50 protein-coding genes (2 of these 50 cut by a window edge) are annotated in these 57671 nt (G+C 54.9%); 11 read left to right on the top strand and 39 right to left on the bottom strand.

Going from position 1 to position 57671, the window contains the following annotated elements; genetic code table 11:
- The 5 genes in view from FHS18_RS22290 to isdC are tightly spaced (at most 46 nt apart) and all read right to left on the bottom strand, a layout consistent with a single transcriptional unit that may run on beyond the window.
- Positions 1–188, bottom strand: the 5' portion of a protein-coding gene (locus tag FHS18_RS22290; protein WP_183602579.1) for an ABC transporter ATP-binding protein. 589 nt of this gene lie to the left of the window's left edge; 188 of the gene's 777 nt are visible here — the first part of the coding sequence; its start codon is at positions 186–188; its stop codon lies off the left edge, out of view.
- A complete protein-coding gene (locus FHS18_RS22285; protein ID WP_183602578.1) occupies positions 178–1164 on the bottom strand; it encodes a FecCD family ABC transporter permease in 987 nt (328 codons plus the stop codon). Before FHS18_RS22285 ends, FHS18_RS22290 begins: the two co-directional genes overlap by 11 nt.
- A 46-nt stretch (positions 1165–1210) precedes the next feature.
- A complete protein-coding gene (gene isdE / locus FHS18_RS22280) occupies positions 1211–2167 on the bottom strand; it encodes a heme ABC transporter substrate-binding protein IsdE (protein ID WP_246427830.1) in 957 nt (318 codons plus the stop codon).
- Between the two features lie 19 nt (positions 2168–2186).
- Positions 2187–3305, bottom strand: coding sequence for an S-layer homology domain-containing protein (locus tag FHS18_RS22275; protein WP_183602577.1), 1119 nt, complete (start codon positions 3303–3305; stop codon positions 2187–2189).
- A 36-nt stretch (positions 3306–3341) separates the two neighbouring features.
- The gene (gene isdC / locus FHS18_RS22270; RefSeq protein ID WP_183602576.1) at positions 3342–4136 is read right to left on the bottom strand and encodes a heme uptake protein IsdC; all 795 of its coding nucleotides are present in this window, start codon (positions 4134–4136) and stop codon (positions 3342–3344) included.
- A 483-nt stretch (positions 4137–4619) separates the two neighbouring features.
- On the opposite strand from isdC, the gene FHS18_RS22265 reads away from it, so the two are divergent.
- Genes FHS18_RS22265 through isdG form a run of 3 tightly spaced genes read left to right on the top strand, consistent with a single transcriptional unit; the run spans position 4620 to position 7701 of the window.
- Positions 4620–5570 carry an ABC transporter substrate-binding protein gene (locus FHS18_RS22265; protein WP_183602575.1) on the top strand — a complete coding sequence of 317 codons (951 nt, stop codon included), beginning with the start codon at positions 4620–4622 and terminating at the stop codon, positions 5568–5570.
- Positions 5570–6571, top strand: coding sequence for a FecCD family ABC transporter permease (locus FHS18_RS22260; protein WP_183602643.1), 1002 nt, complete (start codon positions 5570–5572; stop codon positions 6569–6571). The genes FHS18_RS22265 and FHS18_RS22260 overlap by 1 nt, the downstream gene beginning before the upstream one ends.
- The gene (isdG, locus tag FHS18_RS35005) at positions 6568–7701 is read left to right on the top strand and encodes a heme oxygenase (protein ID WP_183602574.1); all 1134 of its coding nucleotides are present in this window, start codon (positions 6568–6570) and stop codon (positions 7699–7701) included. Before FHS18_RS22260 ends, isdG begins: the two co-directional genes overlap by 4 nt.
- A 90-nt stretch (positions 7702–7791) precedes the next feature.
- On the opposite strand, the gene FHS18_RS22250 is transcribed toward isdG, so the two are convergent.
- Entirely contained in the window at positions 7792–8124 is a 333-nt protein-coding gene (locus tag FHS18_RS22250; protein ID WP_183602573.1) for a branched-chain amino acid transporter permease, read from the bottom strand.
- Positions 8121–8834, bottom strand: a complete 714-nt coding sequence (locus FHS18_RS22245; protein WP_221401421.1) for an AzlC family ABC transporter permease — start codon at positions 8832–8834, stop codon at positions 8121–8123. Before FHS18_RS22245 ends, FHS18_RS22250 begins: the two co-directional genes overlap by 4 nt.
- 106 nt (positions 8835–8940) lie before the next feature.
- Between FHS18_RS22245 and FHS18_RS22240 the strand changes: the two genes are divergently transcribed.
- Complete coding sequence (locus FHS18_RS22240) at positions 8941–10350, top strand: aminotransferase-like domain-containing protein (protein ID WP_183602571.1); 1410 nt, start codon at positions 8941–8943, stop codon at positions 10348–10350.
- Positions 10351–10432: 82 nt separating this feature from the next.
- Here the strand turns inward: FHS18_RS22240 and FHS18_RS22235 are convergent, their stop codons facing one another.
- From FHS18_RS22235 to FHS18_RS22185, 11 genes are all read right to left on the bottom strand, one after another.
- Complete coding sequence (locus FHS18_RS22235; protein ID WP_183602570.1) at positions 10433–11731, bottom strand: ABC transporter substrate-binding protein; 1299 nt, start codon at positions 11729–11731, stop codon at positions 10433–10435.
- Positions 11728–13476: a histidine kinase gene (locus tag FHS18_RS22230; protein ID WP_183602569.1), complete on the bottom strand. Its 1749-nt coding sequence runs from the start codon at positions 13474–13476 to the stop codon at positions 11728–11730. The genes FHS18_RS22235 and FHS18_RS22230 overlap by 4 nt, the downstream gene beginning before the upstream one ends.
- A 115-nt stretch (positions 13477–13591) precedes the next feature.
- Positions 13592–15268, bottom strand: a complete 1677-nt coding sequence (locus FHS18_RS22225) for a type 2 periplasmic-binding domain-containing protein (protein WP_183602568.1) — start codon at positions 15266–15268, stop codon at positions 13592–13594.
- A 29-nt stretch (positions 15269–15297) separates the two neighbouring features.
- A complete protein-coding gene (locus FHS18_RS22220; RefSeq protein WP_183602567.1) occupies positions 15298–16167 on the bottom strand; it encodes a carbohydrate ABC transporter permease in 870 nt (289 codons plus the stop codon).
- Between the two features lie 12 nt (positions 16168–16179).
- On the bottom strand, positions 16180–17142 hold the full coding sequence (locus tag FHS18_RS22215; protein WP_183602566.1) for an ABC transporter permease: 963 nt from the start codon (positions 17140–17142) through the stop codon (positions 16180–16182).
- A 632-nt stretch (positions 17143–17774) separates the two neighbouring features.
- On the bottom strand, positions 17775–19319 hold the full coding sequence (locus FHS18_RS22210; RefSeq protein ID WP_343060631.1) for a response regulator: 1545 nt from the start codon (positions 19317–19319) through the stop codon (positions 17775–17777).
- A gap of 238 nt (positions 19320–19557) precedes the next feature.
- On the bottom strand, positions 19558–20529 hold the full coding sequence (locus FHS18_RS22205) for an aldo/keto reductase (protein WP_183602564.1): 972 nt from the start codon (positions 20527–20529) through the stop codon (positions 19558–19560).
- A 14-nt stretch (positions 20530–20543) separates the two neighbouring features.
- Complete coding sequence (locus FHS18_RS22200) at positions 20544–20969, bottom strand: MerR family transcriptional regulator (protein WP_183602563.1); 426 nt, start codon at positions 20967–20969, stop codon at positions 20544–20546.
- Between the two features lie 173 nt (positions 20970–21142).
- Entirely contained in the window at positions 21143–21937 is a 795-nt protein-coding gene (locus tag FHS18_RS22195) for an SDR family NAD(P)-dependent oxidoreductase (protein ID WP_183602562.1), read from the bottom strand.
- Between the two features lie 118 nt (positions 21938–22055).
- Positions 22056–23075: a helix-turn-helix transcriptional regulator gene (locus FHS18_RS22190; RefSeq protein WP_183602561.1), complete on the bottom strand. Its 1020-nt coding sequence runs from the start codon at positions 23073–23075 to the stop codon at positions 22056–22058.
- Positions 23076–23152: 77 nt separating this feature from the next.
- On the bottom strand, positions 23153–23314 hold the full coding sequence (locus FHS18_RS22185; protein WP_183602560.1) for a hypothetical protein: 162 nt from the start codon (positions 23312–23314) through the stop codon (positions 23153–23155).
- A 257-nt stretch (positions 23315–23571) separates the two neighbouring features.
- Here FHS18_RS22185 and FHS18_RS22180 point away from each other — a divergent pair, with 257 nt between their 5' ends.
- Positions 23572–24006 carry a GNAT family N-acetyltransferase gene (locus tag FHS18_RS22180; RefSeq protein WP_183602559.1) on the top strand — a complete coding sequence of 145 codons (435 nt, stop codon included), beginning with the start codon at positions 23572–23574 and terminating at the stop codon, positions 24004–24006.
- Positions 24007–24008: 2 nt separating this feature from the next.
- Positions 24009–24632 (top strand): YczE/YyaS/YitT family protein, encoded by a 624-nt coding sequence (locus tag FHS18_RS22175; protein ID WP_246427829.1) that lies wholly within the window; start codon positions 24009–24011, stop codon positions 24630–24632.
- A gap of 82 nt (positions 24633–24714) precedes the next feature.
- Here the strand turns inward: FHS18_RS22175 and FHS18_RS22170 are convergent, their stop codons facing one another.
- The gene (locus tag FHS18_RS22170) at positions 24715–26232 is read right to left on the bottom strand and encodes a sensor domain-containing diguanylate cyclase (RefSeq protein WP_183602558.1); all 1518 of its coding nucleotides are present in this window, start codon (positions 26230–26232) and stop codon (positions 24715–24717) included.
- A 312-nt stretch (positions 26233–26544) separates the two neighbouring features.
- Between FHS18_RS22170 and FHS18_RS22165 the strand changes: the two genes are divergently transcribed.
- The 4 genes from FHS18_RS22165 to FHS18_RS22150 all read left to right on the top strand — a co-directional run bounded on the left by FHS18_RS22165 (position 26545) and on the right by FHS18_RS22150 (position 32917).
- Entirely contained in the window at positions 26545–28320 is a 1776-nt protein-coding gene (locus FHS18_RS22165; RefSeq protein ID WP_183602557.1) for an ABC transporter ATP-binding protein, read from the top strand.
- Positions 28307–30085 (top strand): ABC transporter ATP-binding protein, encoded by a 1779-nt coding sequence (locus tag FHS18_RS22160; protein WP_183602556.1) that lies wholly within the window; start codon positions 28307–28309, stop codon positions 30083–30085. The genes FHS18_RS22165 and FHS18_RS22160 overlap by 14 nt, the downstream gene beginning before the upstream one ends.
- A 141-nt stretch (positions 30086–30226) precedes the next feature.
- A complete protein-coding gene (locus tag FHS18_RS22155; RefSeq protein WP_183602555.1) occupies positions 30227–30568 on the top strand; it encodes an ArsR/SmtB family transcription factor in 342 nt (113 codons plus the stop codon).
- Positions 30569–30583: 15 nt separating this feature from the next.
- Positions 30584–32917, top strand: coding sequence for a heavy metal translocating P-type ATPase (locus FHS18_RS22150; protein WP_183602554.1), 2334 nt, complete (start codon positions 30584–30586; stop codon positions 32915–32917).
- Positions 32918–33077: 160 nt separating this feature from the next.
- Here the strand turns inward: FHS18_RS22150 and helD are convergent, their stop codons facing one another.
- The 12 genes from helD to FHS18_RS22090 form a co-directional block, all read right to left on the bottom strand.
- Positions 33078–35489 (bottom strand): RNA polymerase recycling motor HelD, encoded by a 2412-nt coding sequence (helD, locus tag FHS18_RS22145; RefSeq protein ID WP_183602553.1) that lies wholly within the window; start codon positions 35487–35489, stop codon positions 33078–33080.
- Positions 35490–35894: 405 nt separating this feature from the next.
- Positions 35895–38168 carry a beta-glucosidase family protein gene (locus tag FHS18_RS22140; protein WP_183602552.1) on the bottom strand — a complete coding sequence of 758 codons (2274 nt, stop codon included), beginning with the start codon at positions 38166–38168 and terminating at the stop codon, positions 35895–35897.
- Between the two features lie 43 nt (positions 38169–38211).
- Positions 38212–39453: a PTS sugar transporter subunit IIC gene (locus FHS18_RS22135; RefSeq protein WP_183602551.1), complete on the bottom strand. Its 1242-nt coding sequence runs from the start codon at positions 39451–39453 to the stop codon at positions 38212–38214.
- 223 nt (positions 39454–39676) lie between these two features.
- On the bottom strand, positions 39677–42181 hold the full coding sequence (locus tag FHS18_RS22130; RefSeq protein ID WP_183602550.1) for a GH39 family glycosyl hydrolase: 2505 nt from the start codon (positions 42179–42181) through the stop codon (positions 39677–39679).
- 173 nt (positions 42182–42354) lie between these two features.
- On the bottom strand, positions 42355–43935 hold the full coding sequence (locus FHS18_RS22125) for an S-layer homology domain-containing protein (protein WP_183602549.1): 1581 nt from the start codon (positions 43933–43935) through the stop codon (positions 42355–42357).
- Between the two features lie 20 nt (positions 43936–43955).
- The gene (locus tag FHS18_RS22120) at positions 43956–45905 is read right to left on the bottom strand and encodes an alkaline phosphatase (protein WP_183602548.1); all 1950 of its coding nucleotides are present in this window, start codon (positions 45903–45905) and stop codon (positions 43956–43958) included.
- Between the two features lie 53 nt (positions 45906–45958).
- Entirely contained in the window at positions 45959–47590 is a 1632-nt protein-coding gene (locus FHS18_RS22115; protein WP_183602547.1) for an alkaline phosphatase, read from the bottom strand.
- 211 nt (positions 47591–47801) lie between these two features.
- Entirely contained in the window at positions 47802–48116 is a 315-nt protein-coding gene (locus FHS18_RS22110; RefSeq protein WP_183602546.1) for a DMT family transporter, read from the bottom strand.
- Complete coding sequence (locus FHS18_RS22105) at positions 48116–48457, bottom strand: DMT family transporter (RefSeq protein ID WP_183602545.1); 342 nt, start codon at positions 48455–48457, stop codon at positions 48116–48118. Before FHS18_RS22105 ends, FHS18_RS22110 begins: the two co-directional genes overlap by 1 nt.
- Before the next feature lie 15 nt (positions 48458–48472).
- Positions 48473–49057, bottom strand: coding sequence for a TetR/AcrR family transcriptional regulator (locus FHS18_RS22100; protein WP_183602544.1), 585 nt, complete (start codon positions 49055–49057; stop codon positions 48473–48475).
- Positions 49058–49358: 301 nt separating this feature from the next.
- Positions 49359–50408: a hypothetical protein gene (locus FHS18_RS22095; RefSeq protein ID WP_183602543.1), complete on the bottom strand. Its 1050-nt coding sequence runs from the start codon at positions 50406–50408 to the stop codon at positions 49359–49361.
- 85 nt (positions 50409–50493) lie between these two features.
- Entirely contained in the window at positions 50494–51078 is a 585-nt protein-coding gene (locus FHS18_RS22090) for an NAD(P)H-dependent oxidoreductase (RefSeq protein WP_183602542.1), read from the bottom strand.
- Positions 51079–51340: 262 nt separating this feature from the next.
- Between FHS18_RS22090 and FHS18_RS22085 the strand changes: the two genes are divergently transcribed.
- Positions 51341–51784, top strand: coding sequence for an Rrf2 family transcriptional regulator (locus FHS18_RS22085; RefSeq protein ID WP_183602541.1), 444 nt, complete (start codon positions 51341–51343; stop codon positions 51782–51784).
- Between the two features lie 108 nt (positions 51785–51892).
- On the opposite strand, the gene FHS18_RS22080 is transcribed toward FHS18_RS22085, so the two are convergent.
- The 8 genes from FHS18_RS22080 to FHS18_RS22045 all read right to left on the bottom strand — a co-directional run.
- Positions 51893–53323 (bottom strand): MFS transporter, encoded by a 1431-nt coding sequence (locus FHS18_RS22080; RefSeq protein WP_183602540.1) that lies wholly within the window; start codon positions 53321–53323, stop codon positions 51893–51895.
- Between the two features lie 104 nt (positions 53324–53427).
- Positions 53428–54015 (bottom strand): TetR/AcrR family transcriptional regulator, encoded by a 588-nt coding sequence (locus FHS18_RS22075; protein ID WP_183602539.1) that lies wholly within the window; start codon positions 54013–54015, stop codon positions 53428–53430.
- Positions 54016–54111: 96 nt separating this feature from the next.
- On the bottom strand, positions 54112–54582 hold the full coding sequence (locus FHS18_RS22070; RefSeq protein ID WP_183602538.1) for a nuclear transport factor 2 family protein: 471 nt from the start codon (positions 54580–54582) through the stop codon (positions 54112–54114).
- 217 nt (positions 54583–54799) lie between these two features.
- Positions 54800–54949, bottom strand: coding sequence for a hypothetical protein (locus FHS18_RS22065; RefSeq protein WP_183602537.1), 150 nt, complete (start codon positions 54947–54949; stop codon positions 54800–54802).
- A 39-nt stretch (positions 54950–54988) separates the two neighbouring features.
- Entirely contained in the window at positions 54989–55858 is an 870-nt protein-coding gene (locus FHS18_RS22060; RefSeq protein WP_183602536.1) for a metallophosphoesterase family protein, read from the bottom strand.
- Positions 55859–55882: 24 nt separating this feature from the next.
- Entirely contained in the window at positions 55883–56218 is a 336-nt protein-coding gene (locus tag FHS18_RS22055; RefSeq protein WP_183602535.1) for a DMT family transporter, read from the bottom strand.
- Positions 56208–57017, bottom strand: coding sequence for an HAD family hydrolase (locus FHS18_RS22050; protein ID WP_183602534.1), 810 nt, complete (start codon positions 57015–57017; stop codon positions 56208–56210). Before FHS18_RS22050 ends, FHS18_RS22055 begins: the two co-directional genes overlap by 11 nt.
- A gap of 20 nt (positions 57018–57037) precedes the next feature.
- Positions 57038–57671: the end of an ABC transporter substrate-binding protein gene (locus FHS18_RS22045; protein WP_183602533.1), read on the bottom strand. Its footprint extends 731 nt past the window's final position; only the last 634 of its 1365 coding nucleotides appear in the window; its start codon lies beyond the right edge, outside the window; its stop codon occupies positions 57038–57040.

Here is a 57671-nt window from a genome sequence, read left to right as displayed (position 1 = left end):
TCGAGAATAACTTCCCCGCCTGTCGGCTTGTAATTCTGGGACATCACGCCGAGCAGCGTCGACTTGCCGCAGCCGTTCGGTCCGATAATGGTCGTGATCTTCCCTTCCGGAATCCGGCAGTCGATCTCATGCAGCTGCAGTTGTCCGCTCTTCGGGACATACGCGAAGTTCAGCTGTCTAATGTCCATGAATCCGATCACTCCTACGCAGCATGAATATTAAGAACGGACCGCCAATAACCGCCATGATAATAGAAGCCGGAATCTCGGCAGGCGCAAGCACCGTTCGTCCGATCGTATCCGCCGTCAAGATCAGCAAGGCTCCGCCAAGCGCCGAGAACGGAATTAGGATCCGGTGATCGGAGCCGACGAGCAGCCTCGCAATATGCGGAACGAGCAAACCGACGAACACGATCAGTCCGCCAACCGCGGTCGCGACGGCCGCAAGCAGGACGGCGATTCCCGAAATGATAAAGCGCGCGCGGTGAACATGGAGCCCTGCATTCTTGGCCGATTTGTCCTGCAGCGCAAGCAGATTGCACCATGGACTGACGAGCAAGGCGAGTAAGAGCCCAATGCTGCCGTAGATGAGCATAATGCGCACGTCGCCCCAATTCTTCATCGTGAAGATCGAAGTGACGGCCTGGTTAATACTCGTGACCGCATAACTGCCCCGGTAATTGAACGATTGACCTAGCCCGCTGAACGTCGCATTGACCGCGATGCCTACGAGCAGAATCCGAATCGGGTGCAGACCGGACTTCCATGCGAACGAGAAGACGAGCAGACAAGCAAGTCCCCCGCCAATGCAGGAAATTAACGGCATCCAGAAAAACCAGTTCGGGAAGAGCGAAACGATTAGGATCGATACGAACCCGGCCCCCGACGATATACCGATTACCCCCGCGTCCGCAAGCGAGCTTCGCATGACGGCCTGCAGCAGTACGCCGGAGACTGCCAGCGCGGCTCCTACCAACATGGAGACGATAATACGCGGGAACCTCAGATCGCGAATGACCTCGACCTGTTTGTTCTCTCCATCAATGAGCCCCTTCAAGAGCTCAAGCCCACTCACTTTGATGCTGCCCGTGCAAGCCGAGTAGATCGCGACGCCCGCCAACAGCGCGAGAACGCCCCATAAACTCCAACCTTTTTTATTCTTCATGATTGTGTTCCTTCATTATATGGTAGCTTCGCATCTTCCTGTCCGCTTAATCCGCATACAGCATGTCGACCATAGCATCGAGCGCCTCGGCGACGGCCATATTCGCCGTTGTCGGGAAGAGCTCTTCCGGCAGGTCATAGACGCGTCCTTGTTGAACGGCGTTGAAATGCTTCCAGATGTCGTTCTCCTGGAACTCCTGATCGAACATCTTGACGACTTCCTCCGGCATCCCGTGTGCCGCACGCAGAATAACGTCAGGATTGGATTGCTGCAGGTACTCGGTATTGGATGCCAAATATTCGACATCTTCGCCTTGCACGATATTTTTGCCGCCGACCAGTCTCACGAGATCTCCAATATAGGAGTTCTCGGTCGCAACCAGGTAACTGCCCGGTACGCCGAGCAAGATCAGTACCGTCGGCTGCGGCTTGCCGGCAACCTTCTGCTTAATCTCTTCGACCTTCGCATTGTAGCCGTCCACGATCGTTTGCGCCTTCTCTTCCCGGTTATACCGCTTGCCGATATCGAGAATCGCCGCATTCATCTTGGCCAGACTCGTGAAGTCGAGGAAGGTGGATTTGATAGCGGCGTTCTTGAATACGGGGGCCAAATCATACTCGAGCGTCGTGACCGAGAACACCTCGGTCGGATCGAGCGATTTGACGACCTCCATATTCGGCGTCATCGGATTGCCGATCTTGGTGATGCCATCGTACCGCTTCGGCAGTTCCTTCACGCTTGTCGGAATCCCGACGAGGTCCAGATCCAACAGGTCAAAAAATTGCGTCGTCGCCACGGTCGTCGAGACGATGCGATAGTCTTCCTTAACCTCGTCTTTCACCTCATCGGCGGCCTGCGTGACGGACACCTCGGTCGTCTTGCTTGTATTCGCGCCTGAATTCTCGGCAGACGAATTCTCCGTAGACGTATTGCTGGAACAGCCGGCCACGAGAAGCGTGATCGCAAGGACCGCCGTACTTCTCCACAGCTTAAAACTCATCATAGGTCAGTTGCCCCTCCCCTTACGACTGCGCTTCGGCGAGCGCAAGAATCGCACTGACCGCTTCAGCCCTCGTCGCATTCACAAGCGGAGCGAACTTATTGCCTGCATGCACATTCATAATGCCGGCGGAGGCAGCTGCCGCCACTTCGGCTTGCGCCCATTTCGGAATCGTATCCGTGTCGGCATAAGCAGGCTTGGCTGCCGAATCGACTTCCAGCTTAAGCGCGCGTACGACCATAACCGCCAGCTCCGTGCGATTGATCGTGCTGTCCGCACGGAAGGAACCGTCAGCGAAACCATTAATGACGCCGGCTTCCACCACAGGTCCGAGATACGGCTTCACCCACGCCGGAATGCGCGCATTGTCGCTGAAGCTCGTCTCTTTGGCGCTCGATGTCCCGAGTTTCATTGCCCGGCTAAGGAGCACGGCGAATTCCGCGCGCGTAATCGAGCTCTCCGGCCGGAATGTACCGTCGACATACCCGCTGACCAGACCAAGCGAGACTGCTCGCGCTATCGCCGATTGAGCCCAGTGCTGCTCGATATCCTTGAACGAACCGGCATCCGTACTCTCCGTATCCGTTTCCGCATTCGCCTCTGTAGAAGAGAGCAATTTTAGCGATGAAGAATCGAAGGTCAGATGTATATCGTACTCGTGATCGTACAAGAACGTCGGGCTCACTTGCCAATAGATCTTCACCCAGCCCTTCACCTTGGCGGACAAATCGTCCACCGCGAATTGAATAGTACGGGTATTGGCCTTTTCATCCGTTGCGACAACTTCCGGCGATACGAGCTGACCGCCTTGTTCGAGTTTGAACTGGGTAATTTCTTTGCTTTGTTTCAGCGTAATCTGAACCAATTTTTGTCCATTCTGGACGATTAACCGTCCGGTAGGGATCACATAATCCTGCATGACAGATACCTGAGCGGTATTATACTTCAGGAAGGTGTATCCCAAGCTGTATGTCCCATCAGCCAATTCTTGAGCGTTAGCGGTTGGTACAGCAGCATTATTCGCCAGCTTAGCCGAGTTCGCAGCAGGCTCGGCAGCTGCAGCCACCGACTGAAGCGGCGAAGCGAGCAAGCTGACCATCAAGGATGCAGCTGCGATGGCCTTCCAATTAGCGCGATTCAACACCTTTTCCCCCTCTTGGTTATCATTGCCTTGCTATTAAACGTGTTCGTTCTTCTGACGACCCGAACGCTTGGCAATCGTAAAGCCTACAAAACATCCAGCGGATACCAGGAGTACGGTCACAAGTTGCCCGATCGGCGCTTCATCGCCCGTCTTCGGGTTAGGCTCAGCAGTTGCTGCCTCTCCGCCCTCGCTTGCTTGAGCAGCCGGTTTGGCTTCCGCTGTAGACTGTTGCTGCGTTGTGCCTGTTGTTTGTTTTGTGCCTGTTGCTTTTGTTTCCGTTGCTTTGGCGCCTGCCCCGGATGAGGAGGAACCGCTTGCCGCATTATCCTTCGTCGTTGCAGCCGGTTTGGACGAAGCTGCGGCGCCGGTCGACTTCGCGGTTGACTGATCGAAGACGAAGCGGATTGTGTAATCATGGTCATAATCGATATCCGGTACCGTGACATGAATTTTGGACAAAAGCGGTTTGCTTAGATCTTCGATCGTGAATTGCGCAATGCGCGTATCTTTCGCTTCATCGTTCTTAACGATCTTCGCAGCTGGGTAACTTCCACCAAGCGCGGTCGTGAATTCCGTAATCCATTTGCTATGGTTCAGCTGGATCTGCGCGGTAACGACGCCGCCTTTCACCGTTAGCTTCGCCGGTTTTTCAAAATAATCGTTGGCCATCGACACGTTATCGTTCTCAGCTTGTCTAATGACATAGTCGATCGTATAGGTACCATCCGCCAATTTTTCGGCGGCGCTAGCAGCCGATACCCCCACCATTTGTACAATCCATAGCAAAGCAATTGCGAGCGCCACTGTTCTAATTTTGTACCTTTTCATGTTACCTGCATGCCTCCATTCTCATTTGCTTTAAGATAATGATAATCATTATCAATTAAATTATGTACAAAAATAGCTGCGGAAAGCGTATCTCAATGTCCTATCAATGGACATTTATGTGCCGCCACACTTTTTACTAACCTTTTCACTCCCCCTGATTCTCTCATTTTCTGGATAACACTTCCTGCCTGCGTTGATGATAAGCCACACCTTCGCAATGTGTCAACCCCTTTAAATTCGCGGGTTTTATGAAATCTGTTAGCAAATCGTTGCGTAACAACGCTGGGCAGCCCTCTTGTAGAGCCTCATTTTCACCAGCCATTACCCTCTTCCTGACGACGCGCAGAAAAACTGGATACAGATCCCAAAAATTATGTTGACACTGATATTCATTCTCATTTAGAATGCAATAAAGGTTAGTCGCTTTACTAATTTCTAACCGTTACTATGCTACATGTTAATCATACGTCAGGAGGAACACTCATGAAGAAAGCGGCAATAATGGTTTCCGTTATCGCCATGCTGACTGCCGGCTGCGGTCAGCCTGCTGCGGCGCCTGATACCACGGCTGCTGGGACCTCTCCCCAAGCCGTAACGGTAACGGATTTTGCCGGAAGAACGATAGCCTTCGATCACGTGCCACAGTCGATCGCCGCGCTAAGCAACGGCGAGGTCGATATTGTATATGCGCTCGGCGGAGAAGTCGTCGGCCGGCCGGCCTCCAGCTCCCCCGTGCCGGTGAAGGAAGCCGAGGAAGCGTTCGAGATCGGCTCCACCCACGGCATCGATCTGGAGAAGCTTGCACTGATTGCTCCCGATGTCGTACTCGGCAACAATCCGATGAATGCGAAGGATATCCCTTCCGTCGAATCGCTCGGGTCCAAGATGGTCCTCTCATCGGCCAATTCCATAGCGGATATTAAGAAGCAAATCACGCTTTTCGGTCAGCTGCTGCAGCGGGAAGACAAAGCTGCTGAGCTCAATACCGCAATAGATGATAAGCTCGCCGCCTTACAGACGCAGACGGGGGGCGAGAAAACTCGCGTGCTGCTCGTCTACGGCGCGCCCGGCACTTATATGGCCGCGCTGAATAACTCGCTGGGCGGCGATATCTTGACGCTGGCCGGAGGCGAGAATATTGCAGCGGATTATCCAAGTCTGGAGAGCTATCCGCAATATGCGCAGCTGAATACGGAGAAGATCGTAGAATCTAATCCGCAGCTGGTGCTGCTGATGAGCCATACCGATCCTGACAATGTGAAGGAAGGATTCCTGAAGGAGATGGCGCAGAATGCGGCTTGGAGCAGTCTCGATGCCGTGAAGAATAACCGCGTCGAGGTGCTTCCCGCCGATCTGTTCGGCTCGAACCCCGGCACGCGCGTAACCGAAGCGCTGGATCGGATGAGCGAGCTGTTGGCATCGGTGAAGCCATGATGGATCTGGCCAAGCGCACTTCCCGCCGGAGATGGAGCATCGTAATCTCGCCTATCCTGCTGATTGCCGTTACATGCTATGGGTTGTCTTACGGGTCCGTCTCCGTCTCGCTCCGCGAGATCTGGGAGGTGTTCACCTCGTCCGGAGAGCCGCTCGCACAGAAGATCGTCATGAATTTGCGGTTTCCCCGCGTGCTGATCGGCCTGCTCGTCGGAGCATGTCTGGCCGCCTCCGGCGCGCTGCTCCAGGGCGTCATGAAGAATCCGCTGGCCGACCCGGGCGTCATCGGAGTATCGGCAGGCGGCGGATTGGCCGCGATCATGTGCATGATCGTCTTCCCGAACTTAAGCTATTTGCTGCCGATTCTGGCTTTTGCCGGGGCATTCTTGACATCGATTATCATCTATCTGCTCTCATGGAGCAGCGGATCTTCGCCGCTTCGGATCGTACTCGCCGGCGTCGCCATCAATGCGCTCATCGGCGCGATAACCAACGGATTTATGGTGATCTACAGCGATCGTGTTCAAGCCGTTCTCCCTTGGCTATCCGGCGGTCTTAGCGGCAGAAGCTGGTATCATCTGTCCTTCATGGCTCCATATGCCATTACGGGACTTATTCTCTCCCTATTCGCCATCAAGACGGCGAATCTGATGCTGCTCGGCGACGATTCCGCCAAGCTGCTCGGGCAGAAGGTCGAACTCCAGCGGCTTAGCCTTATCCTGCTGTCCTCCTTGCTCGCCGGAGCGGCGGTCAGCGTCGCCGGTCTCGTCGGCTTCGTCGGGTTGGTCGTCCCTCATGCCGTCCGGCTGCTTTTGGGAGACGATTATCGTTTCTTGCTGCCTTTGTCCATTGTCGGAGGCGCATCCTTGGTCGTATTCGCCGATACGATCGCCCGCTCCGCGATCGATCCGATCGAGCTGCCCGTCGGCATTTTGCTCGCGGTCATCGGCGCACCGTTCTTTTTATATTTATTGAAGAAACGAGGTGTCGCGAACGCATGACGGCTATTGAAGCGAATGGGCTTACGCTGGAACTTGGCCCATTCGGGCTGAAGGATCTATCGATTGCGATTCCCGAGGGCGAGATGACCGCCATCGTCGGTCCTAACGGGTCGGGCAAATCTACGCTGCTGCGGATGATCAGCAGGCTTCAGAAACCGGACAGCGGCGAAGTCATCATCCAAGGCCGTGACGCCGGAGCCTACAGTACGGCACAATTCGCGCAAACCCTAACGATGCTCACGCAATCCAAGGGCCAGATGCCGGATCTCACCGTCAGGGAGTTCGTCGCTTACGGACGCTCGCCCTATAAGCGGCTGTTCGACCGGATGAGCGAAGAGGATCACGGCATCGTGAACTGGGCGCTGACGTTAACCGGCACGATCCGGCACGAGAATCGGATGTTCCATACTTTATCTGGAGGTGAGCAGCAAAAAGTCCGTATTGCGATGGCACTCGCGCAGAAAACAAACATATTGCTGCTGGATGAACCGACCACTTACCTGGATCTGGCCCATCAGCTTGACCTTATGGAGATGCTGCAGGCAATCAACCGCGATTACAAGCTTACGGTCGTCATGGTGCTTCATGATTTGCAGCAAGCCGCAGCCTATTGCGATTACATGATCGCGATGCAGCGGGGCCGCGTCGTACATACCGGCAAACCCCGGGAGCTGTTAACCCCTCGTTTTTTACAGGAAGTATATCGGATAGACGCCAAGGTCGCGTTCGAAGACGATTACCCTGTCATTATACCTATTCGATCCGGCGCAAAGCCCAAGGAGGAACCACCCATGATTATTGTTACGAACACATCCCAGATTACGAAAGGCGAAGCGCACAAGCTGATCGAGCGCTTCGACCGAGTCGGCAAAGTCGAGTATATGGAAGGATTTCTCGGTCTTGAAGTTCATCTGACCGAGAACACGAAGGAGTACGATGAGGTGAGCGTTGTTACGAAGTGGCGCTCCAAGGAAGACTTCCAAGCGTGGACGCGCAGCGACGCATTCAAGGAATCCCATGCTCATCGCAAGACGCCGGAATTCATCATCTCGAACAAAATCTCGTTCTATGAGGTTAAAATCGTTCGCGAGCCTGCTGCCGTAACGGGCGAATCTTCGAACGCCAGCTAGCCGCCGACACGTTTGCGTCATACCCAAACATAATGAAAATCAGCCTAAGTCCCCGTCAGCAGGCGGAAGATCTAAGGCTGGTTTTTTCATTCAGAACACCAGCTGAACCAGCAGCATATAAGCAATCGTGCCGGCAGCGATCGAGAGCAGCATGTTGCGGCGCCAGATGTGAAGCCCTGCGACGAGCGTAACCGAGATCAGCTCCGGCATTCCGTGGCTGTCGGATAGCAGATCAACATCCTTCAAGCTGTAGATGACCAGAAGGCCAAGCGCGGCAGCCGGCAGCACTTTCCCGAGATACTGGACATAGGGCGGAACCGGACGTCCCGACGGGAAGAGCAGGAACGGGATAAACCGGGTCATCATCGTGCCGAGCACGACCATGGCGATCGTGATGCACCGTTCGAGAAGCGTCATCGTCATGCCGGTTCACCTGCTTTTTGCCGCCCATTCCGCATGAACGTCAGGAGGGCGAGTATGCCGATCATCGCGGGGAGGATAAAGTTGCTGCTTCCGAACACGATCACGCAGACGAGCGATACCACTAGTCCCAAGAGGGAACTGCGATGGTTCGTCTCCTTCATCCATTGCTCGATGAAGATAACGACGAAGAGCGCCGTCATCACGAACTCCAGCCCCTCCATATTGAGCTTGATCAGCGCACCGAACAGTCCCCCGATCGTCGCTCCCAATACCCAATACACATGATTGAGCAGCGTAACGAACAGCATATACCAGCCTTTGTCCACGCCTTCCGGAATACGGGCCGTGTTGTTGATGGCGAAGGATTCGTCGCACATGCCGAAGATGAGATAATACTTCTTTCTGCCCGCCTTGTTATACTTCCCCAGCATGGAGAGACCATAGAATAGATGGCGTGCGTTGACCATTAGCGCGAGGAACAAGGCGCCCAGCGGGTTGAACGCGCCGAGCAGCAGGCTGACGGTGACGAATTCCATCGAGCCGGCGAAGATGAGAAGACTCATGAGGAACGTATACCCCACATGGAAGCCCGATACGTTCATGTAAATGCCGTAGGCGATACCTAAGAACAAGAAGCCTGCCAAGATGGGGATGGTAGCGGGAAAAGCGGCACGAAAGGCGGCCGAATAAACATCCTTGTTGCTCTTCATGTTGCGTTCGTTCTCCTTGATTGGATATTTGTTTGTTATCATAACCGCGTAAATCCATACAATCAATGATATAATTGTATGGATTACAATTTTGGCGAGGTAGCTTATGCCCATCAATTCATTCGTTGACTACCCCATGTCGTGGAGACCGGACAAATCCACCTTGACTCGCCCGCTCTATCTGTCGCTGGCCAAGTTGTTGGAGCAAGATATTGCAAGCGGAGCCTTAGCCCCAGGTGCCAAGCTGCCCCCTCAGCGGGAACTGGCGGATTTTCTCGACGTTAATTTCACGACGATTACGCGCGCGTACAAAATTTGCGAGAACAAAGGACTCCTCTACGCCGTGACCGGCAGCGGCACGTTCGTTTCCCAGAATGCGGCCCGTTCGATCACCATCTCCAAGGACAGCGAAAGCCAGGATTGCATCGATCTTGCCTTCGTCGCCTCCTTCGAGCAGACCAACCCGATCGTGGCTTCGGCGGCAAAAAAAGTAATGGGAAAAAGCTATCTGGAAAGCTTATTGAACTACAATAACCCGACAGGTCTGCCTCACCACAAAACAGCCGGGCTGCGTTGGATGGAGGCATTCGGCATTGTTGCCAAGACGGACCAGGTCGCGATCGTGTCGGGAGGCCAGAACGCGCTGGCCATCACCGTGCTCGCGCTATTCGAACCCGGCAATCGCATCGCGGTCGATATGTTCACCTTTTCCAATTTCATCGAGATTGCCAAAATGTATCGGATTCAGCTCGTTCCGATCGCCGGCGATCGAGACGGCATGCTGCCGGATGAGCTTGACCAACAGTGCCGGCTGCTCGACATTCACGGCGTATTCCTAATGCCCTCTTGTTCGAATCCGACGTCGGTTGTGATGACGGCCGAGCGGAAACAACGGCTCGCAGCGATCATACGCGAGCATGAATTGATCGTCATTGAAGACGATATCCATGCATTCCTACCCAGTGACGGCGCTGACGCGCACATGAATCAACCGTTCTTCAGCCTTCTTCCCGATCAGACGGTCTATATCTGCAGCACCTCCAAGTCCATCTGCTCCGGGCTTAGAGTGGCCTATATCGTGTTCGGCATCATGTTCAAAGAGAGGATCGAGAAGGCCATCTTCAACATCAACGTGAAGACTTCATCCCTGGATACGGAAATTGTGACGGAGCTTATTCTATCGGGCAAAGCAAGCGAGATTGCGGCGCACAAAATAGAGCTATCCCAGGCTTCGAATGACGTGTTCGCCCGCTACTTCCCTCAAATCGCGGGACAAGGCCATCCCTTGAGCTTCTACCGCTGGCTGCCGATCGCAAGCAAGCAATCCGGCATGCACATCGAGCAAGCGCTGATCGAACAAGGGATCCTCGTCTACCATTCCGACCGCTTCCTTAGCGGAGCCGGAAAAGCGGGGAACTTCTTGCGCGTGTCTCTCGCCTCGGCCCGCTCCCTGGACGAATTGGACAAGGGGCTGGCGATTCTGCAGCAAACGTATATGGATCGCTTGAATGCGTAAAATTCAAAAAAAGCCGCCATATTGGCGGCTAATCACTCGGGCTGTTGCACTGAACCAGCAGCAATCGCTTGCCGTGCGCAGGTCAACGGGGGTCGATATTCCTTGCGAGAATCTCGCTCGCCTTCCTTCTGAATTCCACGGCCGCGAATTCCGGGGTGATCGTATCGAAGAGCAGCTGATCATACAGCTTGCGGAGCACATCGGTCACCTCTGCGGAACCTGGCGGATCGAGCGGGTCCATCGGACTGCTGTGCTGCTCGACCCAGCGGATATAGTCGAAGATCTGCTCGAGCTCGGGTTCGATGTACGGCGTCAGCTCGTCCTGCACCTTCTTCGATACGGGGACGCCCCGCTCTCCTTTCAGAATTTTGTTCGCTTCCACATCGTTGACGAAGAAGCTGATGAATTTCGCCGCTTCCTCCTTCACCTTGGAGTTCTGCGCGATCGAGAACATCATTCCGGGCTTGAGGAACATGCCCTTGTCCAAGTTCGGTCCTGGCGGAGGAGCGATGGATAGCGGCTTGCCGTATTTCCGGGTCGCGCCGATGAACTGGTTCGAATATCCCCAGCCGAGCAGCGCCTTCCCTTGATAGAAGGGGTCCTCCTCTCCCTCCCGCAGATCCGTATTCCAGATATCCGGTGTGAAGATAAGCCGATCTCTCGCCAGGCGCTGCATCCGGCCGAAGTAATCGACGAACAGCGAATCGTCGTCATAACCGAGCTTCGTCCCATCTGCCGCATACAAGTTCTTCCCATGCTGCCTTAGATAGTAAGCGAAAAATTGTTCCGGGGTCAGGTCGGTTCCTACATAAGTGCCCGTTCCCTTCACGACGCTCCCCATCGCCTCCAGGTCGTCCCATGTCCAGTCGGCCTCCGGCGGCTGAAGACCGCTCGCCTGGAACACCTGCGGATCATACACGGTATACAGCGCATTGACGCCAAGATTGAACCCGTACAGCTTGTTCCCCATCTTGCCCCCCGCCAGCGTAGATTCGCTAATATGCGTCGTATCGATTAACCCTTGGTCGATGTAGGACGTCAAATCTTCCAACAGCTCGAGCGAACCATACTGGGACAAATACGAGACGTCCATCTGAATCACATCCGGCAGCGCGTTGCCTGCGGCATACGGGGCCAGTTTCTTCCAATATTCATTAAACCCGGTGTATTCGAATTCGATGCGCACATGAGGATGCTGCTGCTCGAACATCCGGATAACCTGGATCGTCGCTTCGTTACGCAAATCGCCTCCCCACCAGGCGACCCGGAGCGTGACCGGCTCTTCGTCAGGGCGCTCCCATACATCCCGTGAAGGAGGTTGGCAACTTGCGAGCAGCGCGACGATCAGCAGCAAGCTAAGACTTGCGATGATTCTTCTCATGCCGACTCCTCCTGTGCATACGGCAGCAGAATGCTGACGCGTGTCCCTGCGCCTGGCGTACTCTCTACGCGCAAGCCATAGTCGCAGCCGAAGGCAAGCTGCAGGCGGTCCCGGATATTAGTGAGTCCGATTCCCGTCCCTCTCGTCTTCACTTCGCCGCTCAGCACTCGTTCAATATGTCCCTCTTCCATCCCCGGACCTTGATCCTCGACGATTACGGCGAGCCGCCCATGTTCCTGAACGACATAGATCCGAATCGCGCACGGCTCGATCATCGGCTCAAGACCGTATTGAATGGCATTCTCCACGAGCGGTTGCAGCGTGAGCTTCGGAATGGCGACGCCAGCGAACGTATCCGGCACGTCCATATGAAAATGAAGCCGATGCTGGAAGCGGTATTTCTGAATCGTAATATAGTGCCGGACGATCTCCAGCTCTTCAGCCAACGTAATGACGTTCCGCTTCAGGCTGATCGACGAACGCAGCAGATAGCCGAGCGACACGACCATGCTCGAGATCTGCTCCTGCCTGCTCTTCTTCGCGAGCCAATGGATGGAATCGAGCGCATTGTACAGAAAATGCGGATTAATCTGCGCCTGCAGCGCCTTGAACTCCGTCTCCTTAATGATAAGCTGGTTCGTGTAATTCTCCTTGATCAGCGTATTGATCCGGGCCATCATTAGGCGGAATGTCCGCTGCAGCAATCCGACCTCATCCATCTGGTGGAACACGGGGGCATCCAATGCGGCGTCCATGCTGTCCAGATTACCCTGCTGCACCTCTTTCATCTGATTGATCAACAGGCGGATGGGCTTCGTCAAACTTCGGGCAAAGGCAAACCCGATGAACACGGCAATGAGCACGGTAATAACAAAGACGGCGATCATCGCATTCTTCATCAGCACGATCTGCTCGAAAATATGGTTGTACGGTACGAAATTGTAGTAGGTCCAACCGGTGTAACCGGATGTTTTATGCGAGAGGAACATAGCCTCGCCGTTCACCCGCTTAATCGCATACCCAGCCGGCAGCTCCGCCGCCTGCATAGCCTGCGCCATCCCCGTCGAAGCGCCGTCATAGGGATAAATGACTTGCCCGCCCGCTTTCAGCACGATATCGCTGTATGGGGCAGCGACGCCTGCGTAATCCTCGACGAGCCGCTTAATATTGATCCGCAGCATCAGCATGCCGATCGGCTTCAGCGTCATCGGTTCATAGACCCGGACCTCGCGGACCATCATGAGCATCGGATCGCCCTCATCCGGATACAGCCAGCGGACGGCGCCTCTGCCGCCCTTGGCGAGTTCCAGCATGCGCGCGTATTTATCGTCGGTTAACGTTACGGTCTCCCCGTACTTGCTGGCCCGCTCGTTCGCGTCGAGCAGATAGACCGACTGCACGTACCGCTCCGCTGTGCTGATATGCGCCCAGAGCCGATCCGTCAGCCGCTTGCGGATGACATAGCCGGCATACTCCGAATCATCCAGTTGCAGCTCCTGAAGCCCTTCTTGGATTTGTTTGTCCGAGATGATCGTCAGCGACATCGATTCGAGCTTCTTCAGCTCCATATCGATCGTCGTCGAGGACAGGTTGAGCAGCCGGTACGATTTGTCGTACAGCTGACTGTCATACGTGGAATAGGCGTAGTACAACGAGCTGAAGGCGAGCGTGATGATCAGGGTAACGATAATCATGATGACGAGGAACATTTTCGACTTGATGCTTAAGTGACGGATCGCTTTCACTCCCGCTAAGCCCCCTCTTCTAATGTGCGGCGAAGAACACGCGGCCTCCCGACAAACACAAACTACCCGCCGAGCTAAATTTTTTTTAGCACCGGCAGGTAGTTAAATTGTGGTCTTATTTGCTCTGATAACGCTCGTAAGCCGCTTGATGCAGCTTGATGGCTTCGTCGATGCCCATGCCCTTGATCGTCTCGACCATCTTGTCGAACTCGGACACCGGCTTCGTGCCGTTGATGATCGCCGTCATCGTTTCGTTATAGTATGTGTTCACCTGGCTCATGATCGACGTCACTTGGCTCGCTTCGTCGATCGTCAGACGGATCGGAGGAAGCGTCAGTTCGGCGCTCTGCTTCATCCACTCGGCGTTCGCGTCCTTCTGGCCTTGGTCGAACAATAGCGCGTCGAGATATTTGCTGTCCTGGTTGATCGGGCCGTCCATGATCGACAGCGCGTAAGTCGCCAGCGCCTGGTCGTAAGTGAGGCCGTTCGGGTTCTTCACGATCGTATCCGTGAACTTGTACGTATCGCCTTCCTTGGTGTAGCTCTCGCCCTCGACGCCGAAGTTGAACAGGTCGCTGCCCTGCTGGCTGTAGTTGAAGTCCATCCATTGCACGATGTACTTCAGCTTATCCTCGTCGGCGCTGGCCGTAATCGCTTCGCCGTACGTCAGTACCTTCTGGTTCAGGTTGAACGCCGCGTATGATTTTCCGTCCGGCGCGAGCGGAGACGCTACGCCGGTCAGGTTGAAGTTCGGATCCGTGCCGCGCATCAAATTGAAGAATTTGCCCATACCGCTGAAGACGCCGCCTTGGTACGAGCCTGCCAGGTTGTTCGTTACTTTATAGTCGAACGCCTTGCCGTCATTGGTCATAATCTCCGGATCGATCAGCCCTTCCTTATACCACTGTGCCATCGTCGCCAGGTAGTCTTTGTATCCCGGTTCGATCGGGCCGTATGTAACCTTGCCATCCTTCATCATGAAGCCGCCGATCAGGCCGAAGGCCGGAGCGAAGTCATGCAGCTTGGTAAGGTTGCCAGGTCCCCAGTTGCCCGTGAACGGAAGCTCATCCGGCTTGCCGTTGCCGTTCGGGTCTTTCTCCTTGAACGCCTTGAGCACCGTATGCCATTCGTCGATCGTCGTCGGCGACTTGAGACCCAGCTTGTCGAGCCAATCCTTGCGCATGATGAGACCGGAAGTCGCGTTCAGCTTGAGCGCGTCGAGCTTCAGCAGCGGGAACATGTAGATCGTGCCGTCGTCGAGCGCGATCTGCTTCTTCACGTCCGGATCGGACTCGATAATCTTCTTCAAGTTCGGCGCGTATTGATCGATCAGCTCATTGAGGCGGATGATGCGGCCGTCCTCGATCATTTTCTCCGGGCCGCCTACGGCATCCGCCCAGTTATAGTAGATCACATCCGGCAGATCGCTGCCCGCAATGAGCAGGTTGAACTGGTCCTTCTGCTGGCCGAGGGGCGGATGGGTGAAGTTCGCCTTAATGCCGGTCAGCTCTTCCTTCTTCTTGTAACCGGCCATCTCGCCGAAATTCTCCAGCGAGGCGGTCAGCTTCGCATCATTCGCACGCCAGTAGTCGATCGTGAACGACTCGCTCGCGATCGGCAGCGGAATCTCGGTCAACGCCGTTTCGGCAGCCGGCGCCTCTGAGGCCGGCTTCTCCGTATTGGTATTGGTGCCCGTCTCCTTGTTGCCTTCTTCCCCCGTATTATTCGAACATGCGGACAAGATGCTGAGGACGAGCATCGAACTTGCCAATACGAACCCCATTTTTCTCATCGATAAATCCCCCTTCAAGATGGTGTGGATTATTGTTTAACGGCACCGATTAGAGCGCCTTGGACAAAAAAGCGTTGGATGAACGGGTAGACGGCCATGATCGGCAACGTCGAGATAATGATCGTCGCATACTTGATGTTCTCGCCGATCGCGAAGCCGGTATCGGCTCCCGCGCCCATCGACTCCGTACTGCTGCTGATCAGAATATCGCGCATGACGATCTGGATCGGATACAGCTCCTGGCTGCGCAAATACAGCATCGGCGTCACGTAATCATTCCAGTGATCGACCGCGTAGTAGAGCATCATGACCGCGAGAATCGACTTGGACAGCGGAAGCACGATGCGGAACAGGATGCGGAAGTCGTTCGCCCCGTCCAGCTTGGCGGACTCGATCAGGCTGACCGGCACGCTCTCGAAGCTCGTCTTCATGATGAGGAAGTAGAACGTGTTGATCGCTCCCGGGATAATCATCGCCCATCGCGAGTCGACCATTCCCAGATTCTGAATGAGCAGGAAGGTCGGAATCATGCCGCCCCCGAAGAACATCGTGAACGTAATGAGCTTCATCATCGTCTTCCTGCCGTATAGATCCATCCGCGACAACCCGTAAGCGGCGAAGGACGTCATCAGGAGGTTGACCCCCGTACCGGCGACCACGTAGAAGAGCGTGTTGAGGTAACCGCTATAAATCTTTTTGTTGCTGAAGACATGCTTGTAAGCATCGAGCTGGAAGCCCTCCGGCAGCAGCATGAACGATCGCGAGCGGAGCAGTTGATCCGGATCGCTGATCGAGGAATTGAAGACGTAGAGCATCGGGTAGAGCGATATTGCAATAACCAAGAGCAGCAATATCGTGTTAATCGCATCAAAGACATGTTCGCCGAACGATCGCTTCATTGGCCCCTCCTATTACCAAAGACTTGTGGAATTGACTCGTCTGCTAATGTAATTGGCCAGCAGCAAGAGCGAGAAGTTAATCATGCCGTTCAATAGGCCGACCGCGGTGGAGTAGGTGTAGTTCCCCTCCAGGATGCCGGACCGGTATACGAATGTTGAGATGACATCCGAGGTTTCGTAAGTCGGCGCAGTCTGCATGAGCAAGATTTTCTGGAAGTCGGAGTTCATCACGGCGCCCAAGCGAAGGATAAGCATAACGACGATCGTAGGCATAATGCCCGGCAGCGTAATATGCAGCAGCTGCTTCCAGCGTCCGGCGCCGTCCATCTTCGACGCTTCGTACAGCTGCGGATCGATCCCGCTCAGCGCAGCGAGGAAGATGATCGACGCCCAACCCGCGCCTTGCCAAATATTCGAGAGAATGTAGAGCGGACGGAACATATCCTTCTCGGCCAGGAACATGATCGGCTGCAGGTCGAACAGACCGCGCACGACGTTGAACAATCCGCCATCGAGTGCTGAGAACGTTTTCAACATACCGACCACGACAACGACCGAAATAAAATGCGGCATGTAGCTGAACGTCTGCACCGTGCTCTTGAACCATTTTTTGCGAACCTCATTGAGCAGCAGCGCGAGAATGATCGGGGCCGGGAAGCCGAACACGATGCTGTATAAGCTGAGAATTAGCGTGTTCTTAATGATCCGCCAGAAGTAATAGCTCTCGAAGAACATCGTGAAATTATCGAATCCGATCCATTTGCCTTCCATGATCCCTTTGATCGGACTGTATGATTTCTGGAATGCCATCAAGAGGCCGTACATCGGGGCGTAACTGAAAATCACGTAATACAGAATGACGGGTATGAGCATGATGTACACGTATTTATTCCTCAGCAGCTCTTTCTTGATAAAGGCTGCCTTACTGGTCTTCACCTTAGCCGGCTTCATCGCCAGTTGGGTCTCCACTTTCATCGGTTCGTCCTCCATCCTTCACGTCAATCACCCTGGTTATGGGATAAATATACCTTGCCTGCCATTTGGTGCCTATGTTCATTTCCGGTTCGTTCGTGTTCAAATCAGACAAGTTTGCCACCCCATCCCTCCAGTGGAGGGAAACAAGGGGAGAGCCCCTTGGACCCCCGTTTTACTTTTTTAAAAAATGTCTTTCCCTCGCCCCTTCACTTCTTCGAAAGTAACCATGGGCGAACCCCTGAACCCCATTTTCACCCTCGCCCCTTCCCCCTCCGCTGAGGGGAACCAAGGGCCCCGGCCCTCTGGACACCCGGAACTAGCGTGACTCGGCACTCGGCCGTCTTCGATCTGTCCTTTCGATGTTGGCCCGCGTTGTTCCCCTGGCGGATTGGGTCGCATGTATCCATGCGCCATTCCTGTTGTTGGGACAAAGCTCTTAGTTTGCGCTTCGTTCGTTACGGTTTGCCTTGGGAGTAGACCTGAGACTGTCGACAAGTTGCAGACTCCCTGCTATTCCTCGCTTGCCGTCCACTTCGTGGACACGCTCCACGTTTACTGCTTACTGAAAACGCAAAACCCTGCTTCGCGTCTGTAGACGAAGCAGGGTTTTATGGGCTGATATATGACATCGCTCATGGCTGGGGGATTTTGCGATATTCCGTAAGGGTGTAGTCGGTGTATTTCTTGAACATTTTGCTGAAATACGAGGCGTTGCAGCCGAAGCCTACCTGTTCCGCGAGCGAGGCTACCGTCACATTGTCGCCCCGATCGAGCAGTTCGATCGCCTTCTGCATCCGGTAGTTCATGACGTAGTTGGTGAATTTCTCGCCCGTCTCCAGCTTGAACATTTTGCCGACATAATCGGGATTCATGTAGATCTCGTTCGCTACCGTCTGCAGCGTCAGCGTATCGTCCCTATACTTCTGCTGCACAATGTGCTGGATCCGCTGCACCAGTTGGGATTGCTTACGGCAAGTCTGCTCGAACCGCTCCTGGGCGATCGACTTGGCAATCGAGAGCACCAGCTGCTGGAACGCCTGAAGCGTACTGTGCTCGATCTGATGCGGCAGCTGATCCAGATATGCTTTCATCTCCGCAGGATTGCACAACCTGATGATCTCCATGAAGATTTGGACCATGTACGACTTGGTCTGGGCGATGGTGAACTTCGGCGCGGCCAGCTGTTCGAACAAGCTGCGCAGCTCAAGCTCGGAGTCCTGCCAGTGACCGGCCTTTATGGGCAGCAGCAGACGCTCGGCATCGAAGACGAAATCCTCCGTGCTGGGATCATCGGGGAGTGCAATGTCCCGCTCCATGATGAGTCCTCCTTGCCCGAGATAGAAACGATGGCTCAAGCAGTTGAGCATCCGCAAGTACAAGGTCCGAACCTGTCCCAGCTCGCCGGGCTCGCTAAGCGCCGCCATCACATCGTAGCGGTAATAGCGCTTGAACGTCTCCCGCAGGGCATGCACCCGTTGGAACAGCATCTCTTCCGCTAGCTGATCCTCCATAAGCAGCAATACCCGCCCGCCGACCGTTGTGCTGAGCATCGGATTAGCGAAGATATCTTGGGCGATATTTTGGGCCGCGAACAGATGCTCATACTCATGTCCGCTCTCGATATCGAGCAGCAGCAGCCGAACGCGCAAGGTACGAAATTGCAGCCCGAACAGTTGGCAGAAGAAATGCCATTCCTGCATGCCGTAGGTTTTGTTCATGACGAGCTCCTTCAAGAACTGCTCCTTCGCATGCGGCAGGACGCGCTCCAGGCTGTATTGCATCGCCTGGACGAAGGATTCGTTCTCATCCTTCCCCCGCTTGGAGCGGACAATATCCCGCAATGCCTCCTCCAGCTTCTCTTCGCTGCACGGCTTGAGCAAATAATGCTTCACGCCGAATTGCATCGCAGTCTTCGCGTATTCGAATTCCGAGAATCCGGTCAGCATGACGAAGTCGATGTCCGCGTCGCGGGATCTGACCGTCTCCACGAGCCTTAGTCCGTCCATGCCCGGCATGCGGATATCCGTGATGATAATATCCGGCGACTGTTCCTCTACGATTGTCAGCGCTTCCAATCCATTGGACGCCGTACCGATCAATGTCGTCCCGAGCGCCTCCCACTCGATGACCGATGAGATCCCATCCAGAATAAGCGGCTCATCGTCGACCAAGAGCACTTTGTACAAGGGCCATACCTCCTTAGCGTATGAAGGATGTTAGACAGCAGATGTACGTTCAACTCCTTTAGTTATACTAAATGTTGGAAGCGCATTCAAGCTTTGGCCGGGCAAAGCGTTAAAGAAAAAGAAAAAGCGCTTAACATCGCCTAAGCGTTCGTTAAGCCCTTCATCCTCGTTCTTATCCTGCATCCTAATGCCTATTCTTCATCCTGCCGCCTATCCAGCATCCCAAGTCCTATCCTTCAAGCAGCGACATCTGTTCTTCCATATAGCGAGTCCCTTGTGCGACATTGGCAGGGCTCACGCGCTCGATGCGCGCCAAATCCTCTTGCGTCAGCTCGACAGCCGAGGAAGCCGCGTTCTCCTCGATATAGCGGATGCGCTTGGTTCCCGGGATCGGCAGCGCTCCATTCGCTATCGTCCAAGCCAGAGCCAATTGCGATGGCGTGCAATTTTTCTCACCCGCAATCACCTTGATCTGATCGACGATCGCCAGATTCTTGTTGAAATTGTCGCCTTGAAAGCGCGGCATGTACCGGCGAAGATCATCCTCGGCCAAGTCTTCGAACTTGCGCAGCTCCCCGGTAATGAATCCCCGGCTAAGCGGACTGTAAGCGACATGCGTAATGCCCAATTCTCTTGCCGTCGGGAGAATCTCGGCTTCAATATCCCGGCTCCAGAGCGAATATTCGCTCTGCAAGGCCGAGATCGGATGCACCGCATGCGCGCGGCGAATGGTGGAGGCAGACGCTTCCGACAAGCCAAGATAGCGGACTTTGCCGGCCCGCACCAGGTCGGCCATCGCGCCGACCGTCTCCTCGATCGGAACCGACGGGTCTACGCGGTGTTGGTAGTAAAGATCGATATAATCGACGTTTAATCGGCGCAAACTCTCCTCTACGGCTTGTTTGACGTAATCCGGATGGCCGCTGAGGCTGGCATAATTCGGGGTATAGGAGAATTTAGTCGCGATGACGGCTTGCTCTCGTCGTCCCTTGAGCGCTTGGCCGAGAAGCTCCTCGTTATGCCCGTTCCCATAGACATCGGCGGTATCGATCAACGTAACGCCCAATTCCAGCGCGTGATGGATCGTCTTGATCGACTGCTCATCGTCGGTCTCCCCATAAATCCCCGGCGACATCCCCATAATGCCTAGTCCGATCGCAGAAACGGCCAGGTCGCTGAGTCCCAATGTTCTTGTCTTCATCTTTTCATCCCTCTTTACCGTTTTATGGATTGCTGTTGAACTTCCATTTGCGCTAGCATTGCGCTCTCCGAGACGACTCTGCCCTTCTCGATGTCTTCATAGATGGCCAGCTTGTTATTCACGGCGTCCAATGCCTCTGCCAGCTCGCGCTGACGAACGAACAACTCTTCCTTGTACTGGTTCAGTATCGCCTTCCGCTGCGGAATCGTGGAATCGCCGTCCAATGCGAGGTTGACCATCCGCTTCAGTACGGACATCTTCATGCCCGTCGCCCGAAAACAGGTCATCAGCCTAATCCAATCCAGATGCTCTTGCTCGAACTGACGATTCCCGTGCTTATCCCGCTGAATGTAAGGAAGCAGCCCTTCCTTCTCGTAATAACGAATGGTAGGCGCCGGGCAGCCTAGCCGCTCTGAAGCTTCTTTGATCGAGAATGCCATGTTCGTTGTCCTCCTTCATTCGGATGATTTCAGCGATGATCGGTTGGCTGATGCTTATGCTAAGCGTTAAAGCGCACTTTAAGGCAAGCGTTATTTTTCACATTAGAAAAAGACGCACGAACCACCCGTTACGAGCGCGTTCATGCGTCTGGCTATAGCTTTATTATGGCCGGTCAAAAAATCGTCGGCACCATTCCCCCGTCCATACGGATCGGAGATCCCCTGAACGCGGAAGCATAAGGACTGCTGACGAATGCGGCTAATCTGCCGATCTCGCTCGGCCGGATGAACCGCTGGATTTCCGATTGCGGCAAATTGGCCGCCATGAAGGCTTTTTCCTTGTCCGCGAACGTCATTCCACTGTCAGCATACACGCCTTCAATGATATGCTGCACGTTCTCGGAGAGCGTTGGTCCCGGCAGAATCGAATTGACGGTCACTTCCGTGCCTGCCGTCAACTTGGACAAGCTTTTGGCGAGAGACAACAGCGCTGTCTTGGTCGCGGCATATTGCGGCATTTGCCCGGACGGCATGAGCGCTTCTTCGCTGGCAATGAAGAGAATGCGTCCGTAATTGTTCTTGAGCATATTCGGCAGGTAGAGCCTAGCTAGTCCATTGGATGCCAGCACGTTCGTGCGGAAGTATCGCTCCCACGCTTCATCATCGGCATCCTCATAACGCATGATTTCGTAGATGCCCATATTATTCACGAGAATATCGACGGCGGGGAACTGCTCGAATAAGGCTTCCCGTTGCTTCTGATCCGTGATATCCGCCGCTGCGTTCCAGGGAGAAGTGGCCGGGAATTGCTCCTTCATCTCTTGCACGGTCCGTTCTGCTTCTTCCGCGTTACGTCCGTTAATACCGACATGAACGCCTTCCCGCGCCAGTTCGAGCGCGATCGCCTTGCCAATCCCTTTCGTCGATCCGGTGACAAGCGCGGTTTTGTTCGTTAGTCCCATGTTCATAGTTTCTATCTCCTCTGCTCTTGATGTTCGGGATAGAAACTATACTATCGGATCCGAGCCGCCCGGTAACTAGCCGGTCACGCCATTATTCTTGCCGCACGCGCCGTTATCACGGATGCTAGAAGCCGCGGGCGTTACAGTGCTCGGCACGCCAACTGGAGGGCGTCTCTCCTTCCCACGAACGGAAGGCGCGATAGAACGAGTTCTGGTCTTCGTATCCGATCAGGCAAGCCACTTCCTTCATATCGAGAGCTGGATCTGCCAAATATTTGAGCGCCTGCTCATGCCGGGCTTGCGTCAACAGATGCTTGAAGTTCGCTCCCTCTTCCAGCAGACGCCGCTGTAGAGTCCGATCGCTCATTCCTAGTTCCCTGGCGACGGCATCGATATCGGGGCGTCCGCCTGGGAGCGCGCGTTTCATGATCCATTTGACCGTCTCGGACATGGTGCGGCCGCTATCGCGTTCATCCAACGAACGATCAAGAGCCGGAGTAAGGATTTCCAGCAGCTCTTCGTTATACGAAAGGAAACGGCGATCCAGATCTCTTCGATGCAGCGTCAGCCTGTTGCATGCGGCCCGGGTCTGAATCCGGCAGCCGAAGTAAGCCTCCAGCGGCTGCAAGTTCGCTAACGGGAACGAGAATTCCACAAGCTTCGCGGCCACCGGCTGCCCGGTTCCTCTGCGGCCGAGCTCGAGCAGCGTGGCCAGCGTGATCCCGACCAGCATCGCCGGACCCGATTGCCCGGTCTCATGCCAATCCAATTCGATGATGCAACTCTCGCCCTCTTCGGTTATGCGCAAGCGCTCGGGCGGACATAGCTGTTTGTATCGGGTCATGCGGTTAAGCGCGTCCCGATAGTCGCGAGCATGGTAAGTCGCTAGGACGGACGGCGGATAATACGCGGTTTCGAATACGGTAGAGAGCTGGATGATAGCCTCGGAGATACCACCGACAAGATCGGCATAGGCCTGCCAGATGGCAAAATATTGGGCGGCGGTAACTTCGGCCGGTTCGTCCCTCAACTCGGGCGGCAGTCCCGCAAGACGGACGACTTCGGCTGCGGCAATGCCTAGTTCGCGCAAACCTGCCCAGAATCCTTGCGGAATCTTGATGCGCAGAGAGGCATCGGTCATCATGCGATACAACCTCCTTTCACTTTGTCGCTCTATCTAGAAGCAGCTATGAATAGCCGCGTACGAATCTTGCGGGCGTGCTATAGATGCTGTCGGTTAACTTGCTCGTTACGGATCATCTGCTCCAGCTTCCCAATCAGCGCGGCATGTTCCGGCGGCTTACGGCGCAGGCGGAGGAAGGCCCATCGGCTCTCCTTCTTGAGCAGCTTCAGCAAGTATATTTTTTCTTTCAACGTGAACATGGTTACGTAACACCTCCTATGCGGATCGTAGCTGCGGCTGTCGGGTATGAACGGCGCTATCATGAATTCACTATTTTTTGTTGTATTTACAACAATATTAGCATCCTATATACTTTTACTTGTTCCTCAAGTTTCATTATGAAGACTTGGCAGGAGCAAATTCAAGCGCAAACCAATCAACATAGTACGCTGAATGCTGCATTTCCAATCTCACGATTGTAAACGCAAACCAATAAGCTGGAAAGGACACCATAACGATGAACGTAATCAGAATAACAAGACATGAGGAACTAGAAGCTGCTTTTGATATCCGCAAGGCCGTATTCGTGGAAGAACAAGGGGTTCCGCTCGAAGATGAATTCGACGCATTCGATACGTTGGATGGACAATGCGAACATATTCTCGTCGCGGATGAGGGGCAGCCGGTCGGTACGGGTCGAATCCGCTTCGTTGATGGCATAGGCAAGCTCGAACGGATCTGCATTCTGGCGCCATCCCGCAAACTCGGTCTGGGCAAGGTCATTATTGGCGAGCTCGAGGCTATCGCTCTGGAAAAAGGGGCCGCTCAAGTCAAACTCCACGGACAGACGCATGCCGAAGGGTTCTATCATAAGCTCGGCTATCGGACGGCCTCGGATATCTTCATGGAAGACGGCATTCCGCATGTGAAGATGCTGAAGGACCTGAAGTAAGGATGATGCCCAAGCGCACGGCGGCCTCTCTTTATTCGGCGGGAATCCTCCTGTTAAGCCTTGGCGTAGCCTTGAACATCCAGTCCGGTCTGGGGACCTCCCCGTTCGATGCGCTGTTGGTCGGCCTCTCCGATCAGGTGGGACTTACCGTAGGAAGTTGGGAGATTCTCATCGCCTTCTTCATGATCATGGTCAACTCCGCGCTGGTCCGGCAACGCCCTGAATTGTGGGGGTTGTTCACAGCATTCCTAACGGGCGCCGGAATCGATCTATGGTTATACGTATTCGAGCATAGCTTGAACCCTGCACACTGGGCGAGTCAATTGGCAACTTTCGGGGCCGGAATCGTCCTGATCAACATCGGTACGGCACTCTATCTGTTCAGCGGCTTGGCGGCGATCCCCATCGACCGGTTAACGATGATCTTGAAGGATCTGCTCCGCTCGAACGTATTCGTGGCGCGGACCGCCGTCTACTTCCTATGTTTATTGCTGGCCTTCCTATTAGGTGGTCCGATAGGTGTCGGCACGGTGCTTACCGTATGTCTTGGCGGGCTGTTGCTTAATTTCTTCGTCCGCCTGACCGCCCGTATACCGGTTAGCCCCGCCAAGCATCCGAATTCATAGCTGCATAATAACAAACCCATAATAAAAAGGAGGCTCATCAGCCTCCTTTTCCCCTTCCTTCTTCCTCGTACCTGGTATCGCGCTACCCCTTCGAATAGAACGCCCACTGGTTTTTGCCGTTTTTCTTTGCCTCGTACATGGCGATATCGGCTTCCTTCATTAATTCGTCCAAGGTGGTATCGCCGCGTACCGACATACTGATGCCGATGCTTCCCGTCACCGATACGGTCTCCGATTTGATCGTGAACGGCAGGCGGAGCATGTCCAAGATGGCCGTCAAGAGCAACATCAGTTCGCGATCCGTTCGTCGATTCACGAGGATAACGAATTCGTCCCCGCCATATCTGGCCAGCATTCCGCCGGCCTCATCCACGATCGGCTTCACGCGATTGGCCACCGTCCGCAGCAAGATGTCTCCCGCTTCATGCCCTAGGGAGTCGTTCACCTTCTTAAATCCATCCAAGTCGAAAAATAACAGATACAGCGTAGCGGAGTCGGCCTCGATCCGCTTCCGGAATTCCGTCTCCAGCATATACCGGTTCGGCAGCAGCGTTAACTGATCGCGGTAAGCAAGCATCTTTACTTCGTCGTGCTTCTCCTCGAGCGACGCTAGCATCGTATTGATCGATCCTTCCAGAACGGAGAGCTCGTCTTGGTAGTTCGAATTTGTCTCGATCCTTGCATGTACGTTCTTCTCCGCCTGAATGGTCTTCAGCTGCTGGGAAACGCGATATACCCTCGAGAGTATGAGACGGTCCAGCAGAACTTGCATAATGAGCATGAACAATAAGCCGGCGGCGCACAAGAAGATGCCTAGCTGAGCTATGCTCGCTTTTTTATTGAGGTAGAAGTGCCTTTCCGCTATGAAACTGACTTCATAGGCATACCGGTTCAAATAATCGGTGAGCAGGAGAGCGCCTTTGATTTCCGTTTCGCTGACCGGTTCGGCGATTATCGTAGACATGGTCTGCTTATAAGCTCCCTCTTCCATGAAGCGAAGGTCAAGCGACAGTTCCTCCGCCATAATCCCGAAATACCCGTCCGTTATTAATCTCCCCATGATCAATGCTCCCGCAGACGGGCCATCTCCATCGCTCGTAAATACGGACTTCAAGGAGATGGTCGCAAGACCTAGGTCTGTTCGAATAAGCAGCGTCTTATCCAGGTTTCCATAGGATGATCCCACTATAGGCACGAATGCCTCTTGAAAGTCGCCGGCAAGCTTTAGCGCCTGATGGCTATATAGATCGTAACCTTGCTGATAGACCAACTTATTGTCAGCATTGAAATAAAGCATAAAGCTGAGCTGATTATTCTCGAACGTATCTTCCTGGAGATTGACATCCACGTATTGAGGCATCTTGCCCTTCAAATATAAATACGTGTCATCCCATACCGCCCAATCCGAGTTCGTTCTTGTCAACAATTGCATATCTTCGTCCAGATCGTTCCTGACGCGCTCAATGTCTTTGCGCGTTTTATTAACGTCCAATTCCTTGGATCCCTTAACAAGGAGCGGACTGACAATCCCATACAACAGGGCGATAAAGAGGATCATCGTCACGGAGACGACCAGAAATGCCTTCATTCTTAGCTTCATGATGCCAACTTGCCTCTCTTGTGATGTGATCGATTCAAGAAATATAATGCTTCCAATTATATCACCAATGGATTTCAATTCTCCTGTAAATCGTTGGGAGCTTCATATAAAAAAACACTTCCCCTCATGAATGCCAAGTCTACTCCAATATTACGACAACCGTCCTCATTACAGATCGGCGGTTTGTCGCTTATTTCTATGCGTTTTCGCCTATAAATTGGCTCTCAGGTTACACGTACTTGTGTTATAATCATCATTGTTTTTTTACTAGTGAAACAGTTTGCCCACACTAATACAGAAATCGGTGATGACATGTTTCAATTCAAGTGGCTTTGGCACAATCTTAAAGGGGATCGGGCCAGGTATATTATCGCGCTCTGCCTGTCGGTTGTCGGCTCCTCCCTCACCATTATCAACCCGTATCTCGGCCAGCGCATCGTCGATGGATTCATTACGGGCGAGGATGCGGCGCAAAATCTGATCGACGCACGCGGTCTCTTGATCGCCCTCGGCATCGGAATGATCGGCTTCTCGCTGCTGCGTACCGGGTTGGCCTACTTCACGACCTTGCTGTACGAACGGGCATCGCAGAACATGCTTTATCGGGTGCGGATTTTCCTGTACAACAAAATTCAAGGCCAAGACATGCGGTATTACGACCGCAACCGTACCGGCGATCTCATGACCAAGATGACCGGCGACCTCGACATGGTGCGGCACTCCCTGGCGTGGATCATCAAGACGATTATCGAATCGCTCACCGTCTTCGTCGCTGCCGTCGTGTACTTCTTCTACATCGATGCCGAACTGACGCTGTGGCTGCTCATTCTGTCGCCGCCTATCTTTATCGTCGCGTTCATCTTCGCGCGTCGCGTACGTCCGATGTATATCGATTTGCGTGAGCGGCTGTCGCAGCTCAATACGATCACGCAGGAGAACATCGCCGGCAACCGGGTTGTGAAGGCGTTTGCACGCGAGGAGTTCGAGATTAAGAAATTTACGGAGAAGAGCGTTAATTACTCCCAGGCGAATAAGAAGGCTGCCTTGGTCTGGCTGGACTACTTCCCTTATCTCGAGATTTTCTCCCAAGGCTTCAACGTGATTCTGATGCTCGCCGGAGGCTTCTTCGTTATGAGCGGACGGATCACCTTCGGGGAATTCTCCGCGTTCTCGGCGCTCATCTGGGGTCTATCTAACCCGATGCGCAACATCGGCATCATCATTAACGACATTCAGCGCTTCTTCGCAAGCTTGACCAAGATTATGGAAGTCTTCTATGCCGAACCGGATATCGTGAACGAGCACAATGTCAAGGTAAAGCGCCGTTACCAAGGACGTATCCAATTCGAGAACGTCAGCTTCAAATATGACAGCGCTACGGTCCTCGACAACGTCAGCTTCAATATCGCGCCGGGCGAGACGATCGCCATCATGGGTGCGACCGGCTCCGGCAAGACGACGCTGATCAATCTGATCCCGCGTTTCTATGACGTGACCAAAGGCCGCGTCCTCGTAGACGGCACCGACGTCCGCAAGCTGGAACTCGATGAGCTGCGCGGTAATATCGGCGTGGCGACGCAGGATGTGCTGCTGTTCTCGGATACGATCGACGGCAATATCGCCTACGGCGATCCCGATATGCCGGAAGAAGACGTCGTACGGTTCGCGGAGCTGGCCGCGGCCGACGGGTTCATCAAGAAGATGCCGGAGGGCTACAACACGATCGTCGGCGAACGCGGCGTCGGCTTATCCGGCGGACAGAAGCAGCGGGTCGCGCTCTCTCGGGCCCTGGCCGTGCAGCCGCCGATTCTGATTCTCGATGATACGACCTCCGCCGTCGACCTGGAGACGGAAGAGCATATTCAGAAGAGTCTGCGGGAGCTCGATTTCAGCTGTACCAAAATCATCATCGCCCAGCGCGTATCCACAACGGCGGAAGCCGACCGCATTCTCATATTGGAAGGCGGCAAGATCATTGAAGAAGGTACGCATGCCGAGCTTCTGGCAAGGCGCGGCTACTATTACGGCGTGTTCAAGCTGCAGAACGAAGGAATCGGAAGAGAGGTGAGCGATCATGGCAAGGAATAGATTCGACATCGACGAGAATTTGGAGAGCCCGTTTAATATCAAGCACTTCAAGCGCGCGCTCGTCTACATCAAACGCCAACAGAAGCCGATGATCATCGCCTTGATCCTGAGCGCCTTGTCGGCCGGCATCGCGCTCTCCGCTCCGCTCATTATGCAGCATGTCGTGGACGTTACGATTCCGGAGAAAGACAAAAGCGGGCTCATCTTCTGGTCGCTGCTCATGCTCGCCACGATCGTCGTCAGTGTCATTCTGGCCACCATTCGCTCCCGCATGATGACGCGCGTAGGCCAGGACATCATCTTCGATATCCGGACCGACCTGTTCAAGCATCTGCAGGAGCTGCCGTTCCAGTACTATGACGACCGGCCGCAGGGCAAGATCCTCATCCGCGTCGTCAACTACGTCAACTCCGTATCGGATGTGCTGTCCAACGGGATCATCAACTTCATTCTCGAGATTTTGAACCTGCTCTTCATCGCCATCTTTATGTTTGCCGTCGATGTAAGGCTCTCGCTCGTCATTCTGGCCGGGTTGCCCGTATTCGTCTGCGTCATTATGCTCCTCAAGACGAGGCAGCGCCGGGCATGGCAGGCCGTATCCAACAAGAGCTCCAACCTGAACGCTTACTTGCAGGAGAGCATTAGCGGAATTCGCGTCACCCAGATCTTCACCCGCGAGCAACATAATGAAGGCCTGTTCACCCGCCTGGCGACCAACTTCCGCACCGAGTGGATGAGGACGATGTATTTGAACTTCCTGATTCCGTTCTCGGTCGATAATCTGGCGACGATCGTTACGACGGCGATCTATTTCGTCGGCTTGCTGGCGCTCGGGCCGGAAGAGATCACCTTCGGCGTCATTCTCGCGATGAGCAGCTACGCGGCGCGCTTCTGGCAGCCGATTCTGAACATCTCGAACTTGTATAACAGCTTCATCAACGCTGTCGCTTATCTGGAGCGGATCTTCGAGACGCTTGACGAACCGGTTACGGTCAGCGACGTGCCTCATGCGAAGGAACTGCCGCCGATCCAGGGCCATATCACCTTCGATGACGTCACCTTCGCCTACGATCCGGGACATAATATTCTGGAGAACTTGAGCTTCCACGTGAAGGCAGGCGAGAGCGTCGCCCTTGTCGGTCCGACAGGCGCAGGCAAAACGACCGTCGTCAACCTGATCTCCCGCTTCTACAATATTACGGGCGGTCAGATTCGGATCGACGGACACGATATCGGAGACGCGAAGCTCAAATCGCTGCGCAGCCAGATGGGGATCATGCTGCAGGACAGCTTCATCTTCTCCGGCACGATCATGGACAATATCCGTTACGGCCGTCTGGATGCCACCGATGAAGAAGTCGTTGCCGCTGCCAAAATCGTATGCGCCGACGATTTCATCCGCGAATTCGAGCATGGCTATATGACCGAAGTGAATGAACGCGGCTCCAAGCTGTCCCAAGGGCAGCGGCAGCTGATCTCCTTCGCCCGGACGCTGCTGGCCGATCCGCGCATTCTTATCCTCGATGAAGCGACTTCGTCCATCGACGCGCAGACCGAACGCCTGCTGCAGAAGGGGCTGAACGAATTGCTCAAGGGAAGAACGTCGTTCATCATCGCCCACCGTCTGTCTACGGTGAAGAACTGCGACAAGATCATGTACGTAGCGGACAAAGGCGTTGCCGAATCCGGCTCGCATGACGAACTGATTGCCCGGCGCGGTCGTTACTACAAGCTTTATTCCGCGCAAAAGATGGAAGCATTGTAATGGCCAAGGCCCTCGATCCAAGCTGGATCGAGGGTCTTTTTGTCTTACTGCGGAGGCGGAGTTTTATTTGACACATATATTAGTCACAACTAATATAATACATATTAGCGAACACTAATGCATGGATGGAGGCCAATCGATATGAATCAAGCCACGTACGAAACAAAAGCCAAATTCATTCGCGGATTCAGCGACAAAACGAGACTGCAAATACTCGAGAGCATCAAGGACGCCGAGAAAACCGTATCGCAAATCGTGGAAGACTTGAGCGGGAATCAGTCCAATATTTCGCAGCATTTGGCCTGCCTCAAGGGATGCGGCATTATCGTCAGCCGGCAGGAAGGCAAATACGTGTATTACAGCTTGCGCAACCAACAGATCGCCGCGCTGCTGGAGGCCATGGAGTCCGTGTTCCTGCAAGTGGAAGAAGAAGTCGCCGCCTGCGAGAAGAATGACGAGCTGGATTGCTGCTCCAAAAGCTAAGGGGAGGAAACCCGCATGAGCCATGATCATAATCATGACGACAGCAACAAGGAGTCTTGCTGTACCGACCAAGGCTGCACAACGAACCGGCACCCGAAGGAGCTCAAATTCAAGAAAAGCCTCACGCTCATCCAGCCCAGCCCCCCGCCATCGCAGCCCAAGGATGATTGCTGCGCCAATGAGACTCTGCCAGAAGAAAGCAGCGCGATGGTTGCTGATGCCATTGGCCGTAAGCCTACACATGGCGCACAGCCGAATGAACATGCACGGACGTACGCTATCGTCGGCATGGATTGCAGTTCATGTGCCTTAACGCTTGAGAAACATTTGAAGGCGCATGCAGCCGTTGCGAGCGTGAACGTTCATTTTGCCACCGGTAAAATGGCGATTGAGCACGATAATTCTGTCGAAGAAATTATTCGCGAGGTCGCTAAGGCCGGCTATACGGCCTCCCTGTTATCGGGCAAGCGGCGGATCAGCGAGCCGAAGACTGACAAGTCGGGCCTCTACTCTTTCGTCCTATCAGGCGTACTCCTGCTCTGCGGCTGGCTTAGCTCCTATACCAACGTTTCCCCGTTGCTGACCGATCTGCTCTATGCCGTTTCCATTGTCATCGGCGGTTACAAACCGGCGAGAAGCGCCTACTATGCCATTAAGAGCCGGGCGTTGGACATGAATGTGCTCATGACCGCAGCCGTTATCGGCGCCGCCGCGATCGGGGAATGGTTCGAAGGCGCGACGGTTGTTTGGCTATTTGCGCTCGGCAATCTTCTTCAGACCCACTCCATGGAGAAGACCCGCAATTCCATCCGCAATCTGCTTGAGCTCGCCCCTTCTGAAGCTTGGGTCGCAAGCGGGAAGCAGTTGGTACGGAGAGCAGTCGAGGATATTGCGATCGGAGACGTCATCGTCGTCAAGCCAGGTGACAAAATCCCGCTAGACGGCACGGTTATGCAAGGGGAATCCAGCATTAATCAAGCTCCGATTACGGGAGAGTCTATCCCGGTGGACAAATCGATTGGCGATCCCGTCTATGCAGGGACAATTAACGAGCATGGATTGCTCGAGATCCAGGTGACCAAGCTGGCTGCAGATACTACGCTCGCGAGAATCACCGATCTCGTTGAACAAGCGCAAGGGAAGAAAGCGCCGACGGAAGCTTTCGTCGACCGCTTCGCCCGCATCTATACGCCGATCGTCTTCGCGCTGGCCGTTACGGTTATGGTGCTCCCTCCCGTCTTAGGTTCAGGTACATGGGAGGAATGGTTCTACAAAGGATTGGAGCTGCTCGTTATCGCGTGTCCGTGCGCGCTAGTCATTTCAACCCCCGTGGCGATCGTGTCGGCTATCGGGAACGCGGCCAGGCATGGCGTTCTGATCAAGGGCGGCGCATTCTTGGAAGTGACTGGTCGGATCTCGGCCATTGCCTTCGATAAGACGGGAACGTTAACAGAGGGCAGACCGAAGGTAGCCGCGGTGATCGCAACGGGGGCGACGGAAGAAGAACTGCTATCCATCGCCTATACGCTCGAACAATGCGCCACGCATCCAATCGCTAGAGCCGTTGTCCATTATACCGTCGGAAAAGGAATCTCCCCCCGATCGGGCGACAGGCCCCGAAACTTGGTCGGCAGAGGCGTAAGCGGCTATCTGGACGGCCGGGAGCATTACGCCGGCAATCTCAGATTGTTCGAAGAGCTCAATACCCCTCTTGGCGACATCGAGTCTCTCATTCGCTCCCTCCAGCAAGACGGACACTCGATCGTGCTCGTCGGTACGCAGCAACGGATTCTCGGTGCGCTGGCCGTGGCGGATACCGTTCGCGAGTCATCGGTAACGGCGCTGCGTGATCTGCGGCGTGCCGGTATGCAGCACATCGTCATGCTAACCGGCGATAACGAAGGAACGGCGCAAAGGGTCGCTGCCCATACGGGAGTCAGCCGGTATATGGCCCAGCTGTTGCCTGAGCATAAAATGGCCGCAGTGAAGCAGCTGCAGGATGAAGGCCATCTGGTCGCCATGGTCGGGGACGGCATTAACGATGCTCCTGCGCTCGCAACGGCTGACGTCGGGATCGCTATGGGCGGAGCCGGGACGGATACGGCAATGGAGACAGCCGATATCGTGCTGATGGCCGATAACTTGGAGAAGCTGCCGTACACGGTCAACCTTAGCCGGCAAGCGATCCGCATCATCAAACAGAACATCGGGTTCTCCCTGTTGATCAAAGCGGCTGCGCTGCTGCTCATCTTCCCCGATCTGCTCACATTATGGATGGCCGTCATCAGCGATACGGGAGCGGCGGTCATCGTAATCTTGAATAGCATGCGGTTGTTGAAGGTGCGGTAGCAGGCGAACAGGGAGCGGCGCTGATCGGACTGATTATCATACGCGAACGACAAAAAGGAGGCCGCCTGGCCTCCTTCTCCGTGACAAGACAGCCGATCGTACATCGTACGAAAAACGGCTGCGTCTTGACGCCATGCTATGGATGAACGTAACCGCCGCGTTAATATGACGCTTGGTCGGACACATTCTCCGGCAACGCCTGCACGAACGGCGACCACTCGCCCGTCGCGTACAGAGAGAGCCGATGCATCGCCCGCGTACACGCCGTATAGAGCAGCTTGCGTTCATTCTCCCGGCCGTACGCTTCCGACGATGCCTCGTAGACCAGGACCGCATCGAACTCCATGCCTTTGGCCAGATAGACGGGAATCACCATCACGCCCTTCTCGAAGCTTACCGTGTCTTTGGTAATCAGCTGCAACACTGTGCTCGTTGCCGGCTGCAATGCTTCGACAACCTTGCGGCTCTCGGCCGCAGTCTTCGTGATCACGGCGATTGAATCATAACCTTCTGCTTGGAGCGCCGCGATCTCTTCCAATAATCTGGCGTCACGCTTCTCCCCGTTCGTTATGCGTGTCAGGGAAGGTTTCGGGCCGCTTCGGTCGAACGGTACGATATCGTTCTCGCCGGTCAGCAGCAATTTCGTGAAATCGACGATCTCCCGGGTCGAACGGTAACTGCGCACAAGGCGGATGAGGTTCGTATCGGCCTCGCCGTACAGCGAGGCGAGCGGCGAGTCGGACTTCTGCAGATCGGTAGCCTGCGTGAAGATCGCCTGCCCGAAATCGCCGAGAACCGTCATGCGCGCATGCGGGAATAACCGCTTGATATACTCGTATTGGAAAGCCGAATAGTCCTGCCCCTCATCGACGAAGACATGCCGGATCTCCGTGTTCGTCCTCGTCCCCTCGATCAATTCCTTCAGGTAGAGATAAGGGGTCGCATCCTCGTAGAACAATTCGCCGCGTCCCATCTTTTCCTTCGTCTGCTTGCAGATCTCCTCCCATAACGCAGGGAGCTCGGTTTCTTGGGTCATAGCCCGGTAGGCAGCCACATCCCCGAACAATTGGGCGTATATGCCAGCGGTATCGATGAACTTCAGCTTCCGCACTTGCCGCCTTACCGGTTTGTAGTTGGATTTGACGATCATCTCGCGCAGCATCTCTTCTTCGCGCTCGGCAAAATCGAAATCGCCTTCATCGCCGCGGCGCTTGCCTTGTATCCGCTCTCGGGCAGAGGCATAAATTTCGGCAATGTCGAACACTTCCCGATCCCGATGCAGCTTGCCGAACACTTCGGCGTACTCATCCCCGTCCAGATGATTCATCTCCTCCTCGACCCAAGCCGCCCAGCGCTCTTCCCGTTCGAGCTTGGAGAGTTCTTTCAGCAGCCAATCTCGCACGCGTTCGACGCGATCCGCCAGACGCACCGTAGGCTCGCAGCTATAGAATTGAGCCTTGATCTGGTCCGCCGTGAACAGTTCCCGGTCCCGGAACCGAACCCCATGGAACAGCAAGCCCTCCCGTTCAAGCCACTTCGCGTAGTGCTGCAGCGCGCGCAAATAACTTTCGGAAGCCTTATAGCCCATCGCTTGAAGCCGCGCCTCGTATCCCGGTATCCCTTGGGCAGTTAACACATATTCGATCTGGTCAAAAGGATCCTCCGGCGCAAGCGTGGCGCTTAACCAATAGTCGAGGTACTCCTGGAACGTCGTCTGCTGCATATTCTCTTCGCCGAGCTCCGGCAGCACGGTCGCCACATAACCATTGAAGATCGGGTTCGGCGAGAACAGCACGATCTGGTCCGCCTTGAGCGTATTGCGATGTCTGTACAGCAAGTACGCGACCCGCTGCAATGCCGCGGACGTCTTGCCGCTGCCGGCCGCCCCCTGAACGATGAGCATCCGGCTCTTGTCGTCGCGGATGATCGCATTCTGCTCCTTCTGAATCGTGGCGACGATGCTCTTCATTTGCGAATCCGCGCCTTTGCCGAGCACCTGCTGCAGCAATTCGTCGCCGATCGTCTCGCTGGCGTCGAACATGTTGCGGATTTGCCCCTGTTGAATTTGATACTGCCGCTTCAGCTCCATCGTCCCGTCGATCCGTCCGGCAGGCGTGACATAAGAGGCCGGCCCGGGAGAGCCGTCGTAATACAGGCTTGCGATCGGCGTACGCCAATCATAGATCAGGAAGCTGAGTCCATCCTCTTCGACGAACGAAGAGACGCCGACATAGATCTGCTCCGTCAAGCCGTCCTCCCGAAAATCGACCCGTCCGAAATACGGAGCCGGAAGCAGCCGCTTCAAGTTCTTCCATTGCTGCACCAGTTGGCCTTGGACGCGTTCCCGTTCGACTAATACCGCTTGCTGCTGCTTGATCGTGTAGAACGTCTCTTCGAAATCTTCGTCCGTGGCCGTGTTGATCGTCACTTCATCCCAGAAGCGTCTGCGAATCTCCGATGCCTGACCGTGCAGACCCTCGACCATCGGCTCCAGTTCGGTTATGCGAGCCTGCAGTTTGGCGACAACCTCGCCGAGCCGCTGCTGTTCCTGCTTCCAGTCTTTGTCGTCCATGTTAACGTTCCACGCTCCTGAGTGCATATTTGGTGGGCCAAATGAGCAATTGACAAATCGGTTGCAGGTGATGTAGAATAAAGATAGGAAAAGGAAACTATGCATCAAATCTACAAACAAATGTCAAATGCGCTACCTATTATAGCATAGCGTGTTTTTTGCTTTCAACTTTTATTATTAGGGCTTGGCCGATGGCCAAGCCTTTTATGATTGAGCCGGAACAAAACGTGCCCAACCTTGCCTCAGCCAGGTTGGGCACGTTTTATTTGTGGGAATAGACAGCTTTTCGAAGACAGCCTCACTATTGCAATGGCGAGTCAGGCAGGTGAATGACGACGTCCGGCAAAAATAAAAAAAAGCAACGGCAAGAGAATCGCCGTTGCTCTGGTTGTATGATTGCAATGATTATCCGCGGCTCGATTCGAATTGAGCAATCAACGTATCGATCAGCTGGTCCGGCGAACGGTCGACGAACCATGGCTGGCCGAACATCTGGAATACTTTGATCGTCGGGAAGTCGCCCCAGAACCCGACGAACTCATCCGATAACTCGACTTGGTCGACGACATGATGGTTCATCTCCGTCAGCGTGTCCGTAAGAATCGACTTCGCAATTGGATCGCTGAGCCATTCGCTGAGCAGACTGAATTTATGCAGCGTCATCTCCTCGCTCTTGAACTGGCAGTGGATACGTTCGCGGATGCGGATATCGCGGGACGAACTGCCGATGACGAGCTGGAAGTAGCCGGTTTCCGCGACCCACTTGTTATACTTGGTGTTGTAATACGCGAAGTCCCGCTCCTCGAGCACAAAGCGAATGTCCTTGCTCTCCCCCGGCTGCAGCTCCACCTTGGCGAAAGCTTTCAGCTCCTTCTCGGGGCGCACCCATTTGCAGTCCTCGTCATGGATGTATAGCTGGACGACCTCTTTGCCTGGCCGAGTGCCCGTGTTCGTAAGCCGGAGGGAAACCGCCACCTGATCTCCATACTGCACGGCCGTCAGGTCCGAGTAAGCGAACGTCGTGTAAGACAAGCCATGCCCGAACGGGAATAGCGGCGCGATCTCTTTGCTGTCGTAGTACCGATACCCGACGAATAGCCCCTCGCGGTAATACAGTTTGCCGTTCTCGCCGCGAATCCGCTTGTGGGACGGATTGTCGGACAGTTTGACCGGGAAGCTCTCCGACAGCTTGCCGGACGGATTGACGCGGCCGAATAGAATGTCCGCGAGCGCACGGCCTCCGCCTTGGCCGGTAAGCCATGCATGAACGATACCCGGCACATGCTGCGCCCATGGACGCATGGCGAGCGCCGCACCGCTGCTGGTGACGACGACACATCTCGGCTGAACCGCGCAGATTCGTTCGATCAGCTTCACCTGATGCGGCGGCAGATCGATGCCTTCCAAGTCATGCATCTCCGACTCGGCGTATTCGGGCTGTCCGACGAACACGACCGCGATGTCGGCTCGTTTGGCCAATCGCACGCTTTCTTCGATCAGCTCGTCATCCAACCGGTCATCCTGAGGATAGCCGTCCGCATAGGCAAGCGTAACGCCGGCCCCTGCAAGCGCTCGAATCTCCTCCAATGGCACATCGATCTGCGTCGGGGTTACCTTCGCGCTGCCCGCGCCTTGGATGCGCGGCTGCTTGGCGAATCTGCCGATGACGGCGATCGAAGATGTTTTGTCCGCCAGGATCGGCAGGATCTGATTATCGTTCTTCAGCAGCACGATGCTCTCTGCCGCCGCGCGTCTTGCCAGCTCGTGGAATTCCTTCGCTCCATGTTCCGCCGCCGCGCCGGATTGCTCCGTCGTCTTGCAGACCAGTTCCAGAATGCGATAGACGACGCGATCCAGGTCGGCTTCGCTCAGCTTGCCGCTCCCGACAGCTTCGATGATCGCTTTCGTGTTGTAGTGTGCCGGTCCGGGCATTTCGATATCAAGCCCAGCCTTGAGCCCGCGAATCCGGTCATTCACCGCCGTCCAATCGGACAGCACGACGCCCTCATACCCCCACTCCTCGCGAAGTATGTCCTGGAGCAAATGCTCGTTCTCGCTGGTGTACGTTCCGTTGAGTAAATTGTACGAGCACATGATCGTCCACGGATCGGCTTTCTTCACGATCCGCTCGAAGGCGCTCAAGTAAATTTCCCGCAGCGTACGCTCGTCTACCTCCGAGCTCGTAACCAGCTTCTCATACTCCTGATTGTTACAGACAAAATGCTTCACCGAAGCGCCGACCCCTTGGCTCTGCAGCCCGTTCACGAACGCGGCGCCCAGTTCCCCGCTCAGGCACGGATCCTCCGAATAATATTCGAAGTTGCGCCCTCCGAGCGGCGTCCGCTTCATATTGATGCCCGGCCCGAGCAGAAGCTCGACGTTCATCTGCTTGCCTTCGATGCCGAGCGCCACGCCGACCTCGTGCAGCAGATCGGTATTCCATGATGAACCGATGGCCGAGCCAGTCGGATAACAGGTGGCCGGCAAATTCTCGCCCGTGATCCCAATCTCGTCATCGCTGTTCGTTTTGCGAATGCCGTTCGTGCCGTCGTACATATGGATCGGCGGAATGCCCAGCCGCTCGACGCCTTTGGTCATCCACATATTAAGGCCCGCGCACAGGCCCGCTTTCTCTTCCAGCGTCAACGCTTGCAGCAGCATGTCGGTCGTTTGTTTCATCTCGAACACTCCTCTTCCCTATTTGTCTATTTTCTCTCTAGAATTATGGACGCGCTTCTTCCAGCTGTTCTTTCTTGAGCTCCTGCATATCGTAAATTTTGAAGAACGGGAACCAGATGACGAAGATCGTAAGCAGGACAAAGGCGAGCAGAAGCAGCCCGTTAAGTCCCGAGAGCAAGTACGTCGAGATTCCGATCGGCGTATACCACAGCTGGAACACTTTGCTCGGGATAGCCGCGAGTCCCCAGTCTAGCGCGAGATAGACAATTACAGGCGTCACGATGCCGTTGATCCACATCGGAATCATCAGAATCGGATTGAAGGCGACCGGCGCGCCGTAGATGACCGGTTCGTTAATATTGAAAAGCGATGGCACGATCGTCGCTTTGCCGATCGTCTTCAGCTTGGTCGATTTGGCCATCAGGAACCAGATGACGAGCGGGAGCGTCGCCCCCATGCCGCCTACGCCGACCCAGCCGCTGAAGAAGGTCTCGAACGTATTGATATTGACCGGGTCCATGCCTTGCGCGATCAGCTTGGCATTCTCTTCGATCGCCGGAATCCAGATCGAGTACAGAATCGGCGTAATGACCCAAGGGCTGACCCCGAACGAGAAGAGGACGACGCCGATAAAATTGAACAAGACAAACCCGATGAGCGTCTGGCTAATCGCATTCAGCGGCTCGAAGATGGTAATAATGAGTGCGAAGATATCGAAGTGCAGCTGGTAGATGAGGATCCATCCGAGGGTGAGAATCAGCGCGATCGGAACGAGAAAATCGAACCAATCGACGATGAACTCGGGCAGCTTCGTATCTTTTTTGAACCAGGAGAACTTGTTGAACGCGTTCATGACGGCCGCGACGGCAATGCCGACCAGCAGCGCCGTGATCATGCCCGACGGGCCGAACCGCTCCAGCATGAATTGGATCGTGCCGTCATCGCCTAGCGTCGGTTTCAGCAGCATCAGGTACAGCGACAATCCGGTCGCGCCGGAGATGAGCTTGATCTTGTGGCGCTCCTTCTTCTGCATGACCATATACGGCGTCAAGAAGGCAATGAAGATGCCGAGGAGTCCGAAGCTGAACGTCGTAATCGGCGTCAAGTCCGGCATGCCGGGTATATACTCATTCAGAATCGAGACCAGCGTAACGAGGGATCCGATGAAGATCATCGGAAGCGTAACCATGATCGCTTCTTGTATCGAGTCTACCCACACGTTCTTCGTAAAGGCTTCAAGACGCGGGGCAAACCGTTCTGTCATCCATTTCATTAGTCGATCCATTCGATCCCCTCCACTTGTATGTCATTCGTTCTCGTGTGCAAATTTAGTATAGCTCCGATGTGAGAACGCTTTCTTGTTCTTCCTTGCGCAGAACGGGGGCCTTTTTTGTTGAAACTGCTTTCATCATCTTGTTGTGCGATGAAACGCGACGGACTATACAGCAAAAAACACCCCTGCTGCGTGCAAGGGTGCTGAAATGGTGCTGGGCTATTCCCAGTAAGCCTTAATATTGCTTCGACAAGGTGAGTAGCACGACGCCGTGGGGCGGTAGAATTGCCGTATGCTCGAATTGCTCGGCACCTCGAAGCCATAAAGTCGTGATCGTTGGCCCGCTTCGGCCCCGCAAATAATCTTCTTCCTCCAGGGTCAAGGTAACGGGAGAGCCCATACGGATCCACTCGTCGTATACGGAGCCTTCGTCCCGGTTCAATCGATATTGGGTTATCCGGTAGTTCCCCCTAAGACCCTCCAGCTGAACATGGAATGCCTTATTGCCCTTCTCTTCGAATACCGTATACCGGCTTGTCTCCGTCAGTCCTGACCAATCGCCGCTCGCGAACAACGGATCGACATGCACATAGTGGTACAGCAGCACTTGCAAGCTGCCGTCGGCGCTGCCCGTAACGATATATCCTTCCCCTTCGGCCAAGACGCGTTGTCCGAGTTTGCCCAGCAGTTCGAGCGCGTAGTAGCTCGGTTTCTTGAGTCCCGACCGGTTGAGCAGTCCGAATCCGCCGTAGAACGGCGAAGGAGGAACCTGGCTTTCCTCGAACACGTCCGTGAACGACCAGTAGCCGAGCGCGTCGATGAGCCCTCTGGTCCGCAAGGCATGATGGATCACGAACGGCGCCATGAACATCGTATCGTGGATGAAGTTACGGTCGTACAGCGAGAAATTCCATTCCGTGATGAATAGTTCCATCGATGGGTGCCCTTCCGCTTCGATCTGCTCCCTAAGCCGAAGGATGGTGTCCGTATAATAGGATGGCGGCATGATGGTCGTCAGCTTCTCGGCTTCCTCTTTCTTGCTCGGGTATTCGGAATAGACATGGAACGAGAAGAAGTCGACCGGCGCTTCTTCCTGTCGGCAATTGGCCATAAAGTCTTCCGCCCAGCTATCGTTCCAGATCGAACCGTAGCCAAGCGCAGGCCCGCCTACCCGAAGTTCCGGCGCTACCCCTTTGATCGTATCCGCGGTGGACTTGTAGAAACAGAAGAACTCTTCTCTCGTTCCGGCCCAGCATAGTCCGGTCAGATCGGGTTCATTCCACACTTCGAAGTACCACTGCTTGACCTCCTCGATCCCGTAACGGTTCAAGCAATGGCGGACGAACTCGCGAACGAGCGCATCCCATTTGCCCTGATCGGCGGGAGGCGCGATATTGCCCTTCCACCAGAAGATCGTTTCGTTCGAGCGCCGGAGCAGCGTCGGCATGAAACTTAGTTCCACGAAGGGACGTATGCCGCACCCCAGCAGGAAATCGTACAGCTGATCGACATACGACCAATTGTAGATGGGCTCCCCGTCTTCCGCTTCGTTGTATACCATCATCTCGTCATTGAATACGCCGTGGAAACGAATATGCGAGAATCGCAATCTGCGCTGAAGATCGGCGAATTGCGCCTGCCAGTCCGCTCGCAGCCCTTCGACCGCCCTACCGCCGCTGATGAGTCGCTTCCAGGGCTGGACATAATGTTCCGGGCACGTCCGGGCAGCATGTACGTGAACGATCTTAGATTCCTGGACCGCTCCTGTTCCTGACGGAGGGGTCGCATCGGCGTCTCCGCCGGGTTCTTCGAGATGCCGATATAACGTCTCCATCGCTTGAATGGTGTCGATGACGTAGTAATCGCCGCTCGGCGAATCCTTGGTCAGGGAAGGCAAGCGCTCGCGGGTTCGGACAGGTTCCGTTTTCAGCGATTCCCTGAACGTGGACGGCGTCACCCCGTACTTTTCCTTAAAATATTTGTTGAACAATTTGACGTTTGCGAACCCGCAGTCGTGCGCGATCTGGGTGACGCTTTTGGCCGAATCCGCCATCTCGGCTACCGCCTTCTCCAGACGAACCGACGTCAAATATTTCTGGAAGGGCATGCCGATTTTGCCGCTGAAGAAGTGGGCGAAATAATGCAGGCTTAAGTGCTCTTGGTCGGCAATCGATTGAAGCGTGATTTTGTCCCTATACTGCTGGTCGATGAATCGAAGCACCCGGTTCAGCCGGGCATAATCATGCAGCTTGCCGTCGGTCTGCAGCGCTTCATTCTTACCGGCCGAGAATTCGCGCAGCAGAATCCCCGTTAATAGATGCAGCAAGCCTTGCGAGATGCTGCGAAATCCGGGCGCCGTCTTCGTCGATTCCCATACCAGCTGGGCCAAATAGCGACGGATCTGGTTGTAGCGTCCGCGATCTTCTGCCGTTTGCAAAGTAGAATTGCACGCTATGAACGTCTCGCCCTCCAATAAGCCGGGGCTGAACTGCAGCGTGAGCAGCACATTGTCCTGCTGCGTCCGCTCTAACTTATGGATGGACATGCTGTTAATCACGATAATATCGTCCTGCCGCAGCTCATACTGCCGCTGATCGACGAGAAGCGTGACGGCGCCCTGCAAGACATAGATGATCTCGACTTCTTTGTGCCAATGATAAGGAACATGCGCAACGCTATTGACGAATAAGTGCATCGGCAAATCATCCTGATGATTGATGAACTCGTACAGGTATCGCATGCGGTGACCTCGCTTTCCATACCCTCATTATGTATCGAATGAGCGGAAAGATTCAAACCGCAGTCAATGATGTTCCTCCCCCGAATGATGCCCATGCTCGGGCGGCATCGCCGACAATAAAAATAAGCCGCCCCGCTGTCGTCAAAAACGACATCAGGAACGGCTTATCTCTATTATTTCACCATCTGCTCAACCAACGACGCCAACACTTTGGCCGCTTCAGCGCGGGTAGCGCCGCCCTGCGGATCGAAGATGTTGCCCGGCTTGCCGGTCAGCAGGCCGGAAGCTTGAAGAGCGGTTACCGCTTCTGTGGACCAAGAACTGATCTTGGCTTGGTCTGCGAACGGTGCTTGCTGCCCCGACATCGGGAGCTCATAGCCGGTGTGCTTCGCAAATTTCAGCAGCATCGTGCTGAGCTGTTCGCGAGTAATCGGGCTTGTCGGCGCGAAACGTCCGTCGCCGATCCCGTCCACGATTGCGTTCGCCTTCGCCCACTCGACATACGGCAAATACCAATCGCCCGTCTTAACGTCCGTGAAGGAAGAAGAGCGGTAACCGGAAACGTCAGCGCCGGCAATGCCAGCCAGCATCTTGGCGAACTCCGCCCGGGTTACGCCGGCGTTCGGGGAGAATTGACTCGTGCCGTTGCCCGCGATGACCGACCGTGCGGCCAGATAGGCAATCGAATCTTCGGACCAATGGCCCGCCGTATCGCTGAAGCTTACCGGATTATATCCGACTGCATAGGTGCTCAGATGCGTCGTTACCGCATTCACGGCATTGCCCGCTGCATTCAGGCTTGCTTGGGTAACGATCTGATGTCGGCCGTTCTCGCCGATGTAATAGACCACGATCGCCGAGCGGTCTTCGGAAGCGCCAAGCGTATAAGGGATCGATATCGTTACGCGGCCTTTACCGAAGGACGTGATCTCGCTGCTGCCCGCCGTAATGGTAATGTCTACCGCCGGCCTCGAACCGATAACCGCGGGAGCCCCAGCGTTCAATCCGCTGGTGTCCGCTTTGCCGATCGTAAGGATGATATCCGTACCTTCAGCTGCTGCAATCGCGTTCATGGATTGCGCATCCAAAGTGATGGAACCGATACCGGAAGTTACGGTCAGCCCGCCGGCTGCCAGCTGTTGGAATGCTGCTTTCGGCAGCGTAACGGCTATGCTGTTCGCGCCGGATGGCAGCTGCAGCTGAATTGCGGCTGTGCGGCTCGAGCCTTGGACCGCTTCCGCGAGTTTGCTTACCTGCTCGCTGCTGATGACCGCAGTCGCACGGCCTTCGCTGCCAGCCTCAGCCTGGACGACCAACGTGCCGTTCGTTCCTGGCGTTGGTTCGGTACCTGTGTCCGTATCCGTATCCGGCAAGGTGATCAAGCCGCCGCCGATGTTTCCGCTGGAGCTCGGAACGGTGAACTCTTCATTCGCATACGCTCCGCCTTCCGCGTCGGATACTTTCACATCGTAGCTGCGTCCGGCAGTCAGGACGCCTGTATTGACGGACTTGCTGAACTTCCCGGCTTCCACGGAAGCCGAATCAAAGGCAACCAGAGACTTATTCGCGTCCCAGATTTGAATGACGACTTGCTCGCCTTCCGAACTGCCGCTGACGGTCACATTCCCCGCGCTTGAATAGTTGGCGGTCACATTGGACACCTGATCGCCGCTTGCTGCGGCAATCAGGCTAGGGAACGGAAGAGCGGCTGCCAGACAGAGAACAAGTAACAGACGCGTTAGCTTGTTAAACAATGGGCTCTCCTCCTGTGCTGTTAGTTGGCGGACGGCACGGTCAGCGTCAAGATGTTACTCTTGACTCCCGCGAAGTTCGTGTCGTTCCAATTGATCGTACCGTCCATCAGATAGACAGCGATCGAGCTGAATTTGTTATTGACCGCGATATCCGTCGTTGCGGTAGCACCTTTATGAATGGAGACCGTCCAGCTGACTTGGCCGCCGCTCTTCAGCGTGCCTACGACCAGCAGGTTCGGATTCGCGACTTCCTCAGCTTCGGCGCCTTGCGCTGCCGTTACCGTCGTTTTGTAACCGAGGCTCGTCGATGTGAACGCCGTACCGGACAGCGTATACTTGCTCGTGTCCGTCGTCGAATCGATCAGGTTAAGCGCCGTTTGCGGCACATAGAATTTGCCGTTGATCTGAACGGCTACCTGGCCTTGCAGGCTCTTCGCCACGCCATCGAGGGTCGCCACGCTTTGGTTCGCCTTGACGACCAGCGTTTTGCCATTCTCCGTCAGCGTCAACGTATTGTTCTCGACCTTGGCGCCCGGACGGGAAGTAACGTCTACGAATAGCTTGGACGAAGCGTCATCCAGGCTAAGGCCCATCGAAGTTGCCGCGTATTTGGCCACGTCCGTGTTGTCGATCATCCCTTCCGGTACGGAGACGCCGGCAGGCGCGTACACGTAGAGCGGCACGTCTTCTCCGGAGTGACCGCCGGTCGAATAGCCGATGTAAGCCAGCTGATTCATGATTTTGATCAAATCGCCGGAAGCCTTCGTTGTCTTGAACGTTTCGATCAGTGCGTTTACTTTGGCGTTGTTCTTCGTCGTGCGGTCGCTCGAAGCCGCATCCGCCGGCTGGTAGCCGTTCGGTTGGATGCCATACGCTCGCAGTACTTCATCCACGTTCGACTTCTCGGCGTTGAACAGCGCCATCGCGCCTTCAGCGGTCTTCGTGGCACCTCTCAGCGGCGCCAGAATGCTGAATGGCGCGGAGTCATAGCCGGTCAGATCGTAATGGCCGAGCGAGATGCCGCTGTTGCCGTGATCCGTCGCCGCGATGACGACCGTGTTGCCGTCTTGCTTCGCGAAGTCGACCGCTGCTTTGAACGCGCGGTCGAAAGCGAGCGCGTCGTACAGAATGCCGATCGAATCGTTGGCATGCGCCGCCCAGTCGATTTTGCTGCCTTCTACCATCAGGAAGAAGCCGTCCTCATCGTTCTTCAGCGTGTCGATCGCTTTCTGCGTCATCTCGGCGAGGGAAGGTTCCTTCTCCGGATCGCGGTCAAGATCATAGGACAGATTGCCCTTTTCGTTCATGAAGTTGCTGAAGTTGCCCCATAGCTTGGTCGCGTCCGTAGCCAGCATCTCGGCGCGATCGTCCAGGATCGTATAACCTTTGGCTTCCGCCGTAGCCAGAATGTCGAGCGTAGCGCCAGGCACTTTCGCAGCGCCCGTGCCGAGTAGCACGTCGATGTCCTGGTTCAGCATCTGTTCGGCAATCGCCGCATAGTTGCCCCGTACCGGATCGTGCGCCGAGTAATCGGCCGGCGTCGCATGCATGAATTCGGACGTCGCTACCAGGCCGACCGCCTTGCCTTGAAGCTGGGCTGCCTCAAGAACCGTCGCCTTCGGTGTACGGGTAGCGTCCAGACCGACCGCGCCGTTCTGCCCTTTATGCCCCGTGGAATACGCCGTTCCCGCGGGAGCGGAATCGGTAATCGGACCATTCGCCCAAGTCGTCGTGACGAGCGCCGTGTTATATTCGTCCATCGTCAGGTTACGGCTGCCTGTCTCATTGCCTTCGAGCAGGTAGCGCGCAATCGTGGTCGCCGACATGCTCATGCCGTCCGGGATAAGCATAATGACGTTCTTCACCTGGTTGTCGGCGGCTACCGCCTGTTCCGGCTTCGACGCCATCGGGGTTACGGCCATCAGCGCGGCAATCGATGCGACTGCTGCTTTTTTCATTGTCGTCCTCATTGGGTATGAATTCCTCCTGCACATATGAATTGGATTAGGAATGGGCAGATGCCTTATTGGAGCAGATCAAGCGCCGATTGCGGCACATAGAACCGGTTGTTAATCGCAACGGCTACTTCGCCTTGCAGGTCAACCGATGCGCCATCTACGGTAGCGGTGCTTTGGTTCGCTTTCAGGATGAGCGTCTTACCGTTCTCGGTCAGGGTAAGCGTGTTGTCCGCAATTGTTGCGCCTTCACGATCCGTTACTTCGACGAACAGATCCGCGGTAGCCTGTGCGAGGTTAAGGCCCATCACGCTCGCCATGAAATTCGCGACATCCGTATTCTCATGCAAGCCTTTCAGCGGCGCTTTGCTGATGCCCGCCGGCGTGTAGGCATAGATCGCTACGTCTTCACCGGTATGGCCGCCTGTCGTATAGCCGATATACGCAAGCTGATTCATGATTTTGACCAGATCGCCGGAAGCCTTGGTCGACTTGAACGTTTCGATCAGCGCGTTTACCTTCGCGTTATTCTTCGTCGTGCGGTCGCTCGAAGCCGCATCCGCCGGCTGGTAGCCTTCCGGCTCGATGCCATAGGCGCGCAGCACGTCATTCACGTTCGACTTCTCGGTATTGAACAGCGCCATTGCGCCTTCCGCCGTCTTCGTCGCCTCTCTCAATGGCGCTAGAATGCTGAATGGCGCGGAGTCGTAACCGGTCAGATCGTAGTGGCCGAGCGTAATGCCGCTATTGCCGTGATCCGTTGCCGAGACGACGACCGTGTTGCCGTCTTTTTTGGCGAAGTCCACTGCGACCTTGAATGCCTCGTCGGCTGCCAATGTGTCGGACAGGATCCCGATCGTATCGTTGGCATGCGCCGCCCAGTCGATTTTGCTGCCTTCCACCATCAGGAAGAAGCCGTCTTCATCATTCTTCAGGACGTCGATCGCCTTCTGGGTCATCTCTGCGAGCGAAGGCTCCTTGTCCGGATCGCGGTCGATATCATAGGACATGTTGCCCTTGTCGTTCAGGAAGTTGCTGAAGTTGCCCCACAGCTTGGTCGCATCTGTAGCTAGCAGCTCCGTGCGGTCATCGACGACCGTATAGCCCTTAGCTTCCACCGTTGCCAGAATATCGAGCGTCGCGGCAGGTACTTTCGTCGCGCCCGTGCCGAGCAGCACATCGATGTTCTGATTCAGCATCTGTTCGGCGATCGCCGCATAGTTGCCGCGGGCCTTATCGTGCGCGGAGAACGCAGCCGGCGTCGCGTGCATGAATTCGGACGTCGCGATCAGACCGACGGACTTGCCAGCTTGCTGCGCCGCTTCCAGCACGGTCGCTTTCGGCGTCAGCGTGGCGTCGACGCCAAGCGCGCCGCTCGTGGACTTGTGGCCGACCGCATAAGCGGTTCCGGCTGGAGCGGAGTCCGTAATCGGACCGCCGGCCCAAGTTGTTTTCACGCGCCCTACGTAATAGTTGGACATATTCAGCTTCGTCTGGCCGTTCTCGTTGCCGTCCAACATGTATCGTGCAATGGTCGTAGCCGGCAAGCTCATGCCGTCCGGAATGATCATAATGACGTTCTTGGCTTGATTCTCCTGAGACTGTACGGTAGGACCCGTCGTTGCGGCATAGGCGGGAACCGACAGGACGACGGCTGCAGTCGCAAGCATCGCGACTGTTTTCTTACTGCGCTTGAGCATTAAATTTCCTCCTACTATTACGTTTTGATAGACTATGTAATTCAATAGAACTATAGTTGATTAAAATTAACTTCATGATTGCTTAAGGTTAGCTAAATGTTAAAAATAAGCAAAAGTGTTAATTCGTATTTACATTACGATTAGAAAAGGGAAATAAAAAATGCTTCACTTTGCAGCTGCAAAGTGAAGCATTTGAGGAAATCGGTGCGATCTAGGAGATCAGTTTCAGCCCGACGGCTGCCGCGAGCACCATGGCGATGAAGAGGATCCGGCGCCATTCTTTGGACTCGCCGAAGAAGAACATCCCGACCAGAGCGCCGCCAACCGTGCCGATCCCCGTCCATATCGCGTAGGCGGTTCCCATCGGCAGATCCCGCATGGCCAAGCTCAAACAAAGGAAACTTAGAATGATGCCGCCGGCAAAAAGAAGATATGCCGTCACGTTGTTGTCGCGTTTAATCCGATTCATCCCCAGCACGCCTACGACTTCGAACATGCCGGCTAATAGTAACGTTACCCAAGCCATTATTCCGTTACCTCCTTCGAAGCGGAAGAACCGCCTGCGAGTTTCAAGCCCAATACGCCTGCGAGCAGCAAGGCGATCAGCAGAAGCTTCACGACTTTCACCTCTTCATTGAAGAAGATCATCTCGGAAAGCACGGTACCCGCAGTGCCAAGTCCGGTGAATACGGCGTACACGGTACCTACGGGAAGCTTCGTGGACGCCATAATAATGAGATAGAAGGATATAGCGACCGCAACTACCGTCCCCGCCCACGTCAGCGGGTCATGTGCGTGCTTGAAACCGATCACCCACATCACCTCGAATAAAGCTCCTACGAAAATAAAAATCCAACTGCGATTCATCTGTGCGTTCCTCCTCTAGTTGTTCTTGACGCCGCGCCAATAAACTTGCCAAGCTGCCTCCAGCCTCATCATCGTCCGCTCGTGATCGCCGTACAGCATTTCGACGAACACGCTGTCCAGCACTGCCATATAGGCCCCGGTCGCATGTTCTACCGTTACATCCGGATGAATGAGCCCGTCATCCGCCGCCGGCCGAAAAACTTCGGTCACCGCTGCCGCGATCCTATCGATGCTGTCATTCGCCATACTCATCGTTTCTTGCAGCAAATGCGCCGGCGGAAAGAAGGACATCCGCAAGAAGAACTTCGTGTTCTCTTCCCGTTCGTACCGCTCTTTGTACCCGATCAGAAATCCGTACAGACGATCCTTCAATGAAGACGAACGATCCTCCGGGTTCAGATCGTCTTCAACGTAACGCAGCTCTCTGGCAGCCGCATCCCGATAGACGGCCAAGAACAATTCGTCCTTGCCTTTGAAGTGGTTATATATGGACGGTTTCTTAATCCCGACTTCAGCCGATATATCTGCGAGCGAAGCACCTTCATAACCATGGCGCGCAAAATGACGAAGCGCGATCTCCATAATCTTGTCTGCTGTCATCCATATCCCCCCGTTGCCTAACGGTCGTTAGCTAACTAACGATAGTTAGCTTATCATAGCATGTAACATTATTCAATTATTTCTTCCACTTTTCGCATAGAAATCGCCAACCAATTTGTGACAACTTCACAAAGCGATTCCTCCGCTCTTCTTAGTGAACAATCGCGATGGAAGCGAACGACAAACAGCCGCGCTCCTGGGAGGCGGCTGTTTGTATAGGATGGATGAACGCTTACGTGACAATAAATACTAGACGGATCCGGATGGATCGATGCGCGAGGATCGTAGTGCAGTCCGCCGTTTACTGGATCGGAACGTTCTGGTTACGGAACTTGACTACCGCGTCGGTTAACGTGTATTGCTCATCCTCGAGCAGCGCCATGAACTTCTCCAGCTTATTCAGATAAGGGCTGCTATCCGGCATCAAATTGTTCAACTGTTTTAAATAAGCGACTTTCGCCAGCGGTTGGATCACCTTCGTATCGTAATCGAACAATGGCGTATTGTTCGCGCCATAGAACGTCAGCGTTTCATTCAGCTCGAACATCGCTTTTACCTGACTTGCGCGAGCGGATTTCGGAAACTTGCTCAAGAAGCTCTCTTCTTGAACCGAACGTAGCACAACCTCGCTGTACGTTATCGCAAGGGCTCCATCGCGAAGGGCCGGACGGTTCGATTCCTGCGCTGCGATTGCGATATAACCGCGAATGTCCTCTTGCACGCGGGAAGAATACTTGGAGAGCGTGCCGTAATTCACGGTCAAATAGAACATGCCTTCGCCGGTATCCAGCTTATAACCGCTGTTGCGGGCATCCCTGAACAACGCTTTCAGCTTCGCGTCTTTTGTTTTGACAATAAGCTCGGTCAGCGTGTCGCCCTTCTTATAGATCTTCGTAATCGCCTGTTGGACGGCTTCCGTCTCGAACTTTTTCTCATAGGCGGGAAGCTGTTCGGCAATCGCGTCTTCCAGCTGCAGAACCATCGTAGTCACTTGCGGAATCGTTAATTTCCCCATATTGGCATACAGATATGCGTTCGCCTCCGCCAGCTTACCCGGCTGCTTCACCAGCTCCGCGAATTTCGCGATGGTGCCGGCCGACATGCGGGAATCCGTGGTTTGCGTCTGCGCTTGGCTCGCAGCCGCTCCTGTTGAAGCAGCGGATGCGCTTGCCGCCGCCGTTGTCACCGTAAGTGCCGCCAGTGCCGCTATCGTCCAAGTTTTCATCGTATGGTTCATCATGAGAATCATCGTCTCCTTCAGGTTAAGTGATGTGGTGTTGAACTTGATGTACTTAGAATAGACGACCGATGTAACGGCATTGCGTCGCGCTTGTTTCAAGGTTGTAAACATTCATCGTACCGTTCTGAAGACGGCAAGAGGGCCATCGGCAATTGCCAATGGCCCTTTTAATGATTGTAAATGTCGTCATACAGACTTATAGGGAGCTGAACTTCCGCTCCACTTGAGCCAGCATCTCGCGGCGCGTGTCGTCGGTCGCAACCGTCGTCACGCCGCCGAACAGGAATTGCTCCACGACCTCGATTCCGCAAAATTCGAAGATACCGCTGCCGGACGTTTGTTTCAGCGCATTCGTCATGCCGATCGCCTCATAGATATCGCTTGGCGTACCGTACGTGTTGATGATGATTCCTTGCTTGCCTGCGAGCAGCTTGTCGATACCGCCCTCGTTATTATACTGATAAGCGAAGCCATAGGAGAATATCCGGTCCACGTACCCTTTAATAATCGCAGGGAGGCCCGACCACCAGATCGGATAGATGAACGTAACGAAATCGGCATTCGCCAGATACTGTTGTTCGGCCTTAATATCTTCAGGCGGGCTGCCTTCGCGAAGCGCTGCTGTATCTGCCGGGGAGAGAACCGGATTGAAGCCCAGCTTGTTCAGATCGCGGACATGAACCTCGTGCCCGCCCGCTTGCAACGCTTGAACCGCCGTATCCAGGATGGCGTTGTTGAAGCTGCCCTCGTGCGGATGTGCGTAAACGATCAGATGATTCATGAATATAACCTCCATTGGTTTGTGTATTGGGCCTCTGCCCTGCTGAAAAGCCTGGATGTCAAACTTTTAATGTAACTGTTTTAGTTACACCTTTAATGTAACTATATTGGTTACATTAAAGAAAGTCAATGGCTTTCTTTTTTACTGACTGAACGTTGTTTCGCTGCGCTACGTCACTGCCGCTCGTCCCGCACCGCATAGTAAAACCGCTTCTATTATGTTTTAATGGAGGTAGCCATCCTTTCGAAAGGAATGTATTCCTATGATCAGCAGCCGTTTCACCGTGGCCGTTCATATACTGGCATTAGTTCACATTAATAACGGGAACGTGACTTCCGACTATATTGCCGCAAGCGTCAATACCAATCCCGCCGTCATCCGGCGAATCATGAGCATGCTCAGCAAATCCGGCTTGATCGCCTCGCATCCTGGCGTCATCGGGATCAACCTGCAGAAGCCCATCTCGGCCATCACGCTGCTGGATGTGTATCGGGCAGTCGAACTCCCCGAGACGAAGGAACTGTTCACGGTCCATCAGAACACGAATGTGCAATGTATGGTCGGGAAGGAAATCCAGCAAGCGCTAGAGACTCCTCTGACAGAAGCGCAGAGACAGATGGAACAAGCGCTGGCCCATACTTCGATCGAAAGCGTCGTTGCGGACATTCTGCATCGGCATAATAATGAGGCGGGCAGCCCGTCATAAACGCCGAATACAATCGGTCTAGAATACAACGACGCTTGGCCTAGCATGCCGCATGCTAGGCCAAGCGTCGTTCTCGCGCGTTCATCCGACTATCGGCCAATCTGCCTATCAATGCGCCGCCGTCATTTTAATATCATCCAACTTAGACGGCTTCGGTTGTTTCAGGGTAAGGAAGGCTACCAGAATGCCGAGCACTGTGGTCGCTGCCGAGATGAAGAACGCGGTATGGATCGCGGCGTTCAGATCAGCCGGTTGCATATGTTCGAGCGTAGAGCTCGTTCCCAGACTGGCCGAAATAATGGCCATAATGATAGCGAGCCCGATCGCCCCTCCGATCTGCTGGCCGGTCGAGATCAGCGCGGAAGCGACACCTTGCTCCTTCGGCTCAATACCGGTGCTGCCCGCGATGAACATCGTCGTGAAGACGAGCGCCTGACCGATCCCGATAATGACCGTCCCCGGAATCATCCCCCAAGCCGATCCGCTCTCCGACAGTCCCGTCAGCATGAGGAACCCGATCACCCCAAGCCCCATGCCGGTTGCGATCGTACCTGCCACGCCGACCTTGACGAGCATCGTATTGATCAGTTTGGCACCGACGAAGGCGCTCAGCGTCAGCGGCAGGAAACTAAGTCCCGATTGAACGGCGGAATAATGCAGCACGCCTTGCGTATAGAGCGTCAGGAAGTAATACAGCGAGCCGAACGAAGCGGAGAACAGGAATGCCGTTAGCGCAGCCACCGTCAGATTCCGATTACGGAACATGCGGAAGGAAATGAGCGGCTCCTTCGTCCGCTGTTCAATGATTACGAAAGCAACCAATAGGAGCGCCCCTATCGCCGCAAAAGGAACTGTCGCTGCGCTGACCCAGCCTTCGACCGGCGCTTGAATCAGATAGTAGACAACGAGCAGCAGCCCTGCCGTTACCGATATTGTCCCGGCCGCATCAACATGCTTGGCGCCTGCCGGCACTTGGCTTTCCGTCAGTACGAACGGCGCGAGAATGACGACGGCAAGCGCGATCGGCACGTTCACCAGGAAGGTCGATTCCCATCCGACGTAACTCGTCAGCACGCCGCCCAGCAGCAGACCAAGCGACATGCCGACGCCGCCCATCGAGGCCCAGATGCCCATCGCCCGGTTACGCTCCGGTCCTTCGTTGAAGTTGGACATGATCAGCGATAAGGTTGCCGGTGACAATAGCGCGCCGCCTAGTCCTTGCAGAGCTCTAGCCGCGATCAACATCAGCTGCGATTCCGCCAGTCCCCCGAGCAGCGAGCCGAGTCCGAAGAGCCCCATTGCGATCATGAACATGCGCCTTCTCCCGAGCAGATCGGATAAGCGGCCGCCTATGAGGAGGAAGCCCCCGAATGCCAGGGAATAAGCGCTGACGACCCACTGCAGGTGATTCGCCGAGAATCCGAGCTCTTTGCCTAGTGAAGGCATGGCCACGAATATTATCGTGTAGTCCAGCGCCATGACCAGCTGCGAGATCGCCAGAATGAACAGCGCTAAACCTTTGTATTTGGACACGTTCATGATTGATTCCCCTTCGCATACAGACGAGAGCGTCTGTGTTTCGTTTTATTTTCGGACCATTCGTTCCAGAATGGGTAAAAAGGAATGAAGCATCTCGCGACGCTTCATTCATGTTCCAGCACGGACAGCGTAACCGCCGTAATTTGCTCGATGACAAGCGGATCATCCGTCAATTTGGCTGCTTGCGTCAGCCCATACCGAGCATGGTACAAGTATCGCGCCAGCGCCCGCATATCCCGGTTCGCGCCGAATTCTCCCTGCTGCTGGCCTCGTACCAACGCCTCGTACAACGCTTCTTCCAGCCGGATTTTGTCCTGCTCGAATAGCTCGGCGATCTCCGGATCGTGCGGGACCTGGTCGATCGCGCTGTAGAGAATGAAGCACTCCTTGCGGCGCTGTTCGTCTCTCAATGTATCCCCTATGACGGCGAATATATCGGTGATCGCTTTCTTCACGGGCGTCGTCTCCGCCAAATAAGCGACAACCGCGGAGGACTTCTCATTCACGTAATGTTTGACCGCCTTCAGGAAAAGGTCCCGTTTCGTGCCGTACGTATCGTACAAACTCTGGCGGGCAATGCCTAGGCCGTCGAGCAGCAGCTGCATGGAGGTGCCTTCATAGCCATAATGCCCGAACACCTCCATCGCCTTGTGCAGCACGAGATTCGTATCGAATTCCTTGCTTCTAGCCAAGTGGATAACCCCCTTTCTCCTCCTCTATGCTAACGATATCGGAACGTTCAGTCAAGAAGAGGCGAACGTGGTCAGAACGAAGCGTCCGGCCATGGATTAATCCGAGAAACGCACGGCATCATTCACGCTGCCGACCGACTCGATCGCGACCAGCGGATTCCAGAAATCGCGGTACCGCGCGATCATTCCGTCCTTCGTCTCCACCACGCTGATGTAGGTCTGGTTATAAGGGTTGCCCGTCTCACGGTGTTTGCCCACCGACTTGAACTCCGCGATCACGAGCTCCGGATCGACCGTCAGATGGAATTCCAACTCCGTAAACGCCACCTCGAAATGTTTCGGGAAGTTCTGCATGTAGTCGTACAGCTCGGCCTTGCCTTCTTTCTTATCCGGGAATCCGGCCGGTCCGTACGGGAACTCCAGTACGCCGTTCTCTTCCCACAGCTCTACCCACGCCTTAATGTCTCCGCCGGACAGATGCTTCAGGTGGTTGCGGAATGCTTGCTGCGCTCTCTCACGTACTTCGGCTTGCGTCAGTGTTTGGTGTACCGTCGTTTGGTTTGTCATCGTTTGTTCCTCCGTTAATTTTATTGGACCATTCAGTCCGAAATATTCAAAAAAATATTCGTTCTTGCCGCCTTGCCATTCGCACCTCCTAGGCTTAATGAAATCCTCTACCTCAGCCGGATCGCTACGATTTACTGCCCGTGTAATTTCTTGACTGTTCGATCTGAAATCATAATATCATTTCCGGATCGATCAGTCAACAATTAATTGCATCCCTTTATCTCAAGGCCGCACGCTTCCATAAAAAGCCAATACCAACCAGCCTGTCGACGAAATCGCGCGAGCCGTCGGCTACAGCAGTCTCGGCTTCTTCTACCGCACCTTCACCGAACAGTATCTGGGCGGATAACAAAAAAGTGCGAAACACGGATTAACTCCTGTTTCGCACTTTTTTCTATAAACCGATTTATGATTGCACGCTTGAAGTGTGGCGCTTAATCTCGTATACGGCCTCTTCGATCCACGCGCCAGCCGCGAAATCGCGGCCCTGGACCACGATCCGATCCGCATAGACTTCCACGTAATACCCTTGGCTGCCCGCTTTGGCCTCATCCTCGTCCGTCCATAGATAAGCAACGGAGGCGGCATTGAACATGACCGCGGATTGCTCGTCGGCGGCGAATTGACCATGCGGCGCCGTCAGTTCCCAATGCGTGTGCCCGTTGAACAGGATCGTCCGCGGATAACGCTCCAGCAGCCCGCGCAACTCATCGTCCTGCTTCACTCCGTGCCAGCCTTGCCCATCCAGCGAGCCGGCTACCGTATGCTTCAGCGGCTGATGCAAGAACAGGAATGCGGGGCGATCCTGCTGCCGCGCCTCTTCGAGCTTCGTCTCCAGCCATGCCAGCTGTTCCTTCGACAGATCCGCAAAATCCTCGATTCCGCCGTCCTCCGAGCCGATGAAGATGAACGGATAACTGCCAATCCAGTGGGCATGATAAGCCCCCTTCATCCCCGAATACCGTTCATAACGGCTGAGCTGTTCGTCGACCGGTCCGAGGAACAGATCGTGATTGCCGTGCGTGAACAGGATCGGAGTCTGAAGCCCCGAGGCACGATTAGAGGACCAGATGCGATCGAACTCGGCGTATTCCGTCTCGAAGCCATGGTCCGTTATATCTCCGACATGCATAATTCCGGCGCTGTCCGGGGCCATGTGAGCGATATCTTGCAACGCCCGATCGAAATGCCGGTTGTAATCGTGATCCGGATCGGCCGTGATGTGCGTATCCGTTATTACTTGAAATCGAAGAAGCGGCTTGCGCGAATCGTTCATATCAGATTGCTCCCCTCACTCATGTCACTTGACGCTCATATTCAGTCCCACGACGCCCGTAATGATGATGCTCATCCAGAACAACGAGAGTCCGGACAACGGCTGCTTGAACATCAGCCAGCCCGCTACCGCGATCAGCACGATGCCGACGCCGGACCAGATGGCATATGCAACGCTCAGCTGCATGTACTTCAGCGCAAAATTCAACGAGGTGAAGCTGGCCGCGTAGCAGATGAACATCGCCACGGACGGCCATAGACGCGTAAAGCCGTGCGACAGCTTCATCGACAAGGTGCCCGTCAGTTCGAGCACGACGGCAAGGCCGAGTAGCAGCCAACCATAGGCCCCGCTACCGTTCATGCGAGACGCTCCGGATCCGAAGCGAAGTATAGCCGTGGATGAGATGGGTCGCGTCCGGCATCAGCGAAGCGGCATCCGCAGCCTCGTCTGGCGCAAGACCGATGCGGACGTTTGATCCCGCCGCCAATCCCATGCGCATATCCCCGTTCGTATCTCCGATGATGACAGTCTCCGAACAAGCAATCCCTAACCTGCTGCAGGCGATCTGCATCAAGTCCGGGAACGGCTTGCCGTTCTCAGCCTGATCGTTGCCAATGACAGCGTCGAAGTACGAGCGAAGCCCCATCCAGGACAAATGTTCCTCCGCCGAATCCGTTTCGTCTGCCGTCACGATCGCAAGCGGGATTCCCGCTTCCCGGCACGCCGCCAAGAACGGCTCGACATCCCGAATCGGGCGGGCCGGGCGGAGCCGCCGCAGCGTTTCGTCCGCCTCCCGTTTGCTTGCTGCGACAAGCTCTTTGGCCGCGGCCCACGATAAGCCGAGTCTGTAGCCCTGCCAAGTCAGAATGCTGATCAACTCTTCCATCGTGCCCATCGCGAGCGGTCCGTTCACATCGTAACCGTTCACGGTGCCCTGCTCGTCGTGCAGCGTTCCCCACAGCGGGGACAGATCGGCAGGAACGAGCGCAGCAGCCTCCGCTTGGGCTGGTAGTGCCTCACGCACCCTCTTGGTGAAATGGTGGAACAGCTGCTCGCTCCAGCTGCCCCACGTCGAGACGAAATCCATTACTGTACCATCTTTATCCAGCAGGATGCCCGAGATATGTACGGTATCATCGTGAATGGTCAATTCAGGCATAGGTTACCACCTCCTGCTTGTTATTGTATGCGATCCAACTCGCGTTGAGCGGTTTCTTTGGCTTCCTTAAGCGCTTGCTCCGCCGGGACGTTCTCGATTTGCACTTTGTCCGCCGCGATTTTGAGCGCGTCGGTAATTTTGCCACCTGTTGGATCTTCGAAAGGCGCCGAGCCGTGCGTCGCTTGCTTGAGCGGTACTTGCGATTCCGGGTGCTCTTCCCCGTATGCCTTGAAGGCCGGGTCTTCCAGCGCGGATTGACGTACCGCGATATAGCCCGTATTCATCGACCAAAAAGCCGTATTCTCCGCGCTTGTGAAGAACTCATACCACTTCAATGCCGCTTGCTGCTGTTCAGGTGAAGCTGCTGCCGGGATGCCTGCCATAATAGCCTGCGCCACCGGACGACCTTCGCCGACGCCTTCCCAACCCGGCTGTTCCATGGCAGCCACGATGGAGAAGTCGAGATCCCCTTGGTCGCCGCTCGAACCGGTGTAACCGGCCGCCTGGTTTTTCATGACATCGTCGATGGTTTTGTACCAATACTCCCAGCCTTGTCCGCCGGAGTGAATACGCATGATCTTGTCTTCGTGAATCCACTTGCGGAACAGCTCCCATGTATCGACCCATTCCTTCGTATCGATCGTCACCGTCTTG

The sequence above is a fragment of the Paenibacillus phyllosphaerae genome (assembly GCF_014192105.1).
Lineage (GTDB): Bacteria > Bacillota > Bacilli > Paenibacillales > Paenibacillaceae > Paenibacillus_Z > Paenibacillus_Z phyllosphaerae.
Note: the sequence above shows the minus strand (reverse complement) of the source record. Positions and strands in the feature narration are given on the sequence as shown.

What these genes read in the sequence shown, in the direction of transcription:
- FHS18_RS22175 (WP_246427829.1), top strand. Translation starts at nt 24,009, where the DNA reads ATGATGCCCAAGCGCACGGCGGCCTCTCTTTATTCGGCGGGAATCCTC.
- FHS18_RS22165 (WP_183602557.1), top strand. Translation starts at nt 26,545, where the DNA reads ATGTTTCAATTCAAGTGGCTTTGGCACAATCTTAAAGGGGATCGGGCC.
- FHS18_RS22150 (WP_183602554.1), top strand. Translation starts at nt 30,584, where the DNA reads ATGAGCCATGATCATAATCATGACGACAGCAACAAGGAGTCTTGCTGT.
- FHS18_RS22095 (WP_183602543.1), bottom strand. Translation starts at nt 50,408, where the DNA reads ATGTTTACAACCTTGAAACAAGCGCGACGCAATGCCGTTACATCGGTC.
- FHS18_RS22070 (WP_183602538.1), bottom strand. Translation starts at nt 54,582, where the DNA reads ATGACAAACCAAACGACGGTACACCAAACACTGACGCAAGCCGAAGTA.
- FHS18_RS22085 (WP_183602541.1), top strand. Translation starts at nt 51,341, where the DNA reads ATGATCAGCAGCCGTTTCACCGTGGCCGTTCATATACTGGCATTAGTT.
- FHS18_RS22265 (WP_183602575.1), top strand. Translation starts at nt 4,620, where the DNA reads ATGAAGAAAGCGGCAATAATGGTTTCCGTTATCGCCATGCTGACTGCC.
- FHS18_RS22240 (WP_183602571.1), top strand. Translation starts at nt 8,941, where the DNA reads ATGCCCATCAATTCATTCGTTGACTACCCCATGTCGTGGAGACCGGAC.
- FHS18_RS22260 (WP_183602643.1), top strand. Translation starts at nt 5,570, where the DNA reads ATGGATCTGGCCAAGCGCACTTCCCGCCGGAGATGGAGCATCGTAATC.
- FHS18_RS22190 (WP_183602561.1), bottom strand. Translation starts at nt 23,075, where the DNA reads ATGATGACCGATGCCTCTCTGCGCATCAAGATTCCGCAAGGATTCTGG.
- FHS18_RS22245 (WP_221401421.1), bottom strand. Translation starts at nt 8,834, where the DNA reads ATGAAGAGCAACAAGGATGTTTATTCGGCCGCCTTTCGTGCCGCTTTT.
- FHS18_RS22250 (WP_183602573.1), bottom strand. Translation starts at nt 8,124, where the DNA reads ATGACGATGACGCTTCTCGAACGGTGCATCACGATCGCCATGGTCGTG.
- FHS18_RS22135 (WP_183602551.1), bottom strand. Translation starts at nt 39,453, where the DNA reads ATGGATCGACTAATGAAATGGATGACAGAACGGTTTGCCCCGCGTCTT.
- FHS18_RS22205 (WP_183602564.1), bottom strand. Translation starts at nt 20,529, where the DNA reads ATGAAGACAAGAACATTGGGACTCAGCGACCTGGCCGTTTCTGCGATC.
- FHS18_RS22285 (WP_183602578.1), bottom strand. Translation starts at nt 1,164, where the DNA reads ATGAAGAATAAAAAAGGTTGGAGTTTATGGGGCGTTCTCGCGCTGTTG.
- FHS18_RS22215 (WP_183602566.1), bottom strand. Translation starts at nt 17,142, where the DNA reads ATGAAAGTGGAGACCCAACTGGCGATGAAGCCGGCTAAGGTGAAGACC.
- FHS18_RS22225 (WP_183602568.1), bottom strand. Translation starts at nt 15,268, where the DNA reads ATGAGAAAAATGGGGTTCGTATTGGCAAGTTCGATGCTCGTCCTCAGC.
- FHS18_RS22090 (WP_183602542.1), bottom strand. Translation starts at nt 51,078, where the DNA reads ATGAATCATCTGATCGTTTACGCACATCCGCACGAGGGCAGCTTCAAC.
- FHS18_RS22140 (WP_183602552.1), bottom strand. Translation starts at nt 38,168, where the DNA reads ATGAAACAAACGACCGACATGCTGCTGCAAGCGTTGACGCTGGAAGAG.
- FHS18_RS22115 (WP_183602547.1), bottom strand. Translation starts at nt 47,590, where the DNA reads ATGCTCAAGCGCAGTAAGAAAACAGTCGCGATGCTTGCGACTGCAGCC.
- isdC (WP_183602576.1), bottom strand. Translation starts at nt 4,136, where the DNA reads ATGAAAAGGTACAAAATTAGAACAGTGGCGCTCGCAATTGCTTTGCTA.
- FHS18_RS22110 (WP_183602546.1), bottom strand. Translation starts at nt 48,116, where the DNA reads ATGGCTTGGGTAACGTTACTATTAGCCGGCATGTTCGAAGTCGTAGGC.
- FHS18_RS22130 (WP_183602550.1), bottom strand. Translation starts at nt 42,181, where the DNA reads ATGCGATACCTGTACGAGTTCATCAATCATCAGGATGATTTGCCGATG.
- FHS18_RS22155 (WP_183602555.1), top strand. Translation starts at nt 30,227, where the DNA reads ATGAATCAAGCCACGTACGAAACAAAAGCCAAATTCATTCGCGGATTC.
- FHS18_RS22180 (WP_183602559.1), top strand. Translation starts at nt 23,572, where the DNA reads ATGAACGTAATCAGAATAACAAGACATGAGGAACTAGAAGCTGCTTTT.
- FHS18_RS22050 (WP_183602534.1), bottom strand. Translation starts at nt 57,017, where the DNA reads ATGCCTGAATTGACCATTCACGATGATACCGTACATATCTCGGGCATC.
- FHS18_RS22185 (WP_183602560.1), bottom strand. Translation starts at nt 23,314, where the DNA reads ATGTTCACGTTGAAAGAAAAAATATACTTGCTGAAGCTGCTCAAGAAG.
- FHS18_RS22160 (WP_183602556.1), top strand. Translation starts at nt 28,307, where the DNA reads ATGGCAAGGAATAGATTCGACATCGACGAGAATTTGGAGAGCCCGTTT.
- FHS18_RS22200 (WP_183602563.1), bottom strand. Translation starts at nt 20,969, where the DNA reads ATGGCATTCTCGATCAAAGAAGCTTCAGAGCGGCTAGGCTGCCCGGCG.
- FHS18_RS22235 (WP_183602570.1), bottom strand. Translation starts at nt 11,731, where the DNA reads ATGAGAAGAATCATCGCAAGTCTTAGCTTGCTGCTGATCGTCGCGCTG.
- FHS18_RS22220 (WP_183602567.1), bottom strand. Translation starts at nt 16,167, where the DNA reads ATGAAGCGATCGTTCGGCGAACATGTCTTTGATGCGATTAACACGATA.
- FHS18_RS22080 (WP_183602540.1), bottom strand. Translation starts at nt 53,323, where the DNA reads ATGAACGTGTCCAAATACAAAGGTTTAGCGCTGTTCATTCTGGCGATC.
- helD (WP_183602553.1), bottom strand. Translation starts at nt 35,489, where the DNA reads ATGGACGACAAAGACTGGAAGCAGGAACAGCAGCGGCTCGGCGAGGTT.
- FHS18_RS22195 (WP_183602562.1), bottom strand. Translation starts at nt 21,937, where the DNA reads ATGAACATGGGACTAACGAACAAAACCGCGCTTGTCACCGGATCGACG.
- FHS18_RS22105 (WP_183602545.1), bottom strand. Translation starts at nt 48,457, where the DNA reads ATGAATCGCAGTTGGATTTTTATTTTCGTAGGAGCTTTATTCGAGGTG.
- FHS18_RS22170 (WP_183602558.1), bottom strand. Translation starts at nt 26,232, where the DNA reads ATGAAGCTAAGAATGAAGGCATTTCTGGTCGTCTCCGTGACGATGATC.
- isdG (WP_183602574.1), top strand. Translation starts at nt 6,568, where the DNA reads ATGACGGCTATTGAAGCGAATGGGCTTACGCTGGAACTTGGCCCATTC.
- isdE (WP_246427830.1), bottom strand. Translation starts at nt 2,167, where the DNA reads ATGATGAGTTTTAAGCTGTGGAGAAGTACGGCGGTCCTTGCGATCACG.
- FHS18_RS22060 (WP_183602536.1), bottom strand. Translation starts at nt 55,858, where the DNA reads ATGAACGATTCGCGCAAGCCGCTTCTTCGATTTCAAGTAATAACGGAT.
- FHS18_RS22120 (WP_183602548.1), bottom strand. Translation starts at nt 45,905, where the DNA reads ATGAGGACGACAATGAAAAAAGCAGCAGTCGCATCGATTGCCGCGCTG.
- FHS18_RS22100 (WP_183602544.1), bottom strand. Translation starts at nt 49,057, where the DNA reads ATGACAGCAGACAAGATTATGGAGATCGCGCTTCGTCATTTTGCGCGC.
- FHS18_RS22055 (WP_183602535.1), bottom strand. Translation starts at nt 56,218, where the DNA reads ATGAACGGTAGCGGGGCCTATGGTTGGCTGCTACTCGGCCTTGCCGTC.